We start from the raw sequence: 54,473 nt of genomic DNA, 5'->3' as shown, positions 1-54,473 counted from the left end.
CTGCTCGTGGCCTTCCTGCTCGTCGCACCGTGGGTCATCGACGAGTACTGGCTCGCGCAGCTGACCTTCGTGCTGATCTACGGCATCGTCGGCCTGGGGCTGATGCTGCTGGCGGGCTTCACGGGGCAGTTCTCCATCGGGCATGCGGCGTTCCTCGGAACGGGCGCGTACACGCAGGGCGTGCTGACGAACATGGGCGTGCCGTTTCCGCTCGCGCTGCTGGCGTCGGCCGCGCTGTCGGCGGCGGTGGGCGTGGTGGTGGCGATGCCGGCGCTGCGCGTGAAGGGCATCTACCTGGGCATCGCGACGCTGTCCTTCGGCTTCATCGTCGAGGAGGTGTTCGCGCGCTGGGAAAGCGTGACGGGCGGCAATGCGGGCCTGCATGTGAAGTCGCCGCAGCTGTTCGGCTGGTCGCTGGGCTCGGGCGAGGGCTTCTACTTTCTGTGCCTGGTGGTTGCGGTGGTGTCCACGCTGGGCATCCTGAACCTGCTGCGCTCGCCGACGGGGCGTGCCTTCGTGGCGATCCGCGATTCGGAGATTTCGGCGCAGAGCATGGGCATCCACCTGGCGCGCTACAAGACGATGTCGTTCGCGATCTCGGCCGCGCTCGCGGGTCTGGGCGGGGCTCTGTATGCGCACAAGCTGAGCTTCATCTCGCCGGACCAGTTCAACATCCTGCAGTCGATCGACCTGCTGCTGATGGTGGTGATCGGCGGGCTGGGCTCGGTGCACGGCGCGTTCCTCGGCGCCATCTTTCTCATCGCGATGCCGCAGCTGATCTCGATGGGCAAGGACTGGTTGCCGGCGGTGGTCGGGCAGGCGCCCGGCCTGCAGGGGCTGGTGTACGGGCTGGTGCTGATCGCCTTCGTGTTGTTCGAGCCGCTGGGGCTGTACGGGCGCTGGCTCAAGATCCGCACCTGGCTGCAGCTCTTTCCGTTCTACCGCAAGGGTTTGTTCAAGCGGCAGAAGTCGTTCACCAAATCGGATCGGCTGAGATGAGCAACGACATTCTTTTGTCGGCCAAGGACCTGAGCGTTCGCTTCGGCGGCGTGCTCGCGGTCAACAAGGTGAGTTTCGACGTGCGGCGCGGCGAGGTGTTCACGCTCATCGGCCCGAACGGCGCGGGCAAGACAACGGTGTTCAACCTAATCAGCCGCATCTACACGCCGACCACGGGCGAGATCACCTGGCATGGCGAGGCGGGTGGGGCGATCGCGCTCACGCAGCAGGCGCCGCACGCGATTGCCGCGCTGGGCATTGCGCGCACCTTCCAGAACATCGAACTGTTCGAGCATGCGACGGTGCTGCACAACCTGCTGATCGGGCGTCACACGCACCGGCAGACCGGCTTCTGGAGCGAGGTGTTCTTCACGCCGGCCACGCGCCGCGCCGAGATCGCGGCGCGCGAGAAGGCGGAACAGGTGATCGACCTGCTCGACCTGCAGCACTACCGCGACTCGATGGTGGCGGGGCTGCCCTACGGCGTGCGCAAGGTGGTGGAGCTGGCGCGCGCGCTGTGCACCGAACCCAAGCTGCTGCTGCTCGACGAGCCTTCTTCGGGGCTCAATGTCGAGGAGACGGCGGACATGGCGTTCTGGATTCAGGACATCCAGCATGAGCTGGGGGTGTCGGTGTTGATGGTCGAGCACGACATGTCGCTTGTTTCCAAGGTGTCGGATCGCGTGCTTGCCATGAATCAGGGCGAGGTGCTGGCTACGGGGTCGCCTCGCGAGGTGCAAGCGGATTCGCGTGTCATCGAGGCTTACCTTGGGACTGTGGATGACGTGAGCAGTTTGCGGAGGGTGGTGGCGTGACTTGCTTCTTCGTTACCTCTTTGGAGACGCCCGGTGCGCGGCACGGCGCGGTCGCCCCCACTGCGCCGGCCGCTTCGCGGCTTCCCTGCGGTGCTCGCGTTTCGCGGGGTCTCGCAGAACTCGCTTCGCTCAAACAGCTGCGAGCCCTGATCCGCGAAACGCTGCGCTCCTCGGCGGCACAGAGGGGGCGCCCGCGCCGCACCGCGCACCGGGCTTCGTGGTGGCGTGATGGCTCTGCATGTTCCGCCTTGAAGCAGGGAGCAGTGGCATGAGCGACGTCGTGCTTCAACTGCTCAACGTCGAAAGCGCCTACGGCCCGATCAAGGCCATCCGCGGCGTGAGCCTGAAGGTGCGCAAGGGCGAGATCGCGACGGTGCTCGGCTCCAACGGCGCGGGCAAGACGACGATCCTCAAGACCATCTCCGGCATCATCGATCCGCGCAAGGGCAGCATCGAGTTCCAGGGGCAGGACATCACGGCGAAAGACCCGGCCTTCATCGTGCAGCAGGGGCTGAGCCACGTGCCGGAAGGGCGCGAGGTGTTTCCGCTGCTGTCGGTGAAGGACAACCTGCTGATGGGCGCCTACACGCGCAAGGACCGCGACGGCGTGGCGCGGGACATCGAGACCGTCTTCACCTATTTCCCGATCCTGCGCGAGCGCGCCACGCAGGACGCCGGGCTGCTCTCGGGCGGGCAGCAGCAGATGCTGGCCATCTCGCGCGCCATCATGGCGGCGCCGCACCTCATTCTTCTGGACGAACCCAGCCTGGGCCTGAGTCCCAAGCTCACCAAGGAGATCTTCGAGATCGTGGTGCGCATCAACCGCGAGCGCGGAACCACCATCCTGCTGGTGGAGCAGAACGCGAACATGGCGCTCAACGCCGCCGACCACGGCTACGTGCTGGAGAACGGCCGCATCGTGATGGAAGACTCGTGCGAACGCCTGCGCGAGAAGGACGACATCAAGGAGTTCTACCTGGGTGTCAAGGACGACGGCGTGCGCGGTGAGCGGCGCTGGAAAAAGAAGAAGACCTGGAGGTAGCCGTCGCCATGCAAGGACTCTGGGATCTGCGAACCATCGAACCCGGCCACGACATCCTCGTGCCCGGCGAGACGCTGTCGGCCATGTTCTGGAACGCCGTGCGCCAGCGCGGCGACAACATCTGGATGCGGCAGAAGGAGCTGGGCATCTGGCGCAGCTGGAGCTGGCGCCAGACGGCCGAGGCCGTGCGCGAGATCGCGGCTGGCCTGCAGGCCATCGGCTTCACGCGCGGCGAATGCGCGTCCATTCTTTCGAACACCGTCATCGAATGGGTGCTGGCCGACCTGGCCGTGCTCAGCTGCGGCGGCGTCTCCAACGGCATCTACCCGACCGACGCTGCTTCGCAGGTGCAGTACCTGTGCGAAGACTCGCGCACCACGGTGCTCTTCGTGGAAGACGACGAGCAGCTCGACAAGGCGCTCGAGGTGCGCGCCAGCCTGCCCGGCCTGCGCCGCGTGGTCGTGTTCGACATGGAAGGCCTGCGCGAACTCGACGACCCGGGCGTGATGAGCCTGGATGCGCTGCGCGCCCTCGGCCGTACGCACCTGGCGGGAGATCCGCAGGCGGTGGAGCGCAGCGTGGCGGCCTGCCGGCCCGAAGACCTGGCCATTCTTGTCTACACCTCGGGCACCACTGGCAAGCCCAAGGGCGCCATGCACAGCCACGCGGGGCTGGTGTACACCGCGCGCGGCTACAACACGCTCATCGCGCAGGACGAGAAAGACGAGCGCATGTGCTTCCTGCCGCTGTGCCACATCGCCGAGCGCATGGGCGGCGAGTACTTCGCGATGTACACGGGCTCTATCCTCAACTTCGTCGAGAACCCCGAGACGGTGCCCGAGAACGTGCGCGAGATCGCGCCGACGGTGTTCACCGGCGTGCCGCGCGTGTGGGAGAAGTTCTATTCGGGCGTGATGATCGCGCTGAAGGAGGCCAGCCCGCTGCAGCAGGCGGCCTACCACTGGAGCATCGGCGTGGGCGAGACCATCGCCAACAAGGTGCTCGCGGGGCAGGAGATCGGCACGGGGCTGCGCCTGAAGTTCCGGCTGGCGCGGCTGCTGGCGCTGGACAACGCGCGCAAGCTCATCGGCATCCACCGCGCGCGCTTTCTCGTGACCGGCGCGGCGCCCATTTCGCCCGAGCTGGTCAAGTGGTACCTCGCGCTGGGCGTGCCCATGCTCGAGGTGTGGGGCATGACGGAGTCGTGCGGCGCCTCCACCGCCGTGCCCGTCACCCGCATCAAGCCCGGCTCCATCGGTCCGGCCACCGGCTACAACGAGGTGCGCATCGATCCGGCCACCAGCGAGATCCTGGTGCGCGGCCCCAACGTCTTCATGGGCTATTTGAATCTGCCGGAGAAGACCGCCGAGACCATCGACGCCGACGGCTGGCTGCACACGGGCGACGTGGGCGTGATGGACGAGGACGGGTATTTCCGCATCACCGACCGGATGAAAGACATCATCATCACGGCAGGCGGCAAGAACGTGACCCCGAGCGAGCTGGAGAACGAGCTCAAGTTCAGCCTCTACATCACCGATGCCGTGGTGATCGGCGACAAGAGGCCCTACCTCACGGTGATCGTCATGATCGACCAGGAGAACGTCGAGAAATTCGCGCAGGACCACGACGTGCCGTTCAGCAACTACGAGAGCCTGACACGCACGCAGGAAGTGCAGGACCTGATCCAGGGCGAGATCGATCGCGTCAACGCCAAGTTCGCGCGCGTCGAGCAGATCAAGAAGTTCTTCCTGCTCGAGACGCAGCTCAGCGCCGAGGACGAGGAGCTCACGCCCACGATGAAGCTCAAGCGCAAGCTGGTGCAGACCAAGTACGCGCAGCGCATCGACGCCATGTACCGCTGACCTCTTTTTTGCCAACCCGAGGAGACAACGCTATGACGAAGCTCAAGACATTGACGACGCTGGCCGTGCTGGGCTTGATCGCGACGCTCGCGTCCGCGCAGCAGCAGGGCGTGAGCAAGGACGAGATCCGCATCGGCACGATCCAGGACCTTTCGGGTCCGCTGGCGGGCTTCGGCAAGCAGGCGCGCAACGGCATGCAGCTGCGCGTGGACGAACTCAACGAACAGGGCACGCTCAACGGCCGCAAGCTCAAGCTCTTCGTCGAAGACTCGGGCTACGACCCGAAGAAGGCGGTGCTGGCGGCGCAGAAGCTGGTCAACCAGGAAAAGATCTTCATCATGGCCGGCCACATCGGCACGGCGCAGAACATGGCGGCGATGCCGGTGCAGTTCGACAAGAACGTCGTCAACTACATGCCGATCACCGCGGCGCGCGAAATGTACGAGCCGCTGAACCGGCTGAAGTATTCGTTCGCGGCCACCTACTACGACCAGATCCGCCTGGCACTGCCCAAGATGATCAAGGACAAGGGCGCCAAGAAGGTCTGCACGATCTACCAGGACGACGAGTTCGGCCTCGAAGTGCAGCGTGGCGCTGAGGCCGGCCTGAAGGCCGCGGGCATGGAGCTGGCCGAGAAGACCTCGTTCAAGCGCGGTGCCACCGACTTCAGCTCGCAGGTCGCGAAGATGAAGGCCGCCAACTGCGACCTCGTGGTGCTGGGCACCATCATCCGCGAGACCATCGGCACCGTGGGCGAATCGCGCAAGACCGGCTTCAACCCGACCTTCCTGGGTTCGAGCGCGGCCTACACCGACCTGATTCACAAGCTGGGCGGCAAGGCCATGGACGGCGTGTACGCCACCATGACGGTGCAGAACCCCTACACCGACGAGCAGTCGCAGCCGCTGCGCTTCTGGGCCAACAAGTACAAGACCAAGTTCAACGAAGACCCGACCGTGTTCTCGGTGTACGGCTACGTGATCATCGACTCGTTCATCAAGGCCGCCACCAAGGCCGGCCCGAACCTGACGACCGACAGCTTCATCAAGGCGATGGACAGCATCACCTTCGAGCCCGACATGTTCGGCAGCCCGAAGAGCACCTACACCGCCACCAAGCGCCTGGGCAACGACCAGTCGCGGCTGTCGCAGATCAAGGACGGCAAGTGGGTGGTGGTCTCTGACTACGTGACGCCGTAAGCCAGCGCCGCCCCGGTACCGTGCCGGGGCGAGCGGCTATATTCCGCGAAATCCCCTTCGCGAGACCGCCGCCATGCCCCAGTACTGGTTGATGAAATCCGAGCCCGACGAGGTCTCGATCGACGATGCCCTCGCCGCGCCCGGTGCCACCGTGGCGTGGACCGGCGTGCGCAACTACCAGGCGCGCAACTTCATGCGCGACGGCATGAAGGTCGGCGACGGCGTGCTGTTCTATCACTCGAGCTGCCCCGAGCCCGGCATTGCCGGCATCGCGCGCGTGGCCTCGGGCATCCAACCCGACCCGACGCAGTTCGACCCGAAGTCGCCGTACTACGACGCCGGCGCGAAGAAGGAAGACCCGCGCTGGCTGCTGGTCGACGTGCAGGCGCTGCGCAAGACGCGGCTGCTGTCGCTGCCCGAGCTGCGCGCCAGGCCCGAGTTGGCCGACCTGGTCGTGCTGCGCAAGGGCAACCGGCTGTCGATCACGCCGGTGGAGCCGGCGCACTGGAAGGTCATCGAGAAGATGCTGGCCTGAACCTGTTCAGGCGACTTTCGACAGGATCGGGAACAGCTTGCCGAGCCCGTCGGCCATCACTTCGACCGCGAGCGCGGCGAGGATCAGGCCCATCAGCCGCGTCATGATGTTGATGCCGGTCTTGCCGAGCACCCGCGCGATCGGCTGCGCGAGCGAAAAGGCCAGTGCGGTCGCCAGCGCTACGACCACGCCATAGCCGACCAGCAGCCCCAGCTCCCACAGGTGCTGCGTCTTGTCGGCGTAGATCACCACCGTGGAGATCGCGGCCGGCCCGGTGAGCAGCGGAATGGTGAGCGGCACCACCGCGATGGAGGCGCCCATCGACGCCTTCACTTCCACCGCGCGCAGCTCGTCGACGTTGGTCTTGCTCTCGGCCGGTTGCGCGTTGAGCATCGAGATCGAGCTCATGAGCAGCAGCAGCCCGCCGCCGACCTGGAAGCTCGCGATCGAGATGCCGAAGAAGGACAGCAGCTGCAGCCCGATGAGCGCGCTCACGGCAATGACCACGAAGGCGCTGAAGGCCGACATGCGCACCGTGCGCTTGCGCTGGGCGTCGGAGTAGTCCTGCGTGTAGTGGATGAAGAAGGGCACGATGGCCAGCGGGTTGACGATGGCCACCAGCGTGACCAGCGGCTTGATGAGGTCCATGGAGGTGCTCATCGTTATCGTCCTCCGGTCACGTCGAGCAGGGCCATGGTGGTGTAGCTGGCCTCGGGCGAGAGCAGCCACAGGACGGCACCGGCAATTTCTTCGGCGGTGCCGCTGCGCTTCATCGGCACGCCTGGGCCCATCTCGGCGGCGCGGCCAGGCTGGCCTCCGGAGGCGTGGATATCGGTGTCGATCACGCCGGGGCGCACCGCGTTCACGCGGATGCCTTCGTCGGCCACTTCCTTGGCCAGGCCGATGGTGAAGGTGTCGATGGCTGCCTTGCTGGCCGCGTAGTCGACGTACTGGCCGGGCGAGCCGATGCGCGCGGCGCCGCTGGAGATGTTGACGATGGCGCCGCCTTCGCCGCCGTGCTTCGTGCTCATGCGCTTCACCGCCTCGCGCGCGCAGACGAAGCTGCCGATCACGTTGATGCGGAACATGCGCTCCAGCCGCGCCACGCTCATCTCGTCGACGCGCGCCTGCACGTCGACCACGCCGGCGTTGTTCACGAGCGCGGTGAGGCGCCCGAGCTTGGCGTCGACCTTCGCGAACATCGCGAGCACCTGGGCCTCGTCGCCCACGTCGGCCTGCACCGCCATGGCGGTGCCGCCGCCCGCGCGGATGGTGCGCACCACCTCGTCGGCGGCCAGCGAGTTGCTGGCGTAGTTCACGGCCACGGCATAGCCGCGCTTCGCGGCGAGCAAGGCCGTGGCGGCACCAATGCCGCGCCCACCGCCGGTGATCAAGAGCACCTGGTCCAAATCCCACCTCCTGCAGAGAAACTGTGCGTCAGTTAAAACCGACGGCCTGGATTACATCACCGAGGGCTGGCGCATGAGCACAGCGCCGCGCCGCCCCAAGCCAGCTCGCACCGCAGTGCGCAGCACGGAGGTTACTGAATGCACAAGACCATCGACTATTACTTTGCGCCACAGAGCCCGTGGACCTATCTGGGGCATACCCGCTTTGCCGCCATCGCCGCGGCCGCCGGCGCCACCGTGCGCGTGCGGCCCATCGACATGGGCAGCGTGTTCCCCGTGTCGGGCGGGCTGCCGCTGGGCAAGCGCGCGCCGCAGCGCCAGGCCTACCGGCTGCTCGAGCTGGCGCGCTTCTCGAAACACCTGGGCCTGCCGCTGAACCCGAAGCCGAAGTTCTTTCCGGTGGCCGGCGACGATGCGGCGCGGCTGATCATCGCGGTCGACCTGCACGACGGCACCGAGGCCGCGATGCGCATCAGCGCGGCGGTGTTCGCGGCCGTGTGGGTGCAGGAGCGGAACATCGGCGACCCGAACCTGCTCGAAGCCCTGGTCGCGGAATGCGGCCTGCCGGCCAAGCGCGCCGAACAATCGCAGAGCCAGGCGGTGCAGGAACGTTACGAGGCTTACACGCAGGAGGCGATCGACATCCAGGTGTTCGGCGCGCCGAGCTACGTGATCGACGGCGAGATCTTCTGGGGCCAGGACCGGCTCGATTTCGTCGAGCGGGCGCTGCGCGCTTGACGGCGCGCAAGCCGACCCGCTTTTTCTTTTTTCATTCCATCGTTTCAGGAGAACCCCATGGGCCAATTCATCGACCTCACCGCCAAGGATGGCTTCACCTTTCCCGCCTACGTGGCCGAGCCCGCGGGCACGCCGCGCGGTGCCGTGGTGGTGGTGCCGGAAATCTTCGGCGTGAACTCGCACATCCGCTCGGTGGCCGACGGCTACGCGGCCGACGGCTACCTGGTCGTGGCGCCGTCGACCTTCCACCGCGTCAAGCCCGGCGTCGAGCTGGGCTACAGCGACGACGACATGAAGACCGGCTTCGGCTACAAGACCGCGGTCGAGGCGCTGCCCGCGCCCGGCGTGCTGCAGGACCTCGAAGCCGCGATCGCCTACGCCTCGAAGGCGGGCAAGGTCGGCATCGTCGGTTACTGCTGGGGTGGCCTGCTGGTCTGGCGCGCCGCGGCCCTGCTGCCGGGCCTGGCCGCAGCCGCGCCCTATTACGGTGGCGGCATGACGACGCCGGAAGAAAGCGCACGCCAGCCGAAGGTGCCGGTGCTCGCGCAGTTCGGCAACCGCGACCACTGGATTCCGCTGGACACCATCGAGGCCTTCAAGAAGGCGCACCCCGAGGTGGAAGTGCATGTCTACGAAGCCGACCACGGCTTCAACTGCGACCAGCGCGGCTCGTACAACGCCGAGGCGGCGAAGCCGGCGCGTGAGCGTGTGCTGGCCTTCTTTGCCAAGCACGTCGGCTGATCCGGCACGCTTCAATCAAAAAGCCCGGCAGTGCCGGGCTTTTTTCATGGGTTACTTCTTGGCGCCGACCCGCGTCTGCAGGAAATCGAGCAGCGCGCGCAGCGCCGCGCTGTTGTGGCGCCGCTGCAGGTAGGCGGCCGACAGCCACATGTCCTTGCGCGCATAGCCTTCGAGCACCGGCACCAGCTCGCCGCTGTCGATGTGCGACTGCACGAGCAGCGAGGGCAGGTAGATCACGCCGAAGCCGCGCATCGCGACGCGGATCAGCGGCGCGCCTTCGGTGCAGTCCATGCGGCTCTTGACCTGCACGTCCAGCGGCTGGCCGTTGTCATCGAAGCGCCACGCGGGCTGCGTGCCCAGCAGCGAATGGGTCAGCGCCTCGTGGTGGGCGAGCTCCTGCGGGTGCGCGGGCTTGCCGTGCTTCTTCCAGTAGACCGGCGAGGCGCAGACCACCATGTGGATGAGCCGCAGCTTGCGCACGATGAGGTTGGCGTCTTCCACCGGGCCGCTGCGGATGTCGACGTCGATGCCTTCCTCGGCGAGGTCGACGGTGCGGTTGGTCAGCTGCAGGCTGATGCTCACGTCGGGGTAGTGGCGCATGAAGTCGGCCAGCAGGTCGGGGAACTCGCCGTTGCCCATGCCGTGCGGCGCCGAGATGCGCAGCCGGCCGCCGGGCTGGCTGGCGCGCTCCTGCAGTTCAGCCTGCGTGAGCTCGACCATCTCGAGCATCGGCGTGCTGCGCTCGAGCAGCAGCTGGCCGGCGTCGGTGAGGCTGACGGAACGCGTGGAGCGGTTGAGCAGGCGCACGCCGAAGCGGGTCTCGAGTTCGGCGACGTACTTGCTGACCGTGGCCTTCGACATGTCGAGCCGCTTGGCGGCCTGGGAGAAGCTGCCGTGCGAAGCGACTTCCCGGAAGGTTTTGATCAGATCGAGACTGTCCATGTCAGTGAAGCCCGTTGTTTTTCGCGAGGGAGCGCGGTGTGCCGATTCTCGGGGGTTTTGCCGGATAGGACCGGCGCGGGGTTCTGGTGTAAGCCGGAAGCAGTCAGGCGGTGTGTGCCCGTTTTTTTTGCGTGCACGACTTTGTTGACTGATTGTTTCGCTACAGGAAACACCGTGTCTCTGAACCGAGTGTTTTCCCGAAGGAATTCCGGCTGACACTCGCCGCACAGGCGAGCCAACGTGCAAGCCTGGTGGACATCCCATCTAGCCGAACACAAGGAACAGACATGAAGACCTCGCACATTTTCGCAGCCGCCGCCCTGACCCTCCTGGCCGCCACCGGCGCCCAAGCCGAGACGTACCAAGGCGTGACCCAAGTGATCTCGTCCAAGAGCCGCGACGAAGTCAACGCCGAAGCCCAGCGCACCGCCGCAGCCCCGAACCAGAACGTCGTGCGTGGTTCGCGCGGCGCGGAAACCGTGGCCGTGTCGAAGGACCGTTCGATCGTCGAAGCCGAAGCCATCCGCACCGCCTACGCTCCCGACCAGAACGTGACCTCGGGTTCGCGCGTCAACAGCAAGGTCATCTCGACCATGGTGAACCCGATGGACGCACGCGTTCAAGCCCAGCAAGGTTCGGGCGCCGTCGCCAAGTAATTGGCCGCGAAGCCAGCCGCCTTCCGGGGCGGCCCGAGCTGACAAGAAAAGCCACGCATCTGCGTGGCTTTTTTCATGGGCGCTCGGAAGTGGGGAGGGCGTTCAGCGCGTGCGGGCGAGGTAGCGCTTGCGCCAGAAGATCAGGACCAGCAGCACCGCGATGACCAGCATGGCCGACATCGCGATCCAGAAGCCGTCCGCCTTGTGCACCAGCGGGATGAACTCGAAGTTCATGCCGAAGATGCCGGCGATGAGGTTGAGCGGCAGGAAGATGGCGGTGAGCACGGTCAGCACCCGCATGATGTCGTTGGCCCGGTGGCCCTGGACGCTGAAGTGCATCTGCACGGCCGTCTCGGCGTTCTGCTCGAGCCGGTGCACGTGGTGCACCACGCGCTGGATGTGCTCCAGCACGTCGCGGCTGCGCACCATGATCAGGTCGCGCTCGCGCTGCGCGGTCTCGCCCTGCGGCACGGGCAGGGTTTCGAGCGAATCGATCCAGTCCTGCATGGCGGCGCGCTGGTCTTCGCAGATCTCGTCCAGCCGGTGCAGCGACTGGCGCGCCTCCATCAGCGCGCTCCAGTTGGTGAAGCGGCTGCGCGGGTCGATGAGCTCGGTCTGCCAGTGGTCGAGCTGCTTCGTGAGCTCGCGCCGCATGTCGAGGTAGCCGTCGACGATCAGGTTGACGATGCGCAGCATCAGGTCGGCGGGGCTCGCCGGCAGGCGGGCCGAGGTGGCGCGCACGTCGAGCGCGGGCGTGCCGCGGTCGTCGGACGAGGCGGCCGCCAGCAGCCGGGCGGCGAAGGCGTCGCGCACCGTGCCGTCCTCGGGGTGCACCGACAGCAGCACGCGGTCGAACACCGCGAAGCCGACGGGGCGGGTGTCGATGCGGCGCAGCACCGGCGGGCCGCCGCGCGACGGGCGTTGCGGCAGCGAAGGCTCGCCGGTGTTGCCGGTTTCAGCGCCGTTGCCCGTGGCCAGGCGGCGGAACACCAGCACGTCGTACAGCGAGGTGTAGTCGTAGTGCGAGGGCAACTGGTCGTTGAGCAGGTCGGCCACGTGCAGGTCGACCAGCTGGGTCTGGCACAGCGTCTGCAGGATCTGCTGCACCTCGGGCTGGGCGGCGCGGAATTCGTCGCGCGTCAGCGAAATCCAGAGGTAGCTGGCGGCGGCGCAGGCGCCCGGCACGGCCAGCGGCGCCAGCGAGGCGTGCTCGCTGACCTGCGAGCGGCTGATTTCGAAGATGCGCATGGACACTCGCCCCCGGTGGTTCTTCTTCCACGCCAGAAGTGCCGTGGAGGTGCGGCAGGCGTGCCGCAGTAGCTATTATTTTTGTAGCAACCGGGCGGCGTCAAGCGCGAAGTAGGTCAGCACGCCGTCGGCGCCGGCGCGCTTGAAGGCCAGCAGGCTTTCGAGCACCACGGCGTCGTGGTCGAGCCAGCCGTTCTGGGCCGCGGCCTTCAGCATGGCGTACTCGCCGCTCACCTGGTAGGCGAAGGTCGGCACGCGGAACTCGTCCTTCACGCGGCGCACGATGTCCAGGTAGGGCATGCCGGGCTTCACCATGACCATGTCGGCGCCTTCGGCGATGTCGATGGCGACCTCGCGCAGGGCTTCGTCGCTGTTGCCGGGGTCCATCTGGTAGACCTTCTTGTTGCTCTTGCCGAGCGTCGCGGCCGAGCCGACGGCGTCACGGAAGGGGCCGTAGAAGGCGCTGGCGTACTTGGCGCTGTAGGCCATGATGCGCGTGTGGATGTCGCCGCGGGCTTCGAGCGCGGTGCGGATCGCGCCGATGCGGCCGTCCATCATGTCGCTCGGCGCCACAATATCGACGCCGGCTTGCGATTGTGTGAGTGCCTGCTTCACCAAAACTTCAACGGTGGCGTCGTTGAGGATGTAGCCGGTGTCGTCGAGCAGGCCGTCCTGGCCGTGGCTGGTGTAGGGGTCGAGTGCCACGTCGGTCATCACGCCCAGTTCGGGGAAGCGCGCCTTGAGCGCGGCCACCACGCGGGGAATCAGGCCGTCGGGGTTGAAGGCCTCGTCGCCCGCGGGCGTCTTGAGGCTGGCGTCGATCACCGGGAACAGCGCCATCACCGGGATGCCGGCCTGCACGCACTGCTCGGCCACGGGCAGCAGCAGGTCCAGGCTCAGGCGGTCCACGCCGGGCATCGAGGGCACGGCGTCGCGGCGCTTCTCGCCTTCCTGCACGAACACCGGGTAGATCAGGTCGTTCGTCGTCAGCGCATGCTCGCGCACGAGGTTGCGGGTGAAGGCATCGCGGCGCAGCCGTCGCGGGCGGCCGGCGGGGAACATCGCGAGCGGGGAAAATGGTGACGTCATATATCTAAAATTGTGCCTGAAGCGCGAAATCGCAGCCCAGCGCTGCTGGAGGCAAGTTGTCTGACAACTACGGAAATTAATAGAACTTAAGTTCTAGATTTTTGTTGTAAAAGTCAAAGAAACTGCCTCAATCGCTTGAAACCTTGTTTCGTCTTTGTTAAATTCTGAAGCGGGCGGCTTGCCGCTCCCCGCTTTTCCTCCCTGAGCGGGTGCCTTGATGTGTGACAGCAAAAGGGCTTCCCAGCCCGACGTGAAGACGTCGGGCTTTTTTTTGCCCGAAACCTTGGCAAAGGGCCCCGAAGAGGGGTCAGTGTGCAGCCACCACTAAACTGCCGCCATGCTCTGGGTCAAATCTCTTCACATTGTTTTCATTGCCAGCTGGTTTGCCGGGCTGTTCTATCTGCCGCGCATCTTCGTCAACCTGGCGATGGTGCCCCCCGAGTCGGTCGCGGAGCGTGAGCGCCTGCTGCTGATGGCGCGCAAGCTGCTGCGCTTCACCACCTTCCTGGCCGTGCCGGCGCTGGTGTTCGGCGCCTGGCTCTGGCTGGGCTACGGCATCGGGCGCGGCCCGGGCAACGGCTGGATGCACGCCAAGCTGGCCCTGGTGCTGGTGGCCATCGGCTACCACCATGGCTGCGGCGTGCTGCTGCGCCGTTTTGCGGCGGGCGGCAACCGCCGCAGCGACCGCTGGTACCGCTGGTTCAACGAGTTGCCCGTGCTGCTGCTGCTGGGCATCGTGATCCTGGTGGTGGTGAAGCCCTTCTGAGCCCGTGTCGACGGTGGACATGCCGCACAAGTCTGCCGCGCTCCCCCTGGCGCTGGCCTATGCGGCGCTGATCGTCTATGCCAGCCTGTACCCCTTCGCCGACTGGCGTGACCAGGGGATCGCGCCCTGGGCCTACCTGTCGGCGCCCTGGCCCAAGTACTGGACGGGGTTCGATTTCGGGGTGAACGTGGCGGGCTACGTGCCCTTCGGTTTTCTGTGCGCGCTGAGCGTGCTGCGCACGGGCAGCAGTCACAGTGTGTGGCGTGCGCTGTTGCGCGCCACGGTGGCGGGCGCGGCGATCGCCTTTGCCATGGAGACGCTGCAGAGCTATTTGCCAGCGCGCATTCCTTCCAATGTCGACCTGGGGCTGAACACCGCCGGAACCGTGCTCGGCGCTGTGCTGGCCGCGGCGCTGGAGCGGCTGGGTGCGATCGCGCACTGGAGCCGCGTGCGCTCGCAATGGTTCGTCGAAGACGCGCGCGGCGGCCTCGTGCTGCTCGCGCTCTGGCCCTTTGCGCTGCTGTTCCCCGCCGCCGTCACCTTCGGCCTCGGCCAGGTGTTCGAACGGCTGGAGACGACGATCTCCGAGTGGCTGCTCGACACGCCCTTCATCGACTGGCTGCCGGTGCGCCAGTTCGAGCTGGAACCGCTGGTGCCGGCCGTGGAGCTGCTGTGCGTGATGCTCGGCGCGCTGGTGCCGTGCCTGCTGGGCTACCTGGTGGCGCGCAACGTGGTGCAGCGCGCGGTGCTGCTGCCGCTCATCCTGCTCGCGGGCGTCGCGGCCTCGGCACTGTCGGCGGCCATGAGCTATGGCCCCGAGCACGCGTGGGCGTGGCTCGATCTGCCGGTGCAGGTCGGGCTGGCCGCGGCGGTGTTCGCGGGCGTGCTGCTGCTCTTTGCGCCGCGCCGGCTGTGCGGCGCACTGCTGCTCATGGGGCTCGTGCTCCAGCTGAGCCTGCTGAACCAGGCGCCCGAGAGCGCCTACTTCGCGCAGACCCTGGCCACCTGGGAGCAGGGCCGCTTCATCCGCTTCCACGGCCTGGCCCAGTGGCTGGGCTGGGGCTGGCCCTTCGCGGTGCTGGTCTACGTGGTGGCCGCGCTGTCGCGGCGCCGCCCTCGGCCTGAGCACGCACGCTCATAAAATCGGTCGATGCCCAGCACCACTCCCGCCGCGCCGTCCGGCTACTACGGCCGCCACATCTTCTTCTGCCTGAACGAACGCAAGAACGGCGAAGACTCCTGCGCCCTGCACAACGCGCAGGAAGGCTTCGACCGCTGCAAGGCCAAGGTGAAGGAGCAGGGGCTTGCCGGGCCCGGCAAGGTGCGCGTCAACAAGGCCGGCTGCCTCGACCGCTGCGCGGGCGGGCCCGTGGCGGTGGTCTACCCCGAGGCGGTCTGGTACACCTTCGTGGACGCCGAGGACATCGACGAGATCGTCGAGTCGCACCTGAAGAACGGCCAGGTCGTCGAGCGGCTGCTGCTACCGCCCGACGTCGGCCGCTGAACTTTCCCGCGGACCCCGTGCTCGTACCGTGCACGTTGCCGGCATCGCCGGCCCAGCCAACCCCAGCGCCATGAACTCCCAGACCGAAAAAATCAGCCTCCAGGGCGCCGCGGGCGTGATCGAGGTGCAGCGCGACCTGCCGTCCGGCGACGCGCGCGGCATCGCGGTGATCGCCCATCCGCACCCGCTGTTCGGCGGCACGATGGACAACAAGGTCGTGCAGACCCTGGCCCGCGCCTTCGTGTCCTGCGGCTGGACGGCCGTGCGCTTCAACTTCCGCGGCGTGGGTGCCAGCGAAGGCGCTCACGATGAAGGGCGCGGCGAGCTCGAGGACATGCTGCATGTCGTCGGCCAGCTCGCGCCCGAAGGCCAATTGGCCATCGCCGGCTTTTCCTTCGGTGCCTTCGTGGCCAGCTGCGCGGCCGAGAAGCTCTGGGCCGCACGCGACGTGCGGCAGCTGGTGCTGGTCGGCACGGCCGCCTCGCGCTTCTCGGTGGCCACGCTGCCGGCCGAAGCGCACGAGCGCGCGCTGGTGGTCCATGGCGAAGCCGACGACACCGTGCCTCTCGCCGCCGTGATGGACTGGGCGCGCCCCCAGTCACTCCCTGTCACGGTTATTCCGGGGGGCGGCCATTTCTTTCACGGACAATTGCCGCTGCTCAAAAGCCTGGTCGCCCGCCATCTGCGCGCGGGCACCGAATGAAAGCCTTTCAGGCTTGTTTTCGCCTCTTCCCACACTCTCCATGAATCGTTTTTTCACTGCGCTTCGCGCACTGGTGCTGACCGCTGCTGCCTCGGTTGGCGTGATCGCCGCCGCCCAGATGCCGGCCCCGCCTGAAATCGCCGCGCGCAGCTACCTGCTGCTGGACGTGACCGCGAACCAGATCCTGGCGCAGAAGGACATCGACAGCCCCGTCGAGCCGGCCTCGCTCACCAAGCTGATGACCGCGTACGTCGCGTTCGACGCGCTGCGCGCCAAGAAGATCACGCTGACCCAGACCCTGCCGGTGAGCCCGCGCGCCTGGAAGATGCCCGGTTCGCGCATGTTCATCGATCCCAAGATGCAGGTGCCGGTGGAAGACCTGATCAAGGGCGTGATCGTGCAGTCGGGCAACGACGCCACGGTCGCGCTGGCCGAAGGCGTGGGCGGCACGGTGGAGCATTTCGTCGAGATGATGAACGCCCAGGCCAAGGTGCTGGGCATGAAGAACACCACCTACAAGAACCCCGAAGGCCTGACGGCGCCCGGCCACACGACCACGGCGCGCGACCTGAGCATCCTGGCCACGCGTCTGGTGCGCGACTTCCCCGAGGAAGCCAAGTACTACGCCATCAAGAAGTACCGCTACCCGGGCACCCCATCGACCAACGACACCAACCGCAACCTGCTGCTGTTCCGCGACCCGACCGTCGACGGCCTGAAGACCGGCCACACCGACGCCGCCGGCTACTGCATGATCGCCACCGCCAAGCGCGACTTCCCGAACCTGACCGGCGGCCGCCGCCTGCTGTCGATCGTGCTGGGCGCCAGCAGCGAAGCCGTGCGCGCCAACGAGTCGCAGAAGCTGCTGAACTGGGGCTACACGGCCTACGACGCCGTGCGCCTGTTCGACGCCGGCCAGCCGGCCGCCACGCCCGCCGTCTGGAAGGGCAAGGCCAACGTGCTGAAGCTGGGCCGTCCCGAGGCCATCGTGGTCGCCGTGCCGACCGGTTCCGCCAGCAAGATCAAGACGCAGGTGTCGCGCCCCGACCCGCTGGTCGCGCCGTTCACCAAGTACCAGGCCGTCGGCTCGCTCAAGGTCACGCTGGACGACCAGCCCCTGGCGGACGTGCCGCTGGTCGCCCTGGAGCCGGTCGAGCAGGCCGGCGTCTTCGGCCGCGCCTGGGACGCCGTGCGTCTCTGGATCAAGTAAGAGACAGGAAAAAACGGCCTTGAAACAGGCGGTGGCGGGCGCTCCAGGCGCCTGACATTGCCATTTCAGACCTGCCTGCTATACTCGTGGGCTTTTCGGAATTTTCCGAAGGGTTTCACGTTTTCGTTATTCCCGGCTTCCTTGAGTCACGACCAAGGGCGGTTTCACTACCAAAGTCGGGTTGTTTTGGGACTAATTCATTCATGCCAACCATCAATCAACTGGTGCGTCAGGGTCGAACGGTCGAAAAGATCAATTCGAAGAGCCCTGCCATGCAGAACTCGCCGCAACGTCGCGGTGTCTGCACCCGCGTCTACACCACGACGCCCAAGAAGCCCAACTCGGCGCTTCGTAAAGTTGCCAAGGTCCGTCTGACCAATGGCTTCGAAGTCATCTCCTACATCGGCGGCGAAGGCCACAACCTGCAAGAACACAGCGTCGTGCTGGTTCGCGGCGGTCGTGTCAAGGACTTGCCCGGTGTGCGTTACCACATCGTGCGCGGTTCGCTCGACCTGCAAGGCGTGAAAGACCGCAAGCAGTCGCGTTCCAAGTACGGCGCGAAGCGCCCCAAGAAGGCTTAAGCCTTCCTGTCAGAAAACAAGCGGTGTTCGATGGCCTTGGCGGGCTTGTCGAACGAAGTGACCCAATGTCGGGTCGAGTAAGTGAGAGTCCTGACTGGCTCTCGCGGTATCGGAAACGATGCCAACTGAAGCAAAGAGGTTAGAAAAATGCCACGTCGTCGCGAAGTCCCCAAACGTGAAATCCTGCCGGATCCCAAGTACGGCAATGTCGAGCTGTCCAAATTCATGAACGTGATCATGGAAGGCGGCAAGAAGGCTGTTGCCGAGCGCATCATTTACGGTGCCCTCGACTTCATCGAGAAGAAGAACCCGGACAAGGACCCCCTCGAAGCGTTCACCGTTGCCATCAACAACGTGAAGCCGATGGTCGAAGTGAAGTCGCGCCGCGTCGGTGGTGCGAACTACCAGGTGCCGGTCGAAGTCCGCCCTGTCCGTCGCCTCGCCCTGTCGATGCGCTGGATCAAGGAAGCTGCCCGCAAGCGCGGTGAGAAGTCGATGGCCCTGCGTCTGGCCAACGAACTGATGGAAGCCACGGAAGGCCGTGGCGGTGCCATGAAGAAGCGCGACGAAGTGCACCGCATGGCAGAAGCCAACCGCGCCTTCAGCCACTTCCGCTTCTAAAAAACACACGTCTCTTGAGCGTTGGGGGTTGAGTGCCGGGCGAAATCGCCCGTGCTCGACGCCCAGCGCTCAACGCATTTAAACCCGAAAGTACATCATGTCCCGCAAGACCCCCATCGAGCGCTACCGCAACATCGGTATCTCCGCGCACATCGACGCCGGCAAGACCACCACCACCGAACGTATCCTGTTCTACACGGGCGTGACCCACAAGCTCGGCGAAGTGCACGATGGCGCGGCAACGACCGACTGGATGGAGCAGGAACAAGAGCGTGGCATCACGATCACCTCGGCTGCCGTGACCTGCTTCTGGAAGGGCATGGACCACTCGCTGCCCGAGCACCGCATCAACATCATCGACACCCCCGGCCACGTGGACTTCACCATTGAAGTCGAGCGCTCGATGCGCGTGCTGGACGGCGCCGTCATGGTGTACGACTCGGTCGGCGGCGTGCAGCCCCAATCGGAAACCGTCTGGCGTCAGGCCAACAAGTACAAGGTGCCGCGTCTGGCGTTCGTCAACAAGATGGACCGCATCGGCGCCAACTTCTTCCGCGTTCGCCAGATGATGGTCGACCGCCTGAAGGCCAACCCCGTGCCGATCGTGATTCCGATCGGTGCCGAAGACAAGTTCCAGGGCGTGGTCGACCTGCGTCTGATGAAGGCGATCTTCTGGGACGAAGCCTCGCAAGGCATGAAGTTCGAAACGCGCGAGATCCCCGCCGAGCTGGTCGAGCTGGCCAAGGAATGGCGCGAGAAGATGGTCGAAAGCGCGGCCGAAGCTTCGGAAGAGCTGATGAACAAGTACCTTGAAGAAGGTGACCTGACGCTCGAGGAAATCACCCACGGTCTGCGCACGCGCACGATCGCCGGCGAAATCCAGCCGATGCTGTGCGGCAGCGCGTTCAAGAACAAGGGCGTGCAGCGCATGCTCGACGCCGTGATCGAACTGATGCCTTCGCCGCTGGACATTCCTCCGGTGCACGGCACGGACGACGACGAGCAAGACGTGACCCGCAAGGCCGACGACGGCGAGAAGTTCTCGGCGCTGGCATTCAAGCTCATGACCGACCCGTACGTTGGCCAGCTGACCTTCGTGCGCGTGTACTCGGGCGTTCTGAGCAAGGGCGACACCGTCTACAACCCGGTCAAGGGTAAGAAAGAGCGTATCGGCCGTATCGTGCAGATGCACGCCAACGAACGCCTCGAAATCGAAGAAATCCGTGCCGGCGACATCGCCGCTTGCGTGGGCCTGAAGGACGTCACCACGGGCGAAACCCTGTGCGACCCGAATGCCATGATCACGCTGGAGCGCATGGAATTCCCCGAGCCCGTGATCTCGCAGGCCGTCGAGCCCAAGACCAAGGCCGACCAGGAAAAGATGGGCATCGCCCTGCAGCGCCTGGCTTCGGAAGATCCGTCGTTCCGCGTGCGCACCGACGAAGAATCCGGCCAGACCATCATCTCCGGCATGGGCGAACTGCACCTCGAAATCATCGTGGACCGCATGAAGCGCGAATTCGGCGTGGAAGCCAACGTGGGCAAGCCGCAAGTGGCTTACCGCGAAACGATCCGCAAGACCGTCGAAGAAGCCGAAGGCAAGTTCGTTCGCCAGTCGGGTGGTAAGGGCCAGTACGGTCACGTCATCCTGAAGATCGAGCCGCAGGAAGCCGGCAAGGGCTTCGAGTTCGTCGACGCCATCAAGGGCGGTGTGGTTCCTCGCGAATACATCCCCGCCGTGGAAAAGGGCGTTGTGGAAGCACTGACGCAAGGCGTGCTGGCGGGCTACCCCGTCGTCGACGTCAAGGTCACGCTGCACTTCGGTTCGTACCACGACGTGGACTCGAACGAAATGGCGTTCAAGATGGCCGCGATCTTCGGCTTCAAGGAAGGCGCCCGCAAGGCCAGCCCGGTCATCCTCGAGCCGATGATGGCCGTGGAAGTCGAAACGCCTGAAGACTACGCCGGCAACGTGATGGGCGACCTGTCCAGCCGTCGCGGCATGGTGCAGGGCATGGACGACATGATCGGTGGCGGCAAGCTCATCAAGGCTGAAGTCCCGCTGTCGGAAATGTTCGGCTACTCGACGACGCTGCGCTCGGCCACGCAAGGCCGCGCCACGTACACGATGGAGTTCAAGCACTACGCTGAAGCTCCCCGTAACGTCGCCGAAGCCATCGTGGCCGCTCGCTCGAAGTAAGTTTCAAGAATGTGGGGCCGCGCAGTGCGCGGCCCTTCTTGTCTGCGATCCGGTGCCGCCCTGTTCCCGTGCGGGGCGAACCAGCAATCGGATGCAGACATAAAACCAACACACGGGACATGCTCTTTCAAGGATTGAAAAATGGCAAAAGGTAAATTCACCCGCACCAAGCCGCACGTGAACGTGGGCACGATCGGTCACGTTGACCACGGCAAGACCACGCTGACGGCTGCGATCGCCACCGTGCTGTCGGCCAAGTTCGGCGGCGAAGCCAAGGCTTACGACCAGATCGACGCAGCGCCTGAAGAAAAGGCCCGCGGCATCACGATCAACACCGCGCACGTCGAGTACGAAACGGCCAACCGCCACTACGCACACGTCGACTGCCCCGGCCACGCCGACTACGTGAAGAACATGATCACCGGCGCTGCCCAGATGGACGGCGCCATCCTGGTGTGCTCGGCCGCTGACGGCCCGATGCCCCAGACCCGTGAACACATCCTGCTGGCTCGCCAGGTGGGCGTGGGCTACATCATCGTGTTCCTGAACAAGTGCGACATGGTCGACGACAAGGAGCTGCTCGAGCTGGTCGAAATGGAAGTTCGCGAACTCCTCGACAAGTACGAATTCCCCGGCGACGACACCCCCATCATCCACGGCTCGGCCAAGCTCGCCCTGGAAGGCGACAAGGGCGACCTGGGCGAAGGCGCCATCATGAAGCTGGCAGAAGCCCTGGACACGTACATCCCCACGCCTGAGCGCGCTGTGGACGGCACGTTCCTGATGCCCGTGGAAGACGTGTTCTCGATCTCGGGTCGCGGCACCGTGGTGACCGGCGCTGTCGAGCGCGGCGTGATCAAGGTCGGCGAAGAAATCGAAATCGTCGGTATCCGCCCCACCGTCAAGACCACCTGCACCGGCGTGGAAATGTTCCGCAAGCTGCTGGACCAAGGTCAGGCTGGCGACAACGTCGGCGTGCTGCTGCGCGGCACGAAGCGCGAAGAAGTCGAACGCGGCCAAGTGCTGTGCAAGCCCGGCTCGATCAAGCCGCACGTGCACTTCACCGCCGAGGTGTATGTCCTGTCCAAGGACGAAGGCGGCCGTCACACGCCGTTCTTCAACAACTACCGTCCGCAGTTCTACTTCCGCACGACGGACGTGACCGGCGCGATCGAGCTGCCCGCGGACAAGGAAATGGTCATGCCTGGCGACAACGTCAGCATCACCGTGAAGCTGATCAACCCGATCGCGATGGAAGAAGGCCTGCGCTTCGCCATCCGTGAAGGCGGCCGTACCGTGGGTTCGGGCGTCGTGGCCAAGATCCTCGACATCTAAGCCGGACGCAAAGGAATCACCATGGCTACCAAGCAAAAGATCCGCATCCGCCTGAAGGCATTCGACTACAAGCTGATCGACCAGTCGGCCGCTGAAATCGTGGACACCGCCAAGCGCACCGGCGCGATCGTCAAGGGCCCCGTGCCCCTGCCGACCCGCATGAAGCGTTTCGACATCCTGCGTTCACCGCACGTCAACAAGACGTCGCGCGACCAGCTGGAAATCCGCACGCACCAGCGCCTGATGGACATCGTCGATCCCACCGACAAGACCGTGGACGCGCTGATGAAGCTCGACCTGCCGGCCGGCGTCGACGTCGAGATCAAGCTGCAGTAATTCGACCTCGCGTCGCATTCCGAGCACAGCCCGCCTGCAGAAATGCAGGCGGGCTTTTTTGTGCTTCACGTTTGTTTCTCAAGTGTGGCATCCTCGCGCACCGGCCTGCGGGACGCAGTGCGCCGGGGCTGAAATGAGGGCAGCACACGTGATGAGCCAGAAGTTCTCTTTTGCATTCGGTGCGGCGTGCATCGCGGCAGCATTGCTGGCAGGTTGCGGTGGGGGAGGCGGTGGTGGCGGAGGCGGCGGTGGGTTTCCCATCGGCCTGCCGATCGTGCTGAACCCGGTCACCCTGAGCGGGAAAGCCACTTACGACTCGGTGCCGAACAACAGCGGGCCCCTCCTGTACGCGAACACCACGGCCAAGCCCGTGCGCGGCGCCACGGTAGAGGTGCTCGATGCCACCACATCGGCGCAGCTCGCGTTGACCACCACGGATGACGGTGGCAATTACGCGGTCTCGGTGCCGGCGAACACGAACATCACCGTGCGCGTCCGGGCCCAGCTGACCCGGACCGGTCCGGGCGCGACCTGGGATGTCACGGTGCGCGACAACACGCGCAGCGATGCGCTGTACTCGATGCAGTCGGCGAGCTTTTCTTCGGGAAGCGTGGCATTGACGCGCGACCTGCGTGCGGACAGCGGCTGGGGAGGTTCTGGCTACAGCGGGACGCGCGTCGCAGCGCCGTTCGCCGTGCTCGACACGATCTACACCTCCATGCAGAAGGTGCTGTCGGTGGCGCCGGCTTCGGCGTTTCCTTCGTTGAAGGTTTTCTGGAGCGTCAACAACGCGCCGTCGGACGGAATCAATCTTTCGGCGGGGCAGATTGGCACGACCTTCTTCTTCAACAGCGGAAGCAACGGTCGGCAGATCTACGTGCTGGGCAAGGAGGATGTGGACGCCGACGAGTTCGATGCACCAGTGATCGCGCACGAATGGGGGCACTACTACCAATCGGCCTTCAGTCGGGATGACTCGATCGGAGGCGGGCATTCGATGGACGATCGTCTCGATCGGCGACTTGCTTTCTCCGAGGGTTGGGGTAATGCGTGGTCAGGCATTGCCCTGGAACGAAGCAACTATGTCGACTCAAAGCTGCCGCAGCAAAGGGGGGGCAGCCCGTTGGATCTCTCGCGTGGTCCTGCAAGCAATCCCGGCTGGTCCCGCGAGTCATCTGTCCAGGCCATCCTGTGGAACCTCAACCGGCAGGCCGGCTTCAAGCCCATCCACGACGCCTTAACCGGCTTCCAGTTCCGAAGCGGCGCGCCGGTCACGTCGATCCACGCCTTCGCCGCCGCGTTCAATGCGACGTCGCCTGGCAACGCCTCGGCGCTGAACAGCCTGCTGAGCGCGCAGAACATCACCTCCAGCGATGCATTCGGCGCGGGCGAATCGAACGACGGCGGGTTGCCCAGCGTGCCCGGCGTGCTGCCGATGTACCGGGCCTTGGCTGTTGGTGCGGTGGTCAACAACGTCTGTGTCTCCAGCGTGGCGGGCACGGGCAACAAGCTCGGCAACATTGCCTACCTGCGCTTCACCGCGCCGGCGAACCGGGACTACCAAGTCACGGTCGGGGGCGCCACGCTGCCGGACTTCGACGTCTTCCGAGGCGGAGAGATCGCCCGGTCGGGCAACCGGGTCAGCCTGAGCGCGGGTGAGTACGTTCTGGCGGTGCGGGATGCCGCAATGACGAGCTCCTCTGCTACGCCGGTGTGCCTCACCGTGCTCGTTCAATAAGGAAGGGAAGGCTCGCGATGATCCTGAACACTCGCCTCTCTCTGGCTGCCGCACTGACGGCGGGACTTGCACTGTCCGCGCTCTCGGCCTGCGCCCTGGCTGACGGGATGCCGCCGACGCGCACCACCGCGAAGTTGTCGCCTGCAGGCCTGAAGGGCTCCGCCACCCCCTGGGTGACCGCATCGAGAAAACCCAATGACTCCGGCGTCAAGCTGCAGTACCGGCTGGACGGCGCGCCTCAGGCCGGCAAGCCGACGGTCGTCGTTCTTCAGTTCGACGGCGTCAGCGACCCCGCGGGCGCCAGCGTGACGCTGACGGTCGATGCGGGCCTGACGCTGTCCGGCAGCGCGTCGCTGAGCCTGCCGCCGGGGCAGCGCTCCGACGCTTCCGTCACGGTGGTCAGCCAGGGTGACGGTCTGGCCTACCTGAACGTGTTCATCAAGCAGGCTGGTCGGACCAGTGCCATTTCCATCCCGATCCAGACCGGCGCGGCGGCGCCCGCCATGAAGGCCAATGGCGAGATCAAGTCGCTGCCAGGCGGCGACAACATCATCTCGCTGCCCGCGAAATAGGCCCGAAAGCCACCCGAAACGGGGCCGGAACCCCCTGAATCCGGCCCGAAAAGGGTCACTTGCGCCCCGGTTCGACTGCGGGCTATAATCTCTGGCTCTGCCCTTGTTGCGCCCGTTCGGTCGCCGCTTTCGGCGGAGATTTATCAACCTTCTCTCGCAGGCCGGGAAACCAGCCAAACGCTGTCGCCAATTGAAGTGGCAGCGGCGAAGGAAGTCTTCCATTTTTGGAGAAAACAAATGAGTCTGAGCAACTCCCTCGGGTTGCTGGGCCGCAAGGTGGGGATGATGCGTCTCTTCACCGATGACGGGGACGCAGTTCCTGTCACGGTGGTGGATGTGTCCAACAACCGTGTGACCCAGATCAAGTCCCAAGAGACCGATGGCTACGTCGCCCTGCAGGTGACGTTCGGTTCGCGCAAAGCATCGCGCGTGACCAAGCCCCAAGCCGGCCACCTTGCCAAGGCAGGTGTCGAAGCTGGTGAAATCATCCAGGAATTCCGCGTCACCGCCGATACCGCAGGTCAGCACAAGGCTGGCGGCGTGATCGCGGCAAGCAGCGTGTTCTCCGTGGGCCAGAAGGTGGACGTGCAAGGCACGACCATCGGCAAGGGCTACGCCGGCACGATCAAACGTCACAACATGAGCTCGCAGCGCGCGTCGCACGGTAACAGCCGTTCGCACAACGTGCCCGGCTCGATCGGCATGGCACAAGACCCCGGTCGCGTGTTCCCCGGCAAGCGCATGACGGGCCACCTCGGCGACGTCACCCGCACGACGCAAAACCTCGACGTGTTCCGCATCGACGAAGCACGTCAGCTGCTGCTCATCAAGGGCGCGATCCCGGGTTCGAAGGGTGGCTTCGTCACCGTGCGTCCCGCCATCAAGGCCAAGCCGCAAGCGGCTGAAGGAGCGAAGTAATGCAACTCGAACTCCTGAACGAACAAGGCCAGGCCGCGTCGAAGTACGACGCCCCCGAGACCGTGTTCGGCCGTGACTACAACGAAGACCTGGTCCACCAGATCGTCGTTGCATTCCAGGCCAACGCCCGTCAAGGCACGCGCGCCCAGAAGGACCGCGAACAGGTCAAGCACTCGACCAAGAAGCCTTTCAAGCAAAAGGGAACGGGCCGCGCCCGCGCCGGTATGACGTCCTCGCCCCTGTGGCGCGGAGGCGGCCGGATCTTCCCGAACATGCCTGACGAAAACTTCTCGCAGAAGATCAACAAGAAGATGTACCGCGCCGGCATGGCCTCCATCTTCTCGCAGCTCGCTCGCGAAGGCCGTCTGGCCGTGGTCGATTCGCTGACCGTGGATTCGCCCAAGACGAAGCCGCTGGCAGCCCGTTTCAAGGCAATGAATCTCGAGTCCGTGCTCGTGATCGCCGAAGAAGTCGACGAAAACCTGTACCTTGCCTCGCGCAATCTGGTCAACATCCTCGTGGTCGAACCCCGTTACGCCGATCCGGTGTCGCTGGTTCACTACAAGAAGGTGCTGGTCACCAAGGGTGCCGTCGACAAGCTCAAGGAGATGTTCGCATGAGCCGCGTGAACCCCACCCCTGCACAACGTAAGTTCGACGAAGGCCGTCTCATGAACGTGCTGGTCGCACCGATCGTGTCCGAAAAGGCCACGATGGTCGGCGAGAAGTCGAACGCTGTCACTTTCAAGGTGCTGCAAGACGCCACCAAGCCCGAGATCAAGGCCGCTGTTGAACTGATGTTCAAGGTCGAAGTCCAGGGCGTGTCGGTGCTCAACACCAAGGGCAAGACCAAGCGCTTTGGCAAGTCCATCGGCCGCCGCGACAACGTGCGCAAGGCTTATGTGACGCTGAAGGCCGGTCAAGAGCTCAACCTCGTCGGGGAAGGCGCTTAATCATGGCCGTCATCAAGATGAAACCCACTTCGCCGGGCCAACGCGGCGCGGTGAAGATTTCGCGTGACCACCTGCACAAGGGTGCGCCTCACGCAGCCCTGCTGGAACCCCAGTTCCAGAAGGCCGGCCGTAACAACAACGGTCACATCACGATCCGCCATCGTGGCGGTGGTGCCAAGCACCACTACCGCATTGTCGACTTCGTGCGCAACAAGGACGGCATCCCGGCCAAGGTCGAACGCATCGAGTACGACCCGAACCGCACCGCCCACATCGCTCTGGTCTGCTACGCCGACGGCGAGCGCCGCTACATCATCGCCCCGCGCGGTCTGGAAGCCGGTGCAACCCTGATGTCGGGCGCCGAAGCCCCGATCCGCGCCGGCAACACCCTGCCGATCCGCAACATCCCCGTGGGTTCGACGATCCACTGCATCGAACTGCAACCCGGCAAGGGCGCGCAGATCGCACGTTCGGCCGGTACCTCGGCCACGCTGCTGGCCCGTGAAGGCGTGTACGCCCAGGTCCGCATGCGTTCGGGCGAAGTCCGCCGCATTCACATCGAATGCCGCGCGACCATCGGTGAAGTGGCCAACGAAGAACACAGCCTGCGCCAGCTCGGCAAGGCCGGTGTGAAGCGTCACATGGGTATCCGCCCGACCGTTCGCGGCGTGGTGATGAACCCGGTCGACCACCCGCACGGTGGTGGCGAAGGCAAGACTGGCGAAGGCCGCCATCCTGTCGACCCGTGGGGCAATCTGACCAAGGGCTATCGCACCCGTAACAACAAGCGCACGCAGGTCTTCATCGTGTCGCGTCGCAAGAAGTAAGGGATAGCCAATGACTCGCTCTCTCAAAAAGGGTCCTTTCGTCGACCACCACCTCGTGGCCAAGGCCGACAAGGCCGTGACGAACAAGGACAAGAAGCCGATCAAGACCTGGTCGCGCCGCTCGATGGTTCTGCCCGAGTTCATCGGTCTGACCATCGCTGTGCACAACGGCAAGCAACACGTGCCCGTGTACATCACCGACCAGATGGTCGGCCACAAGCTCGGCGAATTTGCGCTCACGCGCACGTTCAAGGGGCACCCCGCGGACAAAAAAGTCCAGAAGAAGTAAGGAACGACCATGTCTGAAACACGTGCAGTCCTCCGCGGTGTCCGCCTGTCGGTCGACAAGGGCCGTCTGGTCGCGGACCTGATCCGCGGCAAGAAGGTCGATCAAGCGCTCAACGTTCTGCAATTCACGCAGAAGAAGGCCGCTGTGATCATCAAGAAGGTGCTCGAGTCGGCGATTGCCAACGCCGAGCACAACGACGGTGCCGACATCGACGAGCTGAAGGTCAAGACCATCTACGTCGAGCAAGGTGCAACGCTCAAGCGCTTCACGGCGCGCGCCAAGGGTCGCGGCAATCGCATCAGCAAGCCCACGTGCCATGTGTACGTGACGGTTGGCAACTAAGAAGGCCTGGAAGAAATATGGGACAGAAAATCCACCCAACCGGGTTCCGCCTTGCGGTCACCCGTAACTGGTCCAGCCGTTGGTACGCAAGCGACCGCGATTTCGCGGGCATGCTGGCCGAAGACATCAAGGTTCGCGAATACCTGAAGAAGAAGCTGAAGAACGCTTCGGTGTCGCGCGTCATGATCGAGCGTCCCGCCAAGAACGCACGCATCACGATCTACTCGGCTCGTCCGGGCGTCGTGATCGGCAAGAAGGGCGAAGACATCGAGAACCTCAAGCGCGAACTGGGCAAGCAGCTCGGCGTGCCGGTTGCGGTCAACATCGAAGAAGTGCGCAAGCCCGAAATCGATGCGCAGCTGATCGCCGACAGCATCACGCAGCAGCTCGAAAAGCGGATCATGTTCCGCCGCGCCATGAAGCGCGCCATGCAGAACGCCATGCGTCTGGGTGCCCTGGGCATCAAGATCATGTCGGCTGGCCGCCTGAACGGCATCGAAATCGCACGTACCGAGTGGTACCGCGAAGGCCGCGTGCCGCTTCACACCCTGCGCGCCGACATCGACTACGGCACCTCGGAAGCCAAGACCACCTACGGCGTCATCGGCGTCAAGGTCTGGGTCTACAAGGGCGACACGCTGGGTCGCAACGACCTGCCGGCCGTCGAAACGCCGCGTCCGGACGAAGAGCGCCGCCCGCGTGGTCCCCGCCGTGATGGTCGCCCTGGCGACCGTCCGGGTGGCGACCGTCGTGGTCCCGGCCCCCGTGCCGGTGCCCGTGGTCCGATCGGTGGCAACACCGCTCCGGCCGATGGCAGCGACAAGCCCGCAGAAGCAACCGGCGGTGCCGGTGCAGACTCGAAACCCGCCGTTAAGCGCGTCCGCAAAGCCGCGCCCGCTGCAGCAGCGGACGGTGCCAAGACCGAGTAATCGGTCGCTCCCGGGCACGCAAGTGCCTGGGGCCCTCACGGAGTAACAAAACATGCTGCAACCTGCACGCAGAAAGTTCCGCAAGGAACAAAAGGGCCGCAACACCGGCATCGCAACCACGGGTAACTCGGTTGCGTTCGGTGACTTCGGTCTCAAATGCACCGACCGCGGTCGCCTCACGGCGCGCCAGATCGAAGCCGCTCGTCGCGCGATTTCGCGTCACGTGAAGCGCGGTGGCCGTATCTGGATCCGCGTGTTCCCGGACAAGCCGATCTCTACCAAGCCCGCTGAAGTGCGGATGGGTAACGGTAAGGGCAACCCCGAGTACTACGTCGCTGAAATCCAGCCTGGCAAGATCGTGTTCGAGATCGTCGGCGTGCCCGAAGAACTCGCCCGCGAAGCGTTCCGCCTGGCCGCCGCCAAGCTTCCGCTGCGCACGACGTTCGTCGCTCGCCAGCTCGGCGCCTGAGAGGAGAACATCCATGGCAACACGTAAGAAGAAAGAAACCGCGGCTTCGGCCAAGGTGACGAAGGCCGCAACCCTGCGCACGAAGGACGTCGCAGGCCTGCAAGCCGAAATCAAGGATCTGCAGAAGGCCCATTTCGGCCTGCGCATGCAGAAGGCCACGCAACAGCTGTCGAACACCACGACGCTGCGCGTGACGCGTCGCGACATCGCTCGCGCCAAGACCATTCTTGCTCAGAAAGAGCAAGAGACCCAAGCCGCCAAGTAAGGAGTGAACATGACGGAAGCTAAAAAATCCCTCAAGCGCACCTTGATCGGCAAGGTGGTCAGCGACAAGCGTGCCAAGACCGTGACCGTGCTGGTCGAGCGCCGTGTGAAGCACGAGCTCTACGGCAAGATCGTGGCCAAGACGAGCAAGTACCACGCCCATGACGAAAAGGGCGAGTACCACCTCGGCGACACCATCGAGATCACGGAAAGCCGTCCGATCTCGAAGACCAAGAACTGGGTCGTGACCCGTCTGGTCGAGAAGGCCGTCCTGGTCTGATCAGGCACTCGGTCGCCCTTGAGGCAACCCATCCGGAAACGGCCCACAATGTGGGCCGTTTTTCTTTTTCAGGAGCAATTCACATGATCAAAGTCGGCGACACCCTTCCTTCGGCCACCCTGCAGGAATATTCCGAAGTGGAGGGCGAGGGCTGCAGCATCGGCCCGAACCCGGTCGACGTGACCAAGGCCACGGCGGGCAAGACCATCGCGCTGTTCGCACTGCCGGGCGCCTTCACGCCCACCTGCTCGGCCAAGCATGTGCCGGGCTACGTGCAGCACTTCGAGGACTTCAAGGCCGCCGGCGTGGACGAGATCTGGTGCGTGAGCGTGAACGACGCGTTCGTGATGGGCGCCTGGGCGCGCGACCAGAAGACCGGCGCCAAGGTGCGCATGCTGGCCGACGGCAGTGCGGACTTCGCAAAAGCCACCGGCCTCACGCTGGACCTGACCGGCCGCGGCATGGGCCTGCGCAGCAACCGCTACTCGATGCTCGTGAAGGACGGCAAGGTCGCGACGCTGAACGTCGAAGGCCCGGGCAAGTTCGAAGTGAGCGACGCCGACACGCTGCTGGCGCAAGCCCGCGGCTGAGCCCGGCCTACAGCTCTACCTTGAGGTAGTGAGCCCCGGCGACGGGGTTGTGATAGTAGGGCGGCACCTCCGCGAAGCCCAGGTCTTCGTAGAGGGCGCGCGCCGACTCCATGTCGTCGAGGGTGTCGAGCAGCACGCAGGCATAGCCTGCGCTGCGGGCCGCATCGAGGATGGCCTCGGCCAGCTGCCGGCCGAGCCCGAGCCCCCGGAACCCGGGGCGCACATACAACCGTTTCATTTCCGCCGCGTTCGCGTAGTCCGTGCTGTCGATCGGGCGCAGCGCGCAGCAGCCCGCCACGTGGGCGAGCGTGCCGTCGGCGCGCTTCAGCGTGGGTGCGGCGCGGCCGGCGTCTTCGTTCACATGGGCGGGATCGACCAGCGCCAGCAGCAAGGTGCCGCGCGGCTCGGCGTACTCGCCGGGGAGTCCGGCCAGCTCGCCGTCGAAATCCTGGAAGCCGAGGTCGATGGCCAGCGAGCCCGCGTAGTCGCGGAAGATGGCGCGCACGGCGTTGACTTCATGCGGTTCGTCGGGCGTGAGCAGCACCACCGCCGGCGTGTCCGACAGCGGCAGCGGGCGGGAGACGGAAAAGCCGCTCATACGCGCAACGAAGCCACCCAGAACGCCACGCCCGCGCACAGCGCGAACAGCACCAGCGCCAGCGTGCGCGACACCGCATCGTCGCGGCTCGGAGCCACGCCGTTGCCATTGCCATTCCCGTTGGAGGCCGCACCGGCGACCACCAGCTTGTCACCCGACAGCATTGGCCCGACGAGCCGGTGCCGCTTGACCAGCACATAGAACAGCACCGCCAGCACATGCAGGCTCACCAGGGCGATCACGATCCACTTGCCCTGCGCCTTGTGCCAGCCCGTCGCCAGGCTCACCATGGCGCCCGACACGAAGCGGGTCAGCGGCCCGGAGGCGGAAATCTCGTCGTCGGCCATCAGCCCGGTGGCGACCTGCAGGATCAACAGCGCCAGCACCGCGAACACCGACAGCGCGCCCAGCGGCGTGTGGCCGATCAGGTGGTCGGGGTGCGACTTGCCGCGCAGGTAGGCGATGACCGAGCCCGGCGCATAGATGAAGGCCGCGAAGCGCGACCAGCGCCCGCCCACGACCCCCCAGATCAGCCGGAACAGCAGCAGCGCCAGCACGGTGTAGCCGAGGCGGAAATGCCATTCCATGATGCCGTTCAGGCCCGTCACGATCAGGCCGATCACGGCGAAGGCGAGCGCCCAGTGAAAGAGGCGGGTCGGCAGGTCCCAGACGCGTGTGCGGGCCACCGAGAGGGTGTCGGTCATCGAAAAAGGCGCCGGGGCGCGAGGCTGCGGAAGGCGCAGATTAGCAAAGTCCGGGCCGGTCGTTCCACCGGGTTGTTGCTATGCGCCCGACACGGGCAGCCCCTACACTGCCTGCAGCACCGCGTTCGACGGTGCCCAAACCCCCACACAAGGACCCACGATGACCCGTTTTGCTTCGTTCGCCCTTGCAGCCGCCTGCGCTGCGATGTCCCTGCCCGCCGCGGCACAGTTTGCCAAGCCCGAAGATGCCATCAAGTACCGCCAGAGCGCGCTGTTCGTGATGGCCCAGCACTTCGGCCGCCTCGGCGCCATGGCCAACGGCCGGGCGCCCTACGACGCCGCCGCCGCGGCCGCCAACGCCGAGATCGTCGCCGACATGGCCAAGCTGCCCTGGGCCGGCTTCGGCGCCGGCACCGAGGGCGGCAAGGCCAAGCCCGAAGTCTGGAAGGAAGCCGCGAAGTTCAAGGAGCACCAGGACAAGGTGATCGCCGAGACCGGCAAGCTCGTCGTCGCCGCCAAGGCCGGCAACATCGACGCCCTCAAGGCCCAGTTCGGCCCGACCGGCGCCAGCTGCAAGGCCTGCCACGACAGCTTCCGCAACCAGTAAGCCGCGGGCTTTCGCCACGAAAAAGGCGCTCCTCGGAGCGCCTTTTGCTTTTCTGGGGCCGAAGGTCAGGCCTCGGCCAGCAGCTTTTCGATCAGCTTGTGCAGCTCGGCGAAATCGGGCTCGCCCACGTAGCGCTTCACGATCTCGCCCTTCTTGTTGACGATGAAGGTGGTCGGCGTGAGCTTCACGTCGCCCCAGGCCTGCGCCACGCTGCCGGTGTTGTCGATCGCCACCTTGAACGGCAGCTTGCGGGTTTCGGCGAAGTTGACGACGTAGCTCGGCGGGTCGTAGCTCATGGCCACCGCCAGCGTGTCGTAGCCCTTGGCCTTGTACTTGTCGTAGGTCGAGATCACCTTGGGCATCTCGGCCACACAGGTCACGCAGCTGGTGGCCCAGAAGTTGACCAGCGTGACCTTGCCCTTCAGGTCGGCCGTGCTCTTGGTGGTGCCATCGAGCAGCACGAAGGTCGAGGCCGGGGCGGCGGTGCTGCCCGAACCGAGGTACACGCCCACGCCGGCGGCCAGGGCGATCACGACGGCGGCGGCAGCGAGGTATTTTTTCATGGGCACCTGAAGGAGAGAGGCGGCGCGATTTTAGTTCCGCGCGCCGGAACGCGCCGGCACACCCGCTTCATTCCCCGAAGGCCGCTCGATAATCGTCCTCCGATGCCCTCGCTTCCTTCCCCCTCCTGGCCCGTGCTGGCCCTGGCCGCCGTGCTGGCCGCCTGCAGCCCCACCTTCAACTGGCGCGAAGTGCCGATCGCCGACGCCGGCCTGGTCGCGCTGCTGCCCTGCAAGGCCGACCGCGCCCAGCGCGCGGTGCCGCTGGGCGCCGAGTCGGTGCAGGTCGACATGACCGGCTGCGAAGCCGGCGGCGCGACCTTCGCCGTGGCCCATGCCGCCGCGACCAGCCCGGCGCAGGCCGAGGCCTGGCTCACGGCCTGGCGCACGGCCACGCACGGCCAGCTGGGCGTCGCGCAGGTGATCCAGGGGCCGGCCACCTTGCCGCGCGCCACGGCCGTTCCCGCACCGTGGCGGCTCGACGGGCAATCGGCGCAGCAGGGCGTGGCGCCGGTCCAGGTGCTCTGGTTTGCGCAGTCGCAGAAAGACGGCAGCGTGTCGCTCTACCAGGCCACCGTGCTCGGCCGTCCGTCCTCGCCCGAGGCGACGAAGACCTTCTTCGAGGGCCTGCGCCTGCCATGAGCAGGGGCCGGCCGGCGGGCCGCGATGCGCGGGCCAGCTATCGTTTTCATAGCTGTTGCCGCCGCGCGAATCGACACCCCGGCCACACGCCCGAATTGGCCGCCTTCCCCGGCTGCCGCGTTGTGTCCTCGATGTCTCTACTTCCTTTGGGCGCCCCCGCATAATCGACGCGTCGTCCTCCGAGCCGCATGAACAGCATCCTCATCATTGCCCACTCTCCGTTCGCACAGGCGCTGCGGCAGTGCGCGCTGCATGTGTTCCCCGACTGCGAACAGGCGGTCGTGGCCCTCGACGTGCTGCCCAACGTGTCGCCCGAGGAAACGCTGGCCGCCGCGCGCATCACGCTCGCGCAGCAGTTGCATGCTCCGCGCTCGCAGGTGCTGGTGCTGGCCGACGTGTTCGGCGCCACGCCCTGCAACGTGGCGCAGAAGCTGGTGGACGGCGTGCGCTCGCGGCTCGTGGCCGGTGTCAACCTGCCGATGCTGCTGCGCGCCGTCACCTACCGCCACGAACCGCTCGACACCCTGGTGCAGCGGGCCCTCGCGGGCGGCACCGCCGGCGTGATGCAGGTGGCGGTGGCGGCTCCCCAGAACCAGGCGAAAAGAAAGCACAGTGATCAAGAAATCCGTGACCATCAGCAATAAGCTGGGCCTGCACGCACGCGCGTCGGCCAAGCTGACCAAGCTCGCCGGCAGCTTCCCCTGCGAGGTGTGGCTGTCGCGCGGCGACCGCCGCATCAACGCCAAGAGCATCATGGGCGTCATGATGCTGGCCGCCGGCCTCGGCGTGACCGTCGAGCTCGAGACCAACGGCCCGCAGGAAGATGAAGCCATGAACGCCATCGTCCAACTGATGGACGACAAGTTCGGCGAAGGCGAATAAGGACCCGCGCATGACCTTCGCAGTCCACGGTCTCCCGGTCGCCCGTGGCATTGCCATCGGCCGCGCGGTGCTGGTGGTGTCCAGCCGCATCGACGTGGCGCACTACTTCATCAAGCCCGAAGAGATCGAGACCGAGATCGACCGTGTGCGCACCGCGCGCAACGCGGTGGCCGACGAGCTCACCAAGCTGCAGGCCAGCGTGGCGCAGATGGGCCCGAACGACGCGCCGCACGAACTCGCGGCGTTGCTCGAGGTGCACCAGATGCTGCTGCAGGACGACGTGCTCAGCGGCGGGGTGAAGCACTGGATCAGCGAGCGGCTGTACAACGCCGAATGGGCGCTGACCACGCAGCTCGAGATCATCGCGCGCCAGTTCGACGAGATGGAGGACCCGTACCTGCGCGAGCGCAAGGCCGACCTCGAACAGGTGGTCGAGCGCATGCTGCATCGCATGAAGGGCACGGCCGCCGTGCTCGCGCCGAGCCCGCCGCGACGCAAGCGCGCCGCCGCCCATCACGACCACGACGACGAAGACGACGACCCCACCGCGGGCGACGGCTTCGACGTGCCGCTGGTGCTCATCGCGCACGACCTCTCGCCGGCCGACATGCTGCAGTTCAAGAAGAGCGTGTTCGCGGGCTTCGTGACCGACGTGGGCGGGCGCACCTCGCACACCGCCATCGTCGCGCGCAGCATGGACATCCCGGCCATCGTCGGCGCGCGCTCCGCGAGCCAGCTGGTGCGCCAGGACGACTGGGTCATCATCGACGGCGAAGCCGGCGTGATGATCGTCGACCCGTCGCCGATCATCCTGGCCGAGTACGGCTTCAAGCAGCGCCAGGGCGACCTCGAGCGCGGGCGGCTCGCGCGGCTGCGCCACAAGCCCGCCGTCACGCTCGACGGCCAGCGCGTCGACCTGCTGGCCAACATCGAGATGCCCGAGGACACGGCCGGCGCCGTCAAGGCCGGCGCCGTGGGCGTGGGCCTCTTTCGCAGCGAATTCCTCTTCATGGGCCGCGAGAACTCGGCGCGCCAGACGCGCCTGCCCGACGAGGAAGAGCAGTACCAGGCCTACAAGCGCGCGGTCGAGGGCATGCAGGGCATGCCCGTCACCATCCGCACCATCGACGTGGGCGCCGACAAGCCGCTGGACGGCAAGTCGGGCAGCAAGCAGGAACACCTGAACCCCGCGCTCGGCCTGCGCGCCATCCGCTGGAGCCTGGCCGATCCGGCGATGTTCCTCACGCAGCTGCGCGCCATCCTGCGCGCGGCGGCGCACGGCGAGATCCACCTGCTCATTCCGATGCTCGCGCACGCCAGCGAGATCCGCCAGACGCTGTCGCTGATCGACTTCGCGCGCGCCGAACTCGACAACCGCGGCGCGGTGTACGGCCCGGTCAAGCTCGGCGCCATGATCGAGATCCCGGCCGCCGCGCTCACGCTCAAGACCTTCCTGAAGCACTTCGACTTCCTGTCGATCGGCACCAACGACCTGATCCAGTACACGCTGGCCATCGACCGCGCCGACGAGGCCGTCGCCCACCTGTACGACCCCGCGCACCCCGCGGTGCTCAAGCTCGTGGCCGACACCATCACCGAGTGCCGCCGCCAGGGCAAGGGCGTGTCGGTGTGCGGCGAGATGGCGGGCGATGTCGCCTTCACGCGCCTGCTGCTGGGCCTGGGCCTGCGCAGCTTCTCGATGCACCCCTCGCGCATCCTCGCCGTGAAGCAGGAAGTGCTGCGCGCCGACACCGGCAAGCTCGAACCCTGGGCGCAGGGCGTGCTCGACGCGGACGATCCCGCGGCCGCACTCGCGGGCTGAGCCCGTAACCCCGCCCTTCGCGGTGGGACGCAAGCACCAGGAACACCACGGAACCGGCTTTGCCGGGCCGTCGGTGTTGCCCCCGGTAGGGGGTTGGCGAAGCGACACGAAGTGCGCGCAGCCTGGGGCCGAGCCAATCCTGGTGAAACAAACCGAAATACGGCGATACGGGGGTGAAAGGACTCTCGGGGCATCGACGCGCACCATCAGGTCTCCTCTTCCAACCCCTGAAAGAAAGGCCTGCATCATGATCGTCAAGTCGTCCTTCTCCCTCGCGCAGCTCGTTGCTGTCGGTTCCTTCGCCATGCTCGCCGCCGCCGGCGCCAAGGCTGAAAGCTACGAGGGCGTGCACGCGCCCGTGTCGGCCATGAGCCGCGCCGATGTCAACGCCGAAGCCGTGCGTGCCGCCGCCGCCCCCGACCAGAACGTCGTGCGCGGTTCGCGCGGCCCCGAGACCGTGGCCGTGTCGACCGACCGCGCCCGCGTCATTGCCGAAGCCGTGCGCACCGCCGCCGCCCCCGACCAGAACGTGACCTCCGGCTCGCGCGTGAACAGCAAGGTCATCTCGACGATGCAGAACCCCGTCGACGCGCGTGCCGCCGCCGCGCGCGACAGCGGCAACCGCCTCTGAGCCGACGATGCGGCGCCCCGGGCGGCGCCGCCGTCGCCACGTTCATCACTGAAGCAGCCCCGCGCAGGGGCGCATGAAGGAGCACCCCCATGAAGCACTGGATCAAACGAACCCTGTTCGGATTCGCCGGCCTGGCCGTCGTCGCCGGCAGCATCGCCGGCTGTGCCGGCCATCGCCACGGCTGGGGCGGCGACAGCGCCGAGTTCCGCGCCAAGATGGTCGAGCGCGTCGGCAGCAAGCTCGAGCTCGACGCCGCGCAGAAGCAGAAGCTCACCGTGCTGGCCGAGAAGCTGCAGGCACAGCGCCAGGCGATGCGCGGTGCGGGCGGCTCGGGCGATCCGCGCTCGCAGTTCAAGGCGCTGTTCGCGGGCAACACGCTCGACCAGGCCGGCGCCGCGCGCCTGGTCGAAGAGAAGACCGCCGTGGTGCGCACCGGCAGCCCCGAGGTGATCGCCGCCGCGGCCGACTTCTTCGACCACCTGAATCCCGCCCAGCAACAGAAGGTGCGTGACTTCATGGAGCGCGGCGGCCGCCGCTGGTCCCGCCATGGCTGAAATGGGCTCGCCCCCGGGCTGGGCGCGCTTCGTGTCGCTGCATCGACCCGCACTGCAGGAGCCGCAGCAGCGCGTGGGTTTCGCGGTGTCCCGCGACCCCGCCGTGCCGGCCATGGACGGCGTGCGCACCGTGCTGCGTTTCGAGGGCGCGGTGGTGCTCGCTGTTGCGCTGGTCGGCTATGCCCAGTTCGGCATGGGCTGGGGCGTGTTCGCGCTCTGGCTGTTCGCGCCCGACCTTTCGCTGCTCGGCTACCTCGCGGGGCCGCGTGTCGGCGCGGCGCTGTACAACGCCGCGCATGCGCTGATCGGGCCGGTGCTGCTGCTGGCGCTGGGCGTGTTCGCGGCGCAGCCGTGGGCGGTGGCCGGCGGCCTGGTCTGGCTGGCCCGCGTCGGGCTCGACCATGCGCTGGGCTTCGGCCTGAAGTACGCGACCGGTTTTGCGTCCACCCACCTCGGCCGCATCGGCCGCGCCGATCCGTGGTGAGTGCCGTGGCCCGTTCGCGTCCTTCGATGCGCCCCGCGCTCGCGCGCACCGTGATGCTGGGCGAGGCGTTCACGCTCGCCGCCGCGTCGGCGGTGCACGGTGGCTGGCTCGGGGCCGGCCACGCGCATCCGCAGGCGCGCACCGCCGAGGCCGTGATCGCCACCGTGCTGGTGCTCGCGGCGCTCGAAACCTGGCGCCGCCCCGCGCATGCCCGCACGGCGGCGATCGCCGGACAGGGCTTTGCCCTGCTGGGCACGCTGGTCGGCCTGGGCACCATCGTCGCGGGCATCGGCCCGCGCACGGTGCCCGACGTGGTCTACCACGTGCTTTTGCTCGCCGGCCTCACCGCCGGCCTGGTCTGGACGGTGCGATGCCGGCCGGATTGATTGCAAGCCTTGCCATTCGCGCTCTCTTTGCCAGGAGGCACAATCCCGCCATGCCGCGCATCCTGCTGATCGACGACGACGAACACCTCGCCGCGCCGCTGACCACCTACTTCGCACGTTTCGGCTGCACGCTCGACAGCGCCAAGCGCCCGAGCGAAGGCATCGCCAAGCTGCGTGCGGGGCACTACGACGCGGCCATCCTCGACGTCATGCTGCCCGAGATGGACGGCTTTGAACTGTGCCGCGAGATCCGCAAGGAAAGCGACATCCCCATCGTGATGCTCACCGCGCGCGGCGAGGTCATGGACCGCGTGGTCGGCCTCGAACTTGGCGCCGACGACTACGTGCCCAAGCCCTTCGAGCCGCGCGAACTGGTGGCGCGCGTGCAGACCATCCTGCGCCGCCAGCGCAGCGCGCCGGCGGCCGCCGCTACCAACGCGCAATTGCGCGTGTTCGACGGCCTCTCGATCGACCTCGACCGGCGCCAGGTGCTGCGCCACGGCGAGCGCGTGGAGCTCACCGGCACCGAGTTCGACCTGCTCGCGCTGCTGGCCGGCGAGCCCGGCAAGGTGTTCAGCCGCGACGACATCCTGAACCGGCTGCGCGGCCACGAGGCCGAGCTCTTCACGCGCGCGGTCGACATCGTGGTGAGCCGGCTGCGCAAGAAGCTCGAGCCGCTCGACTGCATCAAGACGCTGCGCAACGCCGGCTACGCGCTGGCCGTGGCGCCGGGCGAGCCTTCTTCATGAGATTTCCCCGCAGGCGCGCAGGCGCCGTGCCCGCCGACAACGAAGGCCTGTGCCCCGGCAAGGAGCGCCGCCGGCACTGGCATGCGCGCATGCACGCGCACATGCAGCAGCGCTGGCGCAGCTCGGTACGCGTGCGGATCGTGATGATGTTCGTGGTGCTCGCGCTCGTGATGGCGGCGGTGTTCGTGGGCGGCATGAAGCGGTCGTTCTCCAGCACCTGGGCCGAGGCCGCGCAGCCGATGCTGATGGACTACGCCGACCGCCTCGTTGCCGAACTCGGCACGCCGCCCGACACGGTGCGCGCGCAGGCGCTGGTCGACCGGCTCCCGATCACGATCCGCATCACCGGGCCCAGCGTGAACTGGGAGTCGAACCCCGGCAACGACATGCACGCGCGCGGCGGCTGGTTCTACGACCGCGACCGCGAGGAGTCGATGTTCTCCACCGAGCGCTGGTTCGTGCGCCCCACGGCCGACGGGCACAAGGTCATCTTCGGTTGGGCGCCCCGGCTGTGGCAGCTCGCGCCGCGCGCGGCGGGCTGGACCACGCTGTGCGTGCTGCTGCTGCTCGTGGTGGTGGCCTACGCACTGGTGAGCCGGCTGCTGCGTCCGCTCATCGACATCCGCGAGGGCGCGCAGCGCTTCGGCCGCGGCGAGTTCGCGCAACCCATTCCGATCCGCCGCAACGACGACCTGGGCGACCTCGCGCAGCGCGTCAACACCATGGCCAGCGACATCCAGGCCATGCTCGATGCCAAGCGCGGCCTGCTGCTGGCGCTGAGCCACGAGCTGCGCTCGCCGCTCACGCGGGCCCGGCTCAACGCCGAGCTGCTGCCCGCCACGCCCGAAGGCGAGGCCGAGCGCGAGGCACTGCTGCGCGACCTCAACGAGATGCGCGACCTGATCAGCGACCTGCTCGAAAGCGAACGCCTCGCGAGCCCGCATGCCGCGTTGCAGCGCGAGCCGGTCGACCTGGCTGCGCTGGTGCGCGAGATCGTGGCCGAGATGCCCGGCGCCCAAGCGGTGCAACTCGACCTGGCTGAGGGCTTGCCGCCGCAGGCCGTGGACCGCATGCGCGTGCGCCTGATGGTGCGCAACTTGCTGGACAACGCGCTGCGCTACAGCGCCGGCGCACCGCAGCCACCGACCGTGAGCTTGCGCGCGCCGGCCGACGGCGGTGCCGAACTCGAGGTGCGCGACTTCGGTCCCGGCGTGGACGACGCGCAGCTCGAACGCCTGACCGAGCCCTTCTATCGCACCGACGGCGCGCGGGCGCGCGCCACCGGTGGTGTCGGCCTGGGCATGTACCTGTGCCGGCTCATCGCCGAAGCCCACGGTGGTCGGCTCACGGTGCGCAACGCGCACCCCGGCCTGCAGATCAGCGTGCGTTTCGGCTGAGGCGCGTGGTCGCTTCGGCAGACCAGCCGCCGCCGAGCGCTTGGTACAGCGCCACGCTGGCCTGCAACCGCGCCTGCAGCAACTGCGCGCGTGCATCCTGCGCGGCGAACAGCGTGCGCTGCGCATCGAGCAGCGTGAGCAGCGTCTCGGCACCCGCGCGGTAGCGCGACTCGGCGAGCGTGCGCGCGCGCTCGGCCTGTGCCAGTTCCTCGTCCTGTGCGGCGCGCTGCGTGTCGAGCGCGGCCACGGCGTCGAGCGCGGTCAGCGCGTCGGTGAAGGCGGCCACGGTGGCGGCGCGGTAGGTCGCGAGCAGCTCTTCGCGCCGTGCGGTCGACAGGTCGCGCGCCGCCGCGCGCCGGCCGCCGTCGAAGACCGGCGCCGCGAGCGCAGCGGCCAGGCTGTACACCGGGTGGTCGAACAGCGTGCCGAAGCGCGGGCCCGCGGCCGCGAGGCCGGCACTCAGCGTGAGTGTCGGGAACATCGCCGCGCGCGCCGCCGCCACGTCCGCGTCGGCCGCGGCCAGCGCGGCTTCGGCGCGTGCGATGTCGGGCCGGCGCGCGAGCAGGTCGGCCGGCAAGCCCGCATCGACCGCGGGCAGCGCGAGCTGCTGCAGGCTGGTGGCTGTGATCCGCACCTCGCTGCCGGCCTGGCCGAGCCAGCGCGCCATGCGGATGTCCGCCGCGCGCGACTGCTGGTGCAGCGTGGCGGCCGTGCGCCGCTGCGACGCGACGATGCCGCGCTGCTGCGCAAGCTCGAGCGGCGAGGCCGCGCCCGCGCGCGCACGGGCCTCGACCAGCTGCAGCAGCCGTTCGGCGTCGTCCAGGCTGCGCCGCGCGATGGCCGTGCGCTCGCGCAGGCCCAGCGCGTCGAGCCACGCCGCACCCGCGCCCGCGCGCAGCGCGAGCCGCACCGCATCGCGGTCGAAGGCACTGGCGCGTCGCGAGGCGCCGGCGCTGTCGCGCTGTGCGCGCAGGCGGCCCCACAGGTCGACCTCGTAGCGCGCATCGAGCCCGAGCGCGCGCCGGTTGCCGCTCACGTTCGCATCGCCGCCGAGCCGGCCCTGGCGCTGCACATCGGCGGTGGCTGAAAGTTCAGGCCAGGCCGAGGCGCCGGTGATGCGCTCCTGCGCCTCGGCCTGGCGCAGACGCGCTTCGGCAGCGTCGCCGTCGGGGTTGCCGGCATCGACCGCGGCGACGAAGGCCGGCAGCTCGGTGCTGCCGAAACCGCCCCACCACGGGTCTGCGACGGGGGTGGCGGTGGCAGGCGCATCGGCCGATGGCGTCGCGCAGCCCGCGAGCAGCAGCGCCGCCAGGGCCAGCGTGGCGGGAGAGAAGAAAAGGCGCGTCATGGCAGTCGTCATTCGGAAGACAGGGCCGCGACCGGGTCGAGCGCGGCGGCCTTGCGGGCCGGCATGAAGCCGAACACCAGGCCGGTGAGCACGGCGCAGCCGAAGGCGCCCGCGATGGCCGTGAGGGAAAAGATCACCGGCACGCTCCACACGATGAGCGCGGCGCCCACGAGCAGACCGCCCACCACGCCCGCGACGCCGCCGGTCACGGTGACCAGCACCGCCTCGACGAGGAACTGCCGCAGGATGTCGCGCTGCCGTGCGCCGGTGGCCATGCGGATGCCGATCTCGCGCGTGCGCTCGCGCACGGTCATGAGCATCACGTTCATCACGCCGATGCCGCCGACCACCAGCGACACCGCCGCGATCAGCCCGAGCATCACGGTCATGGTGCGCTGGGTCTGCGCGCGCGCCTTGATCGACTCGGTCTGGTTGAACACCTGCACGTCGCGCACATGGCGCTGCGCGGCCAGCACCTCGACGATCTCGGCCGCCGTCTCCGAGGCTTTGTCGACGTCGTGCACGGCCACGGCCACCCAGGTCGGGTGGTTGCTGCCGTACAGCCGCGCGGCGGCGGTGGAGAAGGGCACGATCACGCGCTCGTCCTCGCTGGCCTGGCCGCCGCCCGCGCCCTTGGCGGCGAGCACGCCCAGCACGTCGAAGGGCACGTTGTCCAGCAGGATGCGCTGGCCCACGGGGTCGGTGCCGTCGGCGAACAGCGCGGCCTGCACGCGCTCGCCGATCACCGCGACCTTGGCCAGGCTCTGCTCGTCGCTCTCGTCGAAGAAGATGCCGCGCGCGGTCGGCCACTTCAGCGCCTGCTCGAAGTCGGTGGTGGCGCCGCCGCCCTCGGTGCGGTGGTCCACGTTGCCGCGCCGCGCGACCACGAAGCCCTCGATGTAGGGCATGGCCACGCGCACGTTGGGCAGCTGGCGAATGGTGTCGACATCGGCCAGCGTGAGCTTGCCGCCGCGCCCGCGCGCGCTGTCGGGAATGGCGGCCACGTACATCTTGTCGGCGCCGAACAGCGAGATCTGCTTCATCACCGCCTCCTGCGAGCCGGTGCCGACCGCGAGCATCACGATGACCGAGGCCACGCCGATCACGATGCCCAGCAGCGTGAGGCCGGTGCGAAAGCGGTGGATCCACATCACGCGCCAGGCCGCGCGCAGCGCCTCGTGCAGCTCGGAGAGCAGGGCGCGCGGCGTGTCGGCGGCGTCGGCTGTGTGCGTGGGCGAGGGCAGCGGAAGTGGCTCTGGTGGCGCTTCGACGGGCGCGCGTCCGCTGTCCGACACGATGCAGCCGTCGCGGATCTCGATCACGCGGCGCGCGCGCTGCGCCACCTCGCGGTCGTGCGTGATGAGGATCACGGTGTGGCCGGCGGCGGCCATCTCGTCGAGCAGCGCCATCACCTCTTCGCCGCTGCGCGAGTCGAGCGCGCCGGTGGGCTCGTCGGCCAGCACGATGCGCCCGCCGTTCATGAGCGCACGCGCGATCGACACGCGCTGCTGCTGGCCGCCCGACAGCTGGTGCGGCCGGTGGCCCAGCCGATCGCCCAGGCCCAGGCGAGTGAGCAGCCCGCGTGCACGCGACGCGCGCTCGGCGGGCGCCGCGCCGGCGTAGATGGCGGGCATCTCGACGTTCTCCTGCGCCGACTCAGTGGAGATCAGGTGGTAGCCCTGGAACACGAAGCCGAAGGCCTCGCGCCGCAGCCGCGCGAGTGCGTCGGCGTCCATGCCGGCCACGTCCTGGCCGGCGAACAGGTAGCGCCCCTGCGTCGGCCGGTCGAGGCAGCCGAGCAGGTTCATCAGCGTCGACTTGCCCGAGCCCGAACTGCCGACGATGGCGACGAACTCGCCCGCGTGCAGCTCGAGCGTGATGCCGCGCAGCACCTCGACGGCCGGCGCGCCGTCGTGGCCGCCGTAGGACTTGCGCAGGTCGTGCAGCGCGATCAGCGGGGGCGTCTTCGTCTCCGCTGCACTCACAGCTGGAACTTCCGCGTGCCGCCGCCGGCCGCGCGTTCGCCGGTGATCAGGCGCTCGCCCTCGGCCAGGCCTTCGAGCACCTCGCCCGAGAGCCGGTCGCGCACGCCGATGCGCACCTCGCGCGGCGCGGGCTGGCCGTCGGGGCCGAGCACGCGCGCGGTGAAACGCCCGGCCTGGCCCTTCACGGCCGTGAGCGCGGGCAGCGGTGCCACCACCACGTTGCGCGCCGAGGCGGCGACGAAGCTCACCTGCGCGGTCATCTGCGGCATGAGCTCGCCGTCGGCGTTGTCCACGTCGAACAGCACCGTGTAGAGCACGACCTTGCTGGCGGCCGGGGCCTGCGGCGCGTCGCCGCCGCCCTTGCCTGCGGCCACGGGCGGCGAGGGCAGCACCTGGCGCACGGTGCCTTCCCAGCGGCGGCGGTCGGCGCCGAGCGTGGTGAAGTACACGGCCATGTCGCGCTTCACGCGGCGCACGTCGGCTTCCGAGACCTCGGTCCACACCGTCATGCTCGACAGGTCGGCCACGCGCAGGATGTCGGGCGTCTGGTAGGTGGCGTTGAGCGTCTGGCCCTCGCGCGCCTGCACCGAGACCACGCTGCCGGCCATCGGCGCGTAGATGCGCGTGTAGCCCAGGCGGGCCTCGTCGGCCTTGAGCGTGGCCTGGGTCTGGGCGATCTGGGCTTCGAGGTGCGCGATCTTCGCGGCGGCGGAAGCCAGCGTGGCTTCGGCGGTCTGCACGTCTTCGGCGCGCGTGGCGCCCTCGGCGGCCATCTGCTGCTGGCGTGCGAACTGCTGGCGCGCCAGCCGGTGCTGCGCGTGCTGGTCGGCCAGTTGCGCGCGCAGCCCCGCGAGCGAGGCGCGGCCGGCGTCCACCGTGGCCTGCTGCACGCTGGGGTCGATCTCCACCATCAGCTGGCCCTTCTTCACCGGGTCGCCGGGCTGCACGTGCAGCCGCAGGATCTGGCCCGACACCTGCGCGCCCACGTCCACATAACGGCGCGGCTGCAGCGTGCCGATGGCGGTCACGCTGCTTTCGATGTCGCCGCGGCGCAGCACGGCGGTGTCCCAGCCGGGGTCGCGCGGACTCGCCCCCACATAGGCCACCGCGGCGGCGGCCAGGGCCAGGGCCGCGAAGGCGGCGATGCGCAGGCGCCGGCCGGCGCGCGAACGGGAAGCGGGCGCCGTCACCGGGCGTCCCTGCAGAAGAAAGCGAGGGTCATGCAGCTAAGACGTGCGAGGCGCCGAAACGGGTAGCCCGCGCGGTGCCTCATGCGGAATGAGACGTTTCGGGGGACAGGACAAACTTTACAAATCTATAATGAGAATAACTCTCAATTGCGTCGCTGCCCGCGATGCCCCTTCACACCATGTCCCATCCGGAAGTCCGGCAGCTGTACGTCGACCACCAGGGCTGGCTGCGCAGCTGGTTGCTGGGCCGCCTGCGCTGCGGCTTCACCGCGGCCGACCTCACGCACGACACCTTTCTCAACCTCATCGAGCTGCCCCAGCAGCCGGTGCTGCGCCAGCCGCGCGCGTTCCTGCAGGTGGTGGCGAGTCGTTTGATGATCAACCGCTTTCGCCGCATGCAGGTCGAGGCCGAGGTGCTGCGCACCGTCGCGCTGATGGCCGAGGACGCCTGCGCGCCGAGCGCCGAGGACAAGGCCTGCGCGCGCGAGCTGCTGGGCCAGGTGCTCGCGCTGCTGGCGACCGAGCTCGACGTGAAGAGCCGCACCGCCTTCCTGATGGCGCGCGTCGAAGGCCGCTCGTACCGCGAGATCGCGGCCGAACTGGGCGTGTCCGAGACGCGCGTGAAGCAGTACCTCGCGAAGGTGCTGGCGCATTGCCACGGCCGCATGGCGGCGGCCGTGCCCGAAGCGGAAAGCGCCGACGCCCCGGCCCATGCCTGACGCGGCCGCCGAGCGCCTGCGCGAAGAGGCGGCGCTGTGGGCCGTGACCCTCGCCGACGACAGCGTGGACGACGCCACGCGCGCCGCCTGCGCCGCGTGGTGCGCGCTCGACGAGCGCCATGCGCGGCTCCTGGCCGAGATGCGCCGCATGTGGGAGTCGGTCACACCCGACACCCCCGCGCCGCAGCCCACACGCCGCGGCCTGTCGCGCCAGGCGCTGGGCGCGCTCGTGCTGCTGCCCTGCCTGCTCGTGGCGGGCGCCGCGATGCCGTGGCAGGCCTGGCTGGCGGATGAACGCACCGGCACCGGCGAGGTCCGCCACCTCACGCTCGAGGACGGCAGCCGCGTCGCGCTGAACAGCGACTCGGCCATCGACATCGATTTCTCCGGCAGCGTGCGCCGCGTGCAGCTGCTGCGCGGCGAGGTCTTCGTCGAGGTCGCGCACGGCGACAAGCCTTTCGCCGTGGTCGATCGCGACGGCAGCGCGCAGGCGCTGGGCACGCGCTACGCCGTGCGCCGCGAGGCCGACGACACGCTCGTCACCGTCACCGAATCGCGCGTGCGCGTGCAGCCGCTGGACGGCGGCGACGACCGCTGGGTCGACGTGCAGGCGGGGCAGCAGGTGCGCTTCGACCGCCGCGGCGTCACCACCGACACCGTGCCCGCCGCGCCCGGCGGCCTGGCTTGGCCGCAGGGCCGGCTGGTGTTCGACGACGCACCGGTGGCCGAGGTGCTGCGCCAGCTCGGGCGGCACCGGCCCGGCCTGCTGCTGGCCGACGACGAGGCCCTGGGCGCGCTGCGCTTCACCGGCGTGCTGCCGATCCAGCAGAGCGACGCCGCGCTCGCGCTGCTTGCCAGCGCACTGCCGAGCTTGCGCGTGTCGACGCTGTCGCCGTGGCTGGTGCGGGTGACGACCACGGCGCCGCCGTGACCGGGCGGTCGAACTTTTTTCCGCGCGCGCCGCTACCCGATTCCCGTGCCCGCTTGTCATAGGTGGTGAAAAGAGATTCACCACACCATGACAGGACCCGCAGCAGACCCGACCGAGACCGCGCACGCCGGCGCGCAGCGCTGGCATCGCCTGCGCCGTGCCTTCGCGCTCGCGAGCCTGGTGCTGCTTGCCATACCGGCTGCCGCGCAAGCGCCCACCGCCGATGCGGCCTTCGAGTGGCACCAGCCCGCGCAGCCACTGAGCAGCGCGCTGACCGCGCTCGCCGTGCGCACGGGGCTTCTGCTCGGCGTCGATGCCGAGGTGGTGCGCGGCAAGCGCGCGCCTGCGCTGCAGGGCCGCTACACGGCGCGCGAGGCGCTGCTGCAGCTGCTCGAAGGCAGCGGCCTCGAAGCGGTGCGCGGCGCTTCGGGCGGCTACGCGCTGCGCGTCGCGGCGCAGCGCCCGCCGGGTCCGAAGCCGCAGGCCGAAGCGCCCGCTGCCGGCGGTGCGCTCACCGAGGTCACGGTCACCGGCGGGCGCGACACCGGCACCGTCACCGAAGGCACCGGCTCCTACACCACCGACGGCGCAATCGGCACCGCGACGCGGCTCGAACTCAGCCTGCGCGAGACACCGCAGTCGGTCAGCGTGCTCACGCGCGACCGCATCGACGACCAGGGCCTGGGCCAGATCAGCGACGTGCTGCGCCAGGCGCCCGGCCTGAGCTTCGTGCAGAGCGGCAACGCCGGCACCGACGCCAACGCCGTCTATGCGCGCGGCTTCGAGGTCGAGAACTACCAGGTCGACGGCATCCCGCAGGCCGGCACCTGGCTGCTGCAGACGGGTGACCTGGCCTTCTACGACCGCGTCGAGGTGGTGCGCGGCGCCACCGGTCTGCTCAACGGCGTGGGCACGCCGGCGGCCACCGTCAACCTCGTGCGCAAGCGCCCGGGCAACGCGCTGCAGGCCAGCGCCTCGTTCAGCGCAGGCACCTGGAATCGGCAGCGCGCCGAGCTCGACATCGGCGGGCCCGTCACCGCCGACGGCCGCGTGCGCGCGCGCGTGGTCGCGGCCGTGCAGGACGGCGACTCGTGGATCGAGCGCCATCACGAAAAGAAGCGTCTGTTCTACGGCATCGTCGAAGCCGACCTCGCGCGCAGCACGCGCCTGAGCGCCGGCTTCGAGCTGCAGCGGCACGACAACGACGGCGTGGCGCGCGCCGGCCTGCCGCTGTTTTTCAGCGACGGCAGCGAGGCCAGCTACGGCCGCTCGCGCAGCGCCGCCGCGCGCTGGGCCCATTCGTACCAGGACCAGCGCCAGTATTTCGCCGCGCTCGACCACCGCTTCGACAACGGCTGGGCCGTGCACGCCGCCTTCAACCGCTCGCGCCGCGCCTACGACGACGTCATCGGCTACGCGCTGCGCGGCTACATGGACCGCGCGACCGGTGCGGGGCTCGGCCTGTGGACCAACCGCTGGAACGCGGTGCCGGTGCAGAACGCATTCGACCTGTACGCGAGCGGCCCCTTCGAACTCTTCGGCCGGCGCCACGAGCTGGTGCTGGGCTACAACGCCTCGCGCACGCACAGCGACGCGCCGTTGTACGCGGGCTGGAACGTGGCGGGCTTCGATCCGTGGATCGCGAACTTCAACAGCTGGAACGGCGACCTGCCCGCCCAGCCGCACCAGCCCGTGACCGGCCGCCAGGAAACCGCCACGCGCCAGTCGGGCGCCTATGCCACGGTGCGGCTGCGGCCCACCGACGCGCTCTCGGTGATCGTCGGCGCGCGCGCGAGCGACTGGAAAGACGTGACGCGCACCGTCCCCCTGCAGCGCGCCGCCACCCTCACCACGCGCAGCGAGAAGGGCGTCGTCACGCCGTACGCGGGCGTGGTCTTCGACCTCGACAAGCACTGGTCGGCCTACGCCAGCTACACCAGCATCTTCAAGCCGCAGGCCGGCAAGGACCGCAGCGGCACCTACCTCGACCCGCTCGAGGGGCACGCCTACGAAGCGGGCGTGAAGGGCGCGTTCCACAACGACCGCCTCAACCTCAGCGCCGCCGTGTTCCAGGTGAAGCAGGACAACCTCGCCGTGCGCCTGGACAACGAATTCGCGCCCGACGGCTCGGCCGCGTACCGCGCCGCCAAGGGCACGACCACGCGCGGCTACGAGTTCGAAGTGGCCGGCGAGCTGCTGCCCGGCTGGCAGGTCGGCGGCGGCTTTGCGCACAGCGTGGCCCGCGACGCGGCCGGCCGGCGCCTGAACACGCAGGTGCCGAAGAACCTGCTGAAGCTCTTCACCAGCTACCGCATCGCCAGCATCGGCAACGGCCTCACGGTGGGCGGCGGCCTGAACTGGCAGAGCGACACCTACAGCACGGGCCTGGGCCCCTCGGGCCATGCGCGCTTCACGCAGCAGGCCTACACCACGCTCGACCTCATGGCGCGCTACCCGATCAACAAGCACCTCGCCGTGTCGGTGGCGCTGAACAACGTCTTCGACACGCGCTACCGCACCAGCACCAGCAGCAGCTTCTACGGCGCCCCGCGCCACCTGCTCGTGACCTTGCGCGGCACCTACTGACGCACCGCGTTTTTTCTCCGCAGCCAGGTCGCTGCCGGTCCCTTCGCGGCCGGGTGCGTCGCTAGCCATCTCTTGCCAACGGGCGTTGCCGACCTCCCGGGTCGGGTCGCCCCCTTTCTTCATGCCATGAACCAGCATTCGTTTTCACGCGCCCGCTTCCGGCGGTCTCCCGTGGCCCTCGTCGCCCTGCTCCTGTGCGGCGCAGCCGGCGCGCAACAACAGCCCGCCGCCAGCGGCGCGGCGCTGTCCGAGGTCACCGTCTCGGGCGACCGCAGCGGCCGCACCGAGGGCAGCCGCTCCTACACCGCCGAGCAGGCCTCCACTGCGACGCGCATGGACCTGTCGATCCGCGAGACGCCGCAGTCGGTGACCGTGATCACGCGCGAGCGCATGGATGACCTGGGCAGCGCCCGCATCGACGACGTGCTGGGCCAGACCACCGGCATCATGGTCGGGCAGGCCGACAGCGAGCGCGTGAACTACTCGGCGCGCGGCTTCTCGATCAACAACTTCCAGATCGACGGCATGCCGCGCGGCCCGAATGCGCCGCTGTCGGACACCGTGCTGTACGACCGCATCGAGGTCATCCGCGGCGCCACCGGCCTCATGGGCGGCACGGGCGACCCGTCGGCCACCATCAACTCGGTGCGCAAGCGCCCCACGCGCGAGTTCCAGGGCAGCGCCTCGCTCAGCTACGGGCGCTGGAACCACAAGCGCGCCGAGGTCGACCTGTCGGTGCCGCTCACCGCCGACGGCCGCATCCGCGCGCGCACCGCGCTGGCCTGGCAGGACCGCGACTCGTACATGGACCTGTACCACGAGCGAAAAACCGTGGGCATGGTGATCGTCGAGGCCGACCTCACGCGCTCCACCTTGCTCACCGCCGGCATCGACTTCCAGGACAACAAGCCCACGGGCGCGACCTGGGGCGCCATTCCGTACTGGAACCACGACGGCACGCTCGCCAACCTGCCGCGCAATACCAGCCTGAGCGCGCCGTGGAGCACCTGGGCCAACAAGCAGCACACGGCCTTCGTCTCGCTGCAGCACCGCTTCGACAACGACTGGAAGGTGCACCTGGGCTATGCGCGCACCACCAGCACCAACAACACCACCGTGGCCAACGGCGGCGCGGGCTACCCCAACCGCTTCACCGGCCAGGGCATGAAGCTGTGGAGCGGCGTGTGGGGCGAGGGTGAGTACGTCAACGACAACTTCGACCTGTACGCCACCGGCCCCTTCAGCCTGTTCGGGCGGCGCCACACCTTCATCGCCGGATGGAACGGCGGCAACCAGACCTACACCTCGCAGGGCGGCACGCCGGTGATCCCGTACCCCGAGGCCATTCCCGACTACCGCACGTGGACCGGCAACATCCCGCGCCCGATCTTCCTGGCCGACGGCTCGAAGACCGTGGGCTTCACGCAGCTCAACGGCGGCTACGTGGCGGGCCGCTTCAGCCTCACCGACCCGCTGAGCGTGATCGTCGGCGCGCGCGTGAGCAACTACCGCAGCTACACCCACGCCTACAACACGGCGCAGCAGTACACGCGCACCACGGGCAAGTCGGAGTCGAAGGACGAGGTCACGCCGTATGTCGGCGTGGTCTACGACCTGGACAAACGCCACTCGCTGTATGCGAGCTACACCACGCTGTTCCGTCCGCAGACCTCGAAGGACCGCAACGACCAGTACCTCACGCCCGAGACCGGCACCAGCGCCGAGCTGGGCCTGAAGGGCGAGTACTTCGGCGGCGCGCTCAATGCGTCGGCCGCCGTGTTCCAGGTCAAGAAGAAGAACCTGGCCGAGCTCGACCGCAGCGTGCCCGCGGGCTTTCGGCTGCCCGATGGCGGCCAGGCCTACGTGGCCAGCGGCGACGGCGTGACGGCGCGCGGCCTGGAGTTCGACGTGTCGGGCCAGATCACGCCCGACTGGAACGTGGCCGCCGGCTACACGTACCTCGATGCCAAGACCGCCAAGGGCGCGCGTGCCGTGCCCAACCAGCCCAAGCACCTGCTGCGCCTGTCGACCGCCTACCGCTTCAGTGGCGCCTGGCGTGGCCTGAAGGTCGGCGGCGACATGACGGCGCAAAGCGGCATCTACGGCGAGTCGTGGTATGGGCAGCCGCCGCTGTTCAGCATGAAGGACCCGCTGCCGCGCATCTCGCAGAAGGCGTACGCGGTGTTCAGCCTCATGGCCAGCTACGAGATCAACAAGAACGTCACGGCGCAGCTGAACATCCGCAACGTCTTCGACAAGAAGTACTACCGCAACGTGGGCTTCTACGACAGCGTGTTCTGGGGCGAGCCGCGCAACGTGAGCCTGACCCTGCGCGCCAAGTTCTGAACAAGCGACCTTCCAATCCGTCTCAATCCTCAACCAACCCTGGAGCATCGACCATGAAGAAACCCCTGTTCTCCCTTGCCACCCTCGCGGCGGCTGCGTTCGTTTTCTCGGGCGCCGCGCACGCCCACTTCGTCTGGCTCGAACCCGCCGCGGGCGGCGAGGCCAAGGCCTACTTCGGCGAATGGGCCGACGACCTGCGCGAGACCGAGGCCGGCCACCTGAAGCTGGTCAGCGCGCCGCGCGGCATCGCCGCCGACGGCAAGCAGACGCCGGCCACGCGCCATGCCGACCACTTCGTGGTCAAGGCCGACGCCAGCGGCGACGCGCGCCTCGTGGGTGCCTACGTCAGCGACAAGGGCGTGGCGAGCCTGTACCAGGCGCGCACCGGCCGCACCGAAACCGTCGCGCGCCACACGCTCGAGCTCGTGCCGCAGGCCGCCCACAGCAACAGCTTCACGCTGCTGCTGGCGGGCAAGCCGCTGCCCAAGGCCGAGGTGGTCGTGTTCGGCCCGCCCAAGTGGGAGAAGAAGTTCACCACCGACGACGCCGGCAAGGTCACGCTGCAGACGCCCTGGCCCGGCCAGTACGTGGTCGAGGTGAACCACACCGACAAGGACGGCAAGGGCAGCTGGGACGGCAAGCCCTACACGCAGACGCGCCACGTCGCCACGCTGAGCTTCGTCGTCCGGTGAGGGCGGGGCTTCCGGCGCGGGGGTGCTGCCGATGAGCACCTTCGCGCTGGTGTGCGCCCTGTTCGCGTCGGCGCTCGGCGGCTTCGTCACGCTGAGCCTGGCGATGGACCGGCACTACGAAGACGCCCACGGGCGCGGCCGCACGCCGGGCCCGTCACGGCCCTGGCAGCAGCTGGGCGGGGCGGCGCTGCTTCTCCTCTCGCTGGTCGCAGCACTCCGGCTGCGCGGGCTGGCCATGGGCTGGGTGCTGTGGCTGGGCGCGCTCACGGCCGCCGCGCTCGTGGTGGTCGGCCTCGTGAGCTACCGGCCCGGCTGGGCGCGGCGCGTCGGCGCCGTGGCCTCGGTGCTGGGCGTCGCCACGGCGGCGGCGTACGGGCTGCTCCTGCTTCCATAGCAGGGCGCCCGGAGGGGGCGCGCGGGCTGTCGCCTGCGCTACGCGCGGGGTCTTGGCCCGCGACTACGATGCGGCTGCGTCGCCGATGCCCGGCACATTCACCCATCAAGGAGACACCATGAGCAGCGCCCTCACCAACCACCAGGTCCGTCTTGCCAAGCGCCCCGAGGGCACGGCCACGCGCGAGCACTGGCGCTTCAGCACCGAGCCCGTGGCCCAGCCCGACGAGGGCGGCGTGCTGGTCAAGACACTGTCGCTGTCGCTCGACCCCGCCATGCGCGGCTGGCTCAACGACGCCAAGAGCTACATCCCGCCCGTGGCCATCGACGAGGTGATGCGCGCCGGCGGCATCGGCCGCGTGGTGGCCTCGAAGAACCCGCAGTTCGCCGTGGGCGACACCGTGTACGGCACGCTCGGCGTGCAGGAATACATGCTGATCCCGCAGGACCAGATCAAGCGCAACGGCCTCGTGAAGGTCGACCTGCGCGTGGGCACCATCACCCAGTGGCTCAATGTGCTGGGCATGCCCGGCATGACCGGCTACTTCGGCCTGATGGACGTGGGCATGCCCCAGGCCGGCGAAACCGTCGTCGTCTCGGGTGCGGCCGGCGCCGTGGGCCAGACCGTGGGCCAGCTGGCCAAGATCAAGGGCTGCCGCGTGGTCGGCATCGCCGGCGGCGCCGCCAAGTGCGACTGGGTGGTGAAAGAGCTGGGCTTCGACGCCTGCATCGACTACAAGGCCGGCGCGGGCGCGGTGCGCGAGGGCCTGAAGACCCACTGCCCGAAGGGCGTGGACATCTACTTCGACAACGTCGGCGGCGAGATTCTGGACGCGGTGCTGGCACGCCTGGCGCGCAAGGCCCGCGTGATCATCTGCGGCGCCATCAGCCAGTACAACAACGCCAACAGCATGCCGGCCGCCGGCCCCAAGAACTACCTGAGCCTGCTGGTGAACCGCGCGCGCATGGAAGGCATCGTGGTGTTCGACTATGCCGACCGTTACCCCATTGCCATCGCCGAGATGGCCGGCTACCTGAAGGACGGCCGCATGAAGAGCAAGGAAGACGTCGTGAAGGGCCTCGACACCTTCCCCGAGTCGCTGAACAAGCTGTTCGCGGGGGAGAACTTCGGCAAGCTGGTGCTGCAGGTCGCCGAGGAATAACCAAAGGGGCGCCGCGGCGCCCCGAACCTCAATCGTCGGTGGGCCGCATCGGAATGTCGCCCATCGCATCGTCCTCTCGCAGGCCGCGCGCGGCCTTCAGCAGTTCGATCGAGAGGCCGTCGCCGTGGCCTGCGAAGCCCTGGGCGATGCCTTCGAGCACGGTCGACAGGTTGGTGTCGCCGTCGGTGCGGGCGTCCATGCTGATGTTCAGGACCCGCGCCGCCATCTGCCGGTAGGTGACGGCGCCCGCGCCCTCCAGCGCGGCCACCAGGTCGAGGTACAGCGCCAGGTTCATGTCGAACACCAGCTTGGGCGTGATCTCGAAATCCTCGGTCTTGTTGTTCTTCTGATCCATGGGGGTGACTCCTTTTTCCTGAGCCTCCACTCTAGCCACAAAAAA

At 67.6% G+C, this 54,473-nt stretch carries 62 protein-coding genes (1 of these 62 cut by a window edge); 50 read left to right on the top strand and 12 right to left on the bottom strand.

Annotation, left to right across the window (positions count from 1 at the left end; translation table 11 throughout):
• From AC07O4_RS07000 to AC07O4_RS06975, 6 genes are all read left to right on the top strand, one after another.
• A protein-coding gene (locus AC07O4_RS07000) for a branched-chain amino acid ABC transporter permease (protein WP_062478791.1) crosses the window boundary here: on the top strand, window positions 1-999 show its 3' portion. Its footprint begins 78 nt before the window's first position; the window shows 999 of its 1,077 coding nt (coding positions 79-1,077); its start codon lies off the left edge, out of view; the stop codon is at window positions 997-999.
• On the top strand, window positions 996-1,814 hold the full coding sequence (locus AC07O4_RS06995; protein WP_495304097.1) for an ABC transporter ATP-binding protein: 819 nt from the start codon (window positions 996-998) through the stop codon (window positions 1,812-1,814). Before AC07O4_RS07000 ends, AC07O4_RS06995 begins: the two co-directional genes overlap by 4 nt.
• A 268-nt stretch (window positions 1,815-2,082) precedes the next feature.
• Window positions 2,083-2,856: an ABC transporter ATP-binding protein gene (locus tag AC07O4_RS06990; RefSeq protein ID WP_056576626.1), complete on the top strand. Its 774-nt coding sequence runs from the start codon at window positions 2,083-2,085 to the stop codon at window positions 2,854-2,856.
• Window positions 2,857-2,864: 8 nt separating this feature from the next.
• Entirely contained in the window at window positions 2,865-4,721 is a 1,857-nt protein-coding gene (locus tag AC07O4_RS06985; RefSeq protein ID WP_307588294.1) for an AMP-dependent synthetase/ligase, read from the top strand.
• Between the two features lie 32 nt (window positions 4,722-4,753).
• A complete protein-coding gene (locus AC07O4_RS06980; protein ID WP_062478783.1) occupies window positions 4,754-5,920 on the top strand; it encodes an ABC transporter substrate-binding protein in 1,167 nt (388 codons plus the stop codon).
• A gap of 73 nt (window positions 5,921-5,993) precedes the next feature.
• The gene (locus tag AC07O4_RS06975) at window positions 5,994-6,455 is read left to right on the top strand and encodes an EVE domain-containing protein (RefSeq protein WP_495304095.1); all 462 of its coding nucleotides are present in this window, start codon (window positions 5,994-5,996) and stop codon (window positions 6,453-6,455) included.
• Window positions 6,456-6,461: 6 nt separating this feature from the next.
• Here the strand turns inward: AC07O4_RS06975 and AC07O4_RS06970 are convergent, their stop codons facing one another.
• Window positions 6,462-7,115 (bottom strand): MarC family protein, encoded by a 654-nt coding sequence (locus AC07O4_RS06970; protein ID WP_056576614.1) that lies wholly within the window; start codon window positions 7,113-7,115, stop codon window positions 6,462-6,464.
• A 2-nt stretch (window positions 7,116-7,117) separates the two neighbouring features.
• The gene (locus AC07O4_RS06965) at window positions 7,118-7,864 is read right to left on the bottom strand and encodes an SDR family oxidoreductase (protein WP_307588291.1); all 747 of its coding nucleotides are present in this window, start codon (window positions 7,862-7,864) and stop codon (window positions 7,118-7,120) included.
• A 138-nt stretch (window positions 7,865-8,002) separates the two neighbouring features.
• Between AC07O4_RS06965 and AC07O4_RS06960 the strand changes: the two genes are divergently transcribed.
• Both AC07O4_RS06960 and AC07O4_RS06955 read left to right on the top strand, forming a co-directional pair.
• The gene (locus tag AC07O4_RS06960; RefSeq protein ID WP_139700430.1) at window positions 8,003-8,602 is read left to right on the top strand and encodes a 2-hydroxychromene-2-carboxylate isomerase; all 600 of its coding nucleotides are present in this window, start codon (window positions 8,003-8,005) and stop codon (window positions 8,600-8,602) included.
• A gap of 57 nt (window positions 8,603-8,659) precedes the next feature.
• Window positions 8,660-9,343 (top strand): dienelactone hydrolase family protein, encoded by a 684-nt coding sequence (locus AC07O4_RS06955; RefSeq protein ID WP_495304094.1) that lies wholly within the window; start codon window positions 8,660-8,662, stop codon window positions 9,341-9,343.
• 51 nt (window positions 9,344-9,394) lie between these two features.
• Here the strand turns inward: AC07O4_RS06955 and AC07O4_RS06950 are convergent, their stop codons facing one another.
• Complete coding sequence (locus AC07O4_RS06950; protein ID WP_070061881.1) at window positions 9,395-10,285, bottom strand: LysR family transcriptional regulator; 891 nt, start codon at window positions 10,283-10,285, stop codon at window positions 9,395-9,397.
• Between the two features lie 287 nt (window positions 10,286-10,572).
• Between AC07O4_RS06950 and AC07O4_RS06945 the strand changes: the two genes are divergently transcribed.
• Window positions 10,573-10,941, top strand: a complete 369-nt coding sequence (locus AC07O4_RS06945; RefSeq protein WP_062478764.1) for a hypothetical protein — start codon at window positions 10,573-10,575, stop codon at window positions 10,939-10,941.
• A 102-nt stretch (window positions 10,942-11,043) separates the two neighbouring features.
• On the opposite strand, the gene AC07O4_RS06940 is transcribed toward AC07O4_RS06945, so the two are convergent.
• Window positions 11,044-12,189, bottom strand: a complete 1,146-nt coding sequence (locus tag AC07O4_RS06940; RefSeq protein ID WP_390348163.1) for a magnesium transporter CorA family protein — start codon at window positions 12,187-12,189, stop codon at window positions 11,044-11,046.
• Between the two features lie 75 nt (window positions 12,190-12,264).
• On the bottom strand, window positions 12,265-13,251 hold the full coding sequence (gene hemB, locus AC07O4_RS06935) for a porphobilinogen synthase (protein WP_062478843.1): 987 nt from the start codon (window positions 13,249-13,251) through the stop codon (window positions 12,265-12,267).
• Between the two features lie 364 nt (window positions 13,252-13,615).
• On the opposite strand from hemB, the gene AC07O4_RS06930 reads away from it, so the two are divergent.
• From AC07O4_RS06930 to AC07O4_RS06820, 23 genes are all read left to right on the top strand, one after another.
• Entirely contained in the window at window positions 13,616-14,044 is a 429-nt protein-coding gene (locus AC07O4_RS06930; protein ID WP_062478845.1) for a CopD family protein, read from the top strand.
• A gap of 13 nt (window positions 14,045-14,057) precedes the next feature.
• On the top strand, window positions 14,058-15,185 hold the full coding sequence (locus AC07O4_RS06925) for a VanZ family protein (protein ID WP_495304463.1): 1,128 nt from the start codon (window positions 14,058-14,060) through the stop codon (window positions 15,183-15,185).
• Window positions 15,186-15,194: 9 nt separating this feature from the next.
• The gene (locus tag AC07O4_RS06920; protein WP_062478851.1) at window positions 15,195-15,548 is read left to right on the top strand and encodes a (2Fe-2S) ferredoxin domain-containing protein; all 354 of its coding nucleotides are present in this window, start codon (window positions 15,195-15,197) and stop codon (window positions 15,546-15,548) included.
• A 70-nt stretch (window positions 15,549-15,618) separates the two neighbouring features.
• Entirely contained in the window at window positions 15,619-16,251 is a 633-nt protein-coding gene (locus AC07O4_RS06915) for an alpha/beta hydrolase (protein ID WP_070061889.1), read from the top strand.
• 40 nt (window positions 16,252-16,291) lie between these two features.
• Window positions 16,292-17,461, top strand: a complete 1,170-nt coding sequence (locus AC07O4_RS06910) for a D-alanyl-D-alanine carboxypeptidase family protein (RefSeq protein WP_070061890.1) — start codon at window positions 16,292-16,294, stop codon at window positions 17,459-17,461.
• Between the two features lie 203 nt (window positions 17,462-17,664).
• The gene (rpsL, locus tag AC07O4_RS06905) at window positions 17,665-18,042 is read left to right on the top strand and encodes a 30S ribosomal protein S12 (RefSeq protein WP_013543948.1); all 378 of its coding nucleotides are present in this window, start codon (window positions 17,665-17,667) and stop codon (window positions 18,040-18,042) included.
• A gap of 147 nt (window positions 18,043-18,189) precedes the next feature.
• Entirely contained in the window at window positions 18,190-18,663 is a 474-nt protein-coding gene (gene rpsG, locus AC07O4_RS06900) for a 30S ribosomal protein S7 (RefSeq protein ID WP_007829591.1), read from the top strand.
• A 97-nt stretch (window positions 18,664-18,760) separates the two neighbouring features.
• Complete coding sequence (fusA, locus tag AC07O4_RS06895) at window positions 18,761-20,863, top strand: elongation factor G (protein WP_062478855.1); 2,103 nt, start codon at window positions 18,761-18,763, stop codon at window positions 20,861-20,863.
• Window positions 20,864-21,004: 141 nt separating this feature from the next.
• Window positions 21,005-22,198, top strand: a complete 1,194-nt coding sequence (gene tuf / locus AC07O4_RS06890; RefSeq protein WP_062478858.1) for an elongation factor Tu — start codon at window positions 21,005-21,007, stop codon at window positions 22,196-22,198.
• 21 nt (window positions 22,199-22,219) lie between these two features.
• A complete protein-coding gene (rpsJ, locus tag AC07O4_RS06885; protein ID WP_007838118.1) occupies window positions 22,220-22,534 on the top strand; it encodes a 30S ribosomal protein S10 in 315 nt (104 codons plus the stop codon).
• A gap of 151 nt (window positions 22,535-22,685) precedes the next feature.
• Complete coding sequence (locus tag AC07O4_RS06880; protein WP_495304091.1) at window positions 22,686-24,272, top strand: hypothetical protein; 1,587 nt, start codon at window positions 22,686-22,688, stop codon at window positions 24,270-24,272.
• Window positions 24,273-24,289: 17 nt separating this feature from the next.
• Window positions 24,290-24,844 carry a hypothetical protein gene (locus tag AC07O4_RS06875; RefSeq protein ID WP_062478864.1) on the top strand — a complete coding sequence of 185 codons (555 nt, stop codon included), beginning with the start codon at window positions 24,290-24,292 and terminating at the stop codon, window positions 24,842-24,844.
• Window positions 24,845-25,081: 237 nt separating this feature from the next.
• Window positions 25,082-25,762, top strand: coding sequence for a 50S ribosomal protein L3 (gene rplC, locus AC07O4_RS06870; RefSeq protein WP_062478866.1), 681 nt, complete (start codon window positions 25,082-25,084; stop codon window positions 25,760-25,762).
• Window positions 25,762-26,382 carry a 50S ribosomal protein L4 gene (gene rplD / locus AC07O4_RS06865; protein WP_062478869.1) on the top strand — a complete coding sequence of 207 codons (621 nt, stop codon included), beginning with the start codon at window positions 25,762-25,764 and terminating at the stop codon, window positions 26,380-26,382. Before rplC ends, rplD begins: the two co-directional genes overlap by 1 nt.
• Window positions 26,379-26,714, top strand: coding sequence for a 50S ribosomal protein L23 (rplW, locus tag AC07O4_RS06860; protein ID WP_056576559.1), 336 nt, complete (start codon window positions 26,379-26,381; stop codon window positions 26,712-26,714). The genes rplD and rplW overlap by 4 nt, the downstream gene beginning before the upstream one ends.
• A 2-nt stretch (window positions 26,715-26,716) precedes the next feature.
• Window positions 26,717-27,541: a 50S ribosomal protein L2 gene (gene rplB, locus AC07O4_RS06855; RefSeq protein WP_056576555.1), complete on the top strand. Its 825-nt coding sequence runs from the start codon at window positions 26,717-26,719 to the stop codon at window positions 27,539-27,541.
• Between the two features lie 10 nt (window positions 27,542-27,551).
• A complete protein-coding gene (gene rpsS, locus AC07O4_RS06850; RefSeq protein ID WP_062478874.1) occupies window positions 27,552-27,830 on the top strand; it encodes a 30S ribosomal protein S19 in 279 nt (92 codons plus the stop codon).
• A 9-nt stretch (window positions 27,831-27,839) separates the two neighbouring features.
• Entirely contained in the window at window positions 27,840-28,172 is a 333-nt protein-coding gene (rplV, locus tag AC07O4_RS06845; protein ID WP_007838134.1) for a 50S ribosomal protein L22, read from the top strand.
• A 17-nt stretch (window positions 28,173-28,189) separates the two neighbouring features.
• Window positions 28,190-29,101 (top strand): 30S ribosomal protein S3, encoded by a 912-nt coding sequence (gene rpsC, locus AC07O4_RS06840; RefSeq protein WP_062478877.1) that lies wholly within the window; start codon window positions 28,190-28,192, stop codon window positions 29,099-29,101.
• Window positions 29,102-29,153: 52 nt separating this feature from the next.
• Entirely contained in the window at window positions 29,154-29,570 is a 417-nt protein-coding gene (rplP, locus tag AC07O4_RS06835) for a 50S ribosomal protein L16 (RefSeq protein WP_007838137.1), read from the top strand.
• A gap of 55 nt (window positions 29,571-29,625) precedes the next feature.
• A complete protein-coding gene (gene rpmC / locus AC07O4_RS06830; RefSeq protein ID WP_056577224.1) occupies window positions 29,626-29,835 on the top strand; it encodes a 50S ribosomal protein L29 in 210 nt (69 codons plus the stop codon).
• Window positions 29,836-29,844: 9 nt separating this feature from the next.
• Window positions 29,845-30,114, top strand: coding sequence for a 30S ribosomal protein S17 (rpsQ, locus tag AC07O4_RS06825; RefSeq protein WP_062478880.1), 270 nt, complete (start codon window positions 29,845-29,847; stop codon window positions 30,112-30,114).
• Between the two features lie 83 nt (window positions 30,115-30,197).
• Entirely contained in the window at window positions 30,198-30,704 is a 507-nt protein-coding gene (locus AC07O4_RS06820) for a peroxiredoxin (protein WP_159274727.1), read from the top strand.
• Between the two features lie 7 nt (window positions 30,705-30,711).
• On the opposite strand, the gene AC07O4_RS06815 is transcribed toward AC07O4_RS06820, so the two are convergent.
• Window positions 30,712-31,302, bottom strand: coding sequence for a GNAT family N-acetyltransferase (locus tag AC07O4_RS06815; RefSeq protein ID WP_492743987.1), 591 nt, complete (start codon window positions 31,300-31,302; stop codon window positions 30,712-30,714).
• A complete protein-coding gene (locus AC07O4_RS06810; RefSeq protein WP_062478887.1) occupies window positions 31,299-32,006 on the bottom strand; it encodes a cytochrome b/b6 domain-containing protein in 708 nt (235 codons plus the stop codon). The genes AC07O4_RS06815 and AC07O4_RS06810 overlap by 4 nt, the downstream gene beginning before the upstream one ends.
• Before the next feature lie 160 nt (window positions 32,007-32,166).
• Between AC07O4_RS06810 and AC07O4_RS06805 the strand changes: the two genes are divergently transcribed.
• Window positions 32,167-32,613: a c-type cytochrome gene (locus AC07O4_RS06805; RefSeq protein WP_062478890.1), complete on the top strand. Its 447-nt coding sequence runs from the start codon at window positions 32,167-32,169 to the stop codon at window positions 32,611-32,613.
• Between the two features lie 65 nt (window positions 32,614-32,678).
• Here the strand turns inward: AC07O4_RS06805 and AC07O4_RS06800 are convergent, their stop codons facing one another.
• On the bottom strand, window positions 32,679-33,176 hold the full coding sequence (locus AC07O4_RS06800; protein WP_056576533.1) for a TlpA disulfide reductase family protein: 498 nt from the start codon (window positions 33,174-33,176) through the stop codon (window positions 32,679-32,681).
• Between the two features lie 102 nt (window positions 33,177-33,278).
• Here AC07O4_RS06800 and AC07O4_RS06795 point away from each other — a divergent pair, with 102 nt between their 5' ends.
• The 10 genes from AC07O4_RS06795 (at window position 33,279) to AC07O4_RS06750 (ending at window position 40,720) form a co-directional block, all read left to right on the top strand.
• The gene (locus AC07O4_RS06795) at window positions 33,279-33,815 is read left to right on the top strand and encodes a hypothetical protein (protein WP_495304090.1); all 537 of its coding nucleotides are present in this window, start codon (window positions 33,279-33,281) and stop codon (window positions 33,813-33,815) included.
• 188 nt (window positions 33,816-34,003) lie between these two features.
• Window positions 34,004-34,459, top strand: coding sequence for a PTS sugar transporter subunit IIA (locus AC07O4_RS06790; RefSeq protein ID WP_062478898.1), 456 nt, complete (start codon window positions 34,004-34,006; stop codon window positions 34,457-34,459).
• A complete protein-coding gene (locus AC07O4_RS06785; protein ID WP_062478901.1) occupies window positions 34,428-34,697 on the top strand; it encodes an HPr family phosphocarrier protein in 270 nt (89 codons plus the stop codon). Before AC07O4_RS06790 ends, AC07O4_RS06785 begins: the two co-directional genes overlap by 32 nt.
• 10 nt (window positions 34,698-34,707) lie before the next feature.
• Window positions 34,708-36,519, top strand: coding sequence for a phosphoenolpyruvate--protein phosphotransferase (ptsP, locus tag AC07O4_RS06780; protein ID WP_492687402.1), 1,812 nt, complete (start codon window positions 34,708-34,710; stop codon window positions 36,517-36,519).
• 247 nt (window positions 36,520-36,766) lie between these two features.
• Window positions 36,767-37,150 (top strand): hypothetical protein, encoded by a 384-nt coding sequence (locus AC07O4_RS06775; RefSeq protein ID WP_062478905.1) that lies wholly within the window; start codon window positions 36,767-36,769, stop codon window positions 37,148-37,150.
• An 89-nt stretch (window positions 37,151-37,239) separates the two neighbouring features.
• Window positions 37,240-37,704, top strand: a complete 465-nt coding sequence (locus AC07O4_RS06770) for a Spy/CpxP family protein refolding chaperone (RefSeq protein ID WP_369630460.1) — start codon at window positions 37,240-37,242, stop codon at window positions 37,702-37,704.
• Window positions 37,697-38,188, top strand: a complete 492-nt coding sequence (locus AC07O4_RS06765; protein WP_495304087.1) for a DUF4260 domain-containing protein — start codon at window positions 37,697-37,699, stop codon at window positions 38,186-38,188. Before AC07O4_RS06770 ends, AC07O4_RS06765 begins: the two co-directional genes overlap by 8 nt.
• 26 nt (window positions 38,189-38,214) lie before the next feature.
• On the top strand, window positions 38,215-38,574 hold the full coding sequence (locus tag AC07O4_RS06760; protein ID WP_492699673.1) for a hypothetical protein: 360 nt from the start codon (window positions 38,215-38,217) through the stop codon (window positions 38,572-38,574).
• A 50-nt stretch (window positions 38,575-38,624) separates the two neighbouring features.
• Window positions 38,625-39,323 carry a response regulator transcription factor gene (locus AC07O4_RS06755; RefSeq protein ID WP_495304086.1) on the top strand — a complete coding sequence of 233 codons (699 nt, stop codon included), beginning with the start codon at window positions 38,625-38,627 and terminating at the stop codon, window positions 39,321-39,323.
• Window positions 39,320-40,720, top strand: coding sequence for a sensor histidine kinase (locus AC07O4_RS06750; RefSeq protein WP_495304085.1), 1,401 nt, complete (start codon window positions 39,320-39,322; stop codon window positions 40,718-40,720). The genes AC07O4_RS06755 and AC07O4_RS06750 overlap by 4 nt, the downstream gene beginning before the upstream one ends.
• Here AC07O4_RS06750 and AC07O4_RS06745 read toward each other — a convergent pair.
• The 3 genes from AC07O4_RS06745 to AC07O4_RS06735 are packed head-to-tail and all read right to left on the bottom strand — an operon-like array spanning window position 40,701 to window position 45,243.
• Entirely contained in the window at window positions 40,701-42,068 is a 1,368-nt protein-coding gene (locus AC07O4_RS06745) for an efflux transporter outer membrane subunit (RefSeq protein ID WP_495304084.1), read from the bottom strand. The genes AC07O4_RS06750 and AC07O4_RS06745 overlap by 20 nt on opposite strands.
• A gap of 8 nt (window positions 42,069-42,076) precedes the next feature.
• Complete coding sequence (locus AC07O4_RS06740) at window positions 42,077-44,053, bottom strand: MacB family efflux pump subunit (RefSeq protein ID WP_495304082.1); 1,977 nt, start codon at window positions 44,051-44,053, stop codon at window positions 42,077-42,079.
• Window positions 44,050-45,243, bottom strand: a complete 1,194-nt coding sequence (locus AC07O4_RS06735; RefSeq protein WP_487847409.1) for an efflux RND transporter periplasmic adaptor subunit — start codon at window positions 45,241-45,243, stop codon at window positions 44,050-44,052. The genes AC07O4_RS06740 and AC07O4_RS06735 overlap by 4 nt, the downstream gene beginning before the upstream one ends.
• A gap of 179 nt (window positions 45,244-45,422) precedes the next feature.
• On the opposite strand from AC07O4_RS06735, the gene AC07O4_RS06730 reads away from it, so the two are divergent.
• The 7 genes from AC07O4_RS06730 (at window position 45,423) to AC07O4_RS06700 (ending at window position 54,073) form a co-directional block, all read left to right on the top strand.
• A complete protein-coding gene (locus tag AC07O4_RS06730; RefSeq protein WP_174250314.1) occupies window positions 45,423-45,962 on the top strand; it encodes a sigma-70 family RNA polymerase sigma factor in 540 nt (179 codons plus the stop codon).
• A complete protein-coding gene (locus AC07O4_RS06725; RefSeq protein WP_495304081.1) occupies window positions 45,955-46,893 on the top strand; it encodes a FecR family protein in 939 nt (312 codons plus the stop codon). Before AC07O4_RS06730 ends, AC07O4_RS06725 begins: the two co-directional genes overlap by 8 nt.
• Before the next feature lie 87 nt (window positions 46,894-46,980).
• Window positions 46,981-49,479 carry a TonB-dependent siderophore receptor gene (locus AC07O4_RS06720; protein WP_495304080.1) on the top strand — a complete coding sequence of 833 codons (2,499 nt, stop codon included), beginning with the start codon at window positions 46,981-46,983 and terminating at the stop codon, window positions 49,477-49,479.
• 171 nt (window positions 49,480-49,650) lie between these two features.
• Window positions 49,651-51,825 carry a TonB-dependent siderophore receptor gene (locus AC07O4_RS06715; RefSeq protein WP_495304079.1) on the top strand — a complete coding sequence of 725 codons (2,175 nt, stop codon included), beginning with the start codon at window positions 49,651-49,653 and terminating at the stop codon, window positions 51,823-51,825.
• Window positions 51,826-51,878: 53 nt separating this feature from the next.
• Window positions 51,879-52,517 carry a DUF4198 domain-containing protein gene (locus AC07O4_RS06710; protein WP_492732573.1) on the top strand — a complete coding sequence of 213 codons (639 nt, stop codon included), beginning with the start codon at window positions 51,879-51,881 and terminating at the stop codon, window positions 52,515-52,517.
• Window positions 52,518-52,548: 31 nt separating this feature from the next.
• Window positions 52,549-52,911 (top strand): DUF3325 domain-containing protein, encoded by a 363-nt coding sequence (locus AC07O4_RS06705; protein ID WP_492683073.1) that lies wholly within the window; start codon window positions 52,549-52,551, stop codon window positions 52,909-52,911.
• Window positions 52,912-53,029: 118 nt separating this feature from the next.
• Entirely contained in the window at window positions 53,030-54,073 is a 1,044-nt protein-coding gene (locus AC07O4_RS06700) for an NADP-dependent oxidoreductase (RefSeq protein ID WP_307696685.1), read from the top strand.
• A gap of 28 nt (window positions 54,074-54,101) precedes the next feature.
• Here the strand turns inward: AC07O4_RS06700 and AC07O4_RS06695 are convergent, their stop codons facing one another.
• The gene (locus AC07O4_RS06695; RefSeq protein ID WP_062482731.1) at window positions 54,102-54,428 is read right to left on the bottom strand and encodes a hypothetical protein; all 327 of its coding nucleotides are present in this window, start codon (window positions 54,426-54,428) and stop codon (window positions 54,102-54,104) included.
• Between the last annotated feature and the right edge of the window lie 45 nt (window positions 54,429-54,473).

The sequence above is a fragment of the Variovorax sp. GW821-FHT09D04 genome, from assembly GCF_059416405.1.
Note: the sequence above shows the minus strand (reverse complement) of the source record. Positions and strands in the feature narration are given on the sequence as shown.

Coding starts and splice junctions, on each gene's coding strand:
- AC07O4_RS06995 (WP_495304097.1), top strand. CDS start 996: ATGAGCAACGACATTCTTTTGTCGGCCAAGGACCTGAGCGTTCGCTTC.
- AC07O4_RS06990 (WP_056576626.1), top strand. CDS start 2,083: ATGAGCGACGTCGTGCTTCAACTGCTCAACGTCGAAAGCGCCTACGGC.
- AC07O4_RS06985 (WP_307588294.1), top strand. CDS start 2,865: ATGCAAGGACTCTGGGATCTGCGAACCATCGAACCCGGCCACGACATC.
- AC07O4_RS06980 (WP_062478783.1), top strand. CDS start 4,754: ATGACGAAGCTCAAGACATTGACGACGCTGGCCGTGCTGGGCTTGATC.
- AC07O4_RS06975 (WP_495304095.1), top strand. CDS start 5,994: ATGCCCCAGTACTGGTTGATGAAATCCGAGCCCGACGAGGTCTCGATC.
- AC07O4_RS06970 (WP_056576614.1), bottom strand. CDS start 7,115: ATGAGCACCTCCATGGACCTCATCAAGCCGCTGGTCACGCTGGTGGCC.
- AC07O4_RS06960 (WP_139700430.1), top strand. CDS start 8,003: ATGCACAAGACCATCGACTATTACTTTGCGCCACAGAGCCCGTGGACC.
- AC07O4_RS06955 (WP_495304094.1), top strand. CDS start 8,660: ATGGGCCAATTCATCGACCTCACCGCCAAGGATGGCTTCACCTTTCCC.
- AC07O4_RS06950 (WP_070061881.1), bottom strand. CDS start 10,285: ATGGACAGTCTCGATCTGATCAAAACCTTCCGGGAAGTCGCTTCGCAC.
- AC07O4_RS06945 (WP_062478764.1), top strand. CDS start 10,573: ATGAAGACCTCGCACATTTTCGCAGCCGCCGCCCTGACCCTCCTGGCC.
- AC07O4_RS06940 (WP_390348163.1), bottom strand. CDS start 12,189: ATGCGCATCTTCGAAATCAGCCGCTCGCAGGTCAGCGAGCACGCCTCG.
- hemB (WP_062478843.1), bottom strand. CDS start 13,251: ATGTTCCCCGCCGGCCGCCCGCGACGGCTGCGCCGCGATGCCTTCACC.
- AC07O4_RS06930 (WP_062478845.1), top strand. CDS start 13,616: ATGCTCTGGGTCAAATCTCTTCACATTGTTTTCATTGCCAGCTGGTTT.
- AC07O4_RS06920 (WP_062478851.1), top strand. CDS start 15,195: ATGCCCAGCACCACTCCCGCCGCGCCGTCCGGCTACTACGGCCGCCAC.
- AC07O4_RS06915 (WP_070061889.1), top strand. CDS start 15,619: ATGAACTCCCAGACCGAAAAAATCAGCCTCCAGGGCGCCGCGGGCGTG.
- AC07O4_RS06910 (WP_070061890.1), top strand. CDS start 16,292: ATGAATCGTTTTTTCACTGCGCTTCGCGCACTGGTGCTGACCGCTGCT.
- rpsL (WP_013543948.1), top strand. CDS start 17,665: ATGCCAACCATCAATCAACTGGTGCGTCAGGGTCGAACGGTCGAAAAG.
- rpsG (WP_007829591.1), top strand. CDS start 18,190: ATGCCACGTCGTCGCGAAGTCCCCAAACGTGAAATCCTGCCGGATCCC.
- fusA (WP_062478855.1), top strand. CDS start 18,761: ATGTCCCGCAAGACCCCCATCGAGCGCTACCGCAACATCGGTATCTCC.
- tuf (WP_062478858.1), top strand. CDS start 21,005: ATGGCAAAAGGTAAATTCACCCGCACCAAGCCGCACGTGAACGTGGGC.
- rpsJ (WP_007838118.1), top strand. CDS start 22,220: ATGGCTACCAAGCAAAAGATCCGCATCCGCCTGAAGGCATTCGACTAC.
- AC07O4_RS06880 (WP_495304091.1), top strand. CDS start 22,686: ATGAGCCAGAAGTTCTCTTTTGCATTCGGTGCGGCGTGCATCGCGGCA.
- AC07O4_RS06875 (WP_062478864.1), top strand. CDS start 24,290: ATGATCCTGAACACTCGCCTCTCTCTGGCTGCCGCACTGACGGCGGGA.
- rplC (WP_062478866.1), top strand. CDS start 25,082: ATGAGTCTGAGCAACTCCCTCGGGTTGCTGGGCCGCAAGGTGGGGATG.
- rplD (WP_062478869.1), top strand. CDS start 25,762: ATGCAACTCGAACTCCTGAACGAACAAGGCCAGGCCGCGTCGAAGTAC.
- rplW (WP_056576559.1), top strand. CDS start 26,379: ATGAGCCGCGTGAACCCCACCCCTGCACAACGTAAGTTCGACGAAGGC.
- rplB (WP_056576555.1), top strand. CDS start 26,717: ATGGCCGTCATCAAGATGAAACCCACTTCGCCGGGCCAACGCGGCGCG.
- rpsS (WP_062478874.1), top strand. CDS start 27,552: ATGACTCGCTCTCTCAAAAAGGGTCCTTTCGTCGACCACCACCTCGTG.
- rplV (WP_007838134.1), top strand. CDS start 27,840: ATGTCTGAAACACGTGCAGTCCTCCGCGGTGTCCGCCTGTCGGTCGAC.
- rpsC (WP_062478877.1), top strand. CDS start 28,190: ATGGGACAGAAAATCCACCCAACCGGGTTCCGCCTTGCGGTCACCCGT.
- rplP (WP_007838137.1), top strand. CDS start 29,154: ATGCTGCAACCTGCACGCAGAAAGTTCCGCAAGGAACAAAAGGGCCGC.
- rpsQ (WP_062478880.1), top strand. CDS start 29,845: ATGACGGAAGCTAAAAAATCCCTCAAGCGCACCTTGATCGGCAAGGTG.
- AC07O4_RS06820 (WP_159274727.1), top strand. CDS start 30,198: ATGATCAAAGTCGGCGACACCCTTCCTTCGGCCACCCTGCAGGAATAT.
- AC07O4_RS06815 (WP_492743987.1), bottom strand. CDS start 31,302: ATGAGCGGCTTTTCCGTCTCCCGCCCGCTGCCGCTGTCGGACACGCCG.
- AC07O4_RS06810 (WP_062478887.1), bottom strand. CDS start 32,006: ATGACCGACACCCTCTCGGTGGCCCGCACACGCGTCTGGGACCTGCCG.
- AC07O4_RS06805 (WP_062478890.1), top strand. CDS start 32,167: ATGACCCGTTTTGCTTCGTTCGCCCTTGCAGCCGCCTGCGCTGCGATG.
- AC07O4_RS06800 (WP_056576533.1), bottom strand. CDS start 33,176: ATGAAAAAATACCTCGCTGCCGCCGCCGTCGTGATCGCCCTGGCCGCC.
- AC07O4_RS06795 (WP_495304090.1), top strand. CDS start 33,279: ATGCCCTCGCTTCCTTCCCCCTCCTGGCCCGTGCTGGCCCTGGCCGCC.
- AC07O4_RS06790 (WP_062478898.1), top strand. CDS start 34,004: ATGAACAGCATCCTCATCATTGCCCACTCTCCGTTCGCACAGGCGCTG.
- ptsP (WP_492687402.1), top strand. CDS start 34,708: ATGACCTTCGCAGTCCACGGTCTCCCGGTCGCCCGTGGCATTGCCATC.
- AC07O4_RS06775 (WP_062478905.1), top strand. CDS start 36,767: ATGATCGTCAAGTCGTCCTTCTCCCTCGCGCAGCTCGTTGCTGTCGGT.
- AC07O4_RS06770 (WP_369630460.1), top strand. CDS start 37,240: ATGAAGCACTGGATCAAACGAACCCTGTTCGGATTCGCCGGCCTGGCC.
- AC07O4_RS06765 (WP_495304087.1), top strand. CDS start 37,697: ATGGCTGAAATGGGCTCGCCCCCGGGCTGGGCGCGCTTCGTGTCGCTG.
- AC07O4_RS06760 (WP_492699673.1), top strand. CDS start 38,215: ATGCGCCCCGCGCTCGCGCGCACCGTGATGCTGGGCGAGGCGTTCACG.
- AC07O4_RS06755 (WP_495304086.1), top strand. CDS start 38,625: ATGCCGCGCATCCTGCTGATCGACGACGACGAACACCTCGCCGCGCCG.
- AC07O4_RS06750 (WP_495304085.1), top strand. CDS start 39,320: ATGAGATTTCCCCGCAGGCGCGCAGGCGCCGTGCCCGCCGACAACGAA.
- AC07O4_RS06745 (WP_495304084.1), bottom strand. CDS start 42,068: ATGACGCGCCTTTTCTTCTCTCCCGCCACGCTGGCCCTGGCGGCGCTG.
- AC07O4_RS06730 (WP_174250314.1), top strand. CDS start 45,423: ATGTCCCATCCGGAAGTCCGGCAGCTGTACGTCGACCACCAGGGCTGG.
- AC07O4_RS06725 (WP_495304081.1), top strand. CDS start 45,955: ATGCCTGACGCGGCCGCCGAGCGCCTGCGCGAAGAGGCGGCGCTGTGG.
- AC07O4_RS06720 (WP_495304080.1), top strand. CDS start 46,981: ATGACAGGACCCGCAGCAGACCCGACCGAGACCGCGCACGCCGGCGCG.
- AC07O4_RS06710 (WP_492732573.1), top strand. CDS start 51,879: ATGAAGAAACCCCTGTTCTCCCTTGCCACCCTCGCGGCGGCTGCGTTC.
- AC07O4_RS06705 (WP_492683073.1), top strand. CDS start 52,549: ATGAGCACCTTCGCGCTGGTGTGCGCCCTGTTCGCGTCGGCGCTCGGC.
- AC07O4_RS06700 (WP_307696685.1), top strand. CDS start 53,030: ATGAGCAGCGCCCTCACCAACCACCAGGTCCGTCTTGCCAAGCGCCCC.
- AC07O4_RS06695 (WP_062482731.1), bottom strand. CDS start 54,428: ATGGATCAGAAGAACAACAAGACCGAGGATTTCGAGATCACGCCCAAG.